This window comes from Salinisphaera sp. Q1T1-3, from assembly GCF_003602005.1.
GTDB lineage: Bacteria > Pseudomonadota > Gammaproteobacteria > Nevskiales > Salinisphaeraceae > Salinisphaera.
On the sequence record NZ_QZWD01000018.1, the window covers coordinates 1 to 57,671 of the forward strand.

Here is a 57,671-nt window from a genome sequence, read left to right on the forward strand (position 1 = left end):
GCATGGTCGTGGTCTTGCCACAGCCCGACGGGCCCACCAGTACGATGAATTCGCCGTCCTCGGTGGTCAGATTGAAATCGGTCACCGCCAGCGAGTCCGCGCCCGGATAGCGCTTGCCGAGGTTGTTGAGTGCTACGACTGCCATGGTTTTAACCTTATCTGTCTCGGAACATCCGCGAATGCATGCCGGCATTTCCCGCAAGCGGACGCGGATTCATGCCGACATGAACTGACGATCGCCGCGGTTTGCGCTCGACGCCGGCGTCGAGCGCCCGTGAACCCCGCGAATCTCGCGTGCATTGGCGGCGTGGTATCGGTATGCGTGACTTACTTGACCGCGCCGAAGGTCAGCCCGCGGACCATCTGACGCTGGGCGAACCAGCCGAGCACGATGATCGGGGCGATCGACAACACGGAGGCCGCCGACATCTTGGCCCAGAACACGCCTTCGGCCGATTTGAACGAGGCGATGTAGACCGGCAGCGTGGATGCCTGGAAGTTGGTCATCGTGATCGACCAGAACGACTCGTTCCACGCCAGAATGAGCGCGAGCAATCCGGTGGAGGCGAGCCCCGGCGTTGCCAGCGGCAGGATCACTTTCGTCATGATCTGCGCCATGCTGGCGCCGTCGATATCGGCGGCTTCGACCAGATCCTTCGGGATGTCACGGAAGTACGAATAGACCATCCAGATCATGATCGGCAGATTCATCGCCGTGAACAGCGCGATCAGACCCCAGACGTTGTCGAGCAGGCCGATGTTCTTGTAGACCAGAAAGATCGGCACCAGCACACCCACCGCCGGAATGAATTTGGTCGAAACCATCCACACGAGCGTGAAATCCGTGCGCTTGGAGGGGTAAAAGGCCATCGCGTAAGCCGCCGGCACGGTCAGCGCAAGCCCGATCAGCGTCGACACCACCGCCGTGAAGACCGAATTCCAGGCGTAGTGCAGATACCCGCGCCCTTGATTGAACGCGGTCTCGAAACTTGAAAGCGTCGGGTCGAAAAACAGGTGCGGCGTGATCGAGAACGCCTCGCTTTCGGTCTTGAACGCGGTCAGAAGCAGCCAGAACAGCGGGAAGAACATCAGCAGAGCCACGAGCCAGCCGAGTATGCCCAGCGCGACGCCCGATTTCGAAAAAGAGCGTGTCGCACTCATCGATTCTCTCCTGCGTTGAGATTGCCGGCGACGAACCGGATCAGGAAGATCGCGAAGAAGTTCGCGAGTATCACGGCCGCGACGGCCGCCGCCGATGAGACGCCGATATCGTACTGATTGAACACGGCCTGGTAGATGTAATACGGCAGGTTCGTCGTGGACGTGCCCGGCCCGCCGCTGGTGGTCGTGTAGATTTCGGCGAAGGAGGTCAAAAAGAAGATCGACTCGAGCATCACGACCACGTAGATCACCTGGCCGAGATGCGGAATCACGATGTGACGGAATTCATGCCATTTGTTGGCTCCGTCCAGCCGTACCGCCTCGAGCTGGTCCTCCGGCAGCGACTGCAACCCGGTGAGCAGAACGAGCAATGCGAACGGCGTCCATTCCCAGCCGATCATGGCGATGATGGAGGCCAGCGGGAACTGCCCGAGCCAGTCGATGGGCTCGAGACCGAACACACGGGCCAGCCAGGCAAAGATGCCGTAGCTCGGGTCCATGAGCATGTTCTTCCAGATCAGGCCGGTCACGACCGGCATGACGAAGAACGGGGCGACCGCCAGCGTGCGGGCCACGCCACGGCCGAAGAATTGGCGATGGAAAAGCAGCGCAAAGGCCAGCCCCAGGCCGATCGTAATCACCAGACAGACGCCGACGATGAGCAGCGTGATGCCCAGCGCACTCCAGAATGTCGGGTCGTTCCAGAGCGCCGCGTAATTACCGAGGCCGGCCCATCCGCTGACCGTCGGCATCATGAGGTTGTAGTTGCGGAACGAATAATAGGCCGTCATACCCAACGGCACGATCATCCAGACCAGCAGAAAGACAACCGCCGGGGCGAGCAGCCACTTGGCCGGCGCGCGACGCGCCTTCTCGCGCGCCGCGGCAGCGCGCGCGGTCTTCGTGTCAGTTGTTGCGGAAACAGCCACGTCCGTGGAACCTCGTACTCAGGAGCAAGTGATTCGTGAAACGACGGACGGGCGCGTCAGAACGCCCCCGCCCGTCTGCCTGAAGTCGCTTCGCGCGTTACTGCTTCTTGGGATAGCCGGACTGCTTCATCATGCGATCGGTGAAGCTTTCGGCCTGCTTGAGACCCTGCTCGACGCTGGTCCGCCCGGTGAGGATCGCCGCCATGGTCTGGCCGACACGAGTGCCGATCGCCTGGAACGGCGGAATGTCGACGAACTGGATACCGGTATAGGGCACTTTCTCCTGCGTCGGATTCGTCGGATCGGCCGTCTGGATCGCTTTTTCAACCAGCGGCGCGAACGCCGCGGCCTTCTTGTAGTTCGGGTTGTCGTAAGTGGACTTGCGCGTGCCCGGCGGCACGGACACCCAGCCGCGCTCGTTGCCGACCAGCTTGATGTATTCCTGCGATGTGGCCCACTCGATGAACGTCTTGGCCGCCTGCTGTTTGTTCGAGGATTTCGGCACCGCCAGCGCCCAGCTGTAGAGCCAGTGCGAACCCTTGGGCGTCTTGGCGACCGGGGCCTGGGCGAACCCGACCGAATCCGCGACCTTGGACGAGCTCGGATCCGACAGATAACCGGCGGCCACGGTGGAATCGATCCACATCGCACACTGGCCGTTGGCGAACAGCGTCTCGCTTTCCGTGAAACCGTTGGAGGTCACGCCGGGCGGGCCGTATTTGTTGAGTAGTGTCTTGTATTCGGTAGCGGCCTGTTTCCAGGCGCTCGAGGTCAACTGCGGCTTCCACTGCATATCGAACCAGCGGCCGCCGTAGGTGTTCACCATCGTCGAAAAGAACGCCATGTTCTCGCCCCACCCCGGCAAGCCGCGCAGGCAGATACCGTAGGTGTGGTTCTTCGGATCATTGAGCTTGGCCGCGAATTTCTGCACCTGATCGTAGGTCGGCTGTTCGGGCATCGTCAGCCCGGCCTTCTTGAACAGATCCTTGCGGTAGTAAGTGATCGACGATTCGGCATAGAACGGCAGCGCATAGAGCTGGCCGTCGCTCGACAGCCCCTCCTTGACCGAGCCCAGCAGGTCATCGGCCTTGTAATCGGCCGGCAGATTATCGAACGGCACGAGCCAGCCGTTGCGCGCCCAGATCGGCGTTTCATAGTTGGACAGCATGACGGCGTCGTACTGGCCGGCATTGGTCGCGATGTCCGTCGTGACCTTCTGGCGCAGCTCGTTCTCCGGAAGCGTCACCCAGTTGAGCTTGATGTTCGGATGCGATTTCTCGAACGCCGGCGAGAGCTTCTGCATCGTCACCATGTCCGGATTGTTGACCGTCGCGATGGTGATCTGGGTCGCCGCCTGGGCGGTCGTCAAGGAACCGGCCGCCAGCAAGGCGCCCGCTGCGAGATATCTTGTTTTCATGACCGAAGTCCTCTCCTCGTTGATGAGTCGGCGCTCGCGCCATTGCAGTGACGAACGCTGCGCCGCTGCAATATTGTTCTTATCTTGAAAATAAATTCGCCGCAGGACAATTCGCCTTTCATCGCATATGGATCGCCCACGAAAAAGGCCGTGAACCCAGTGGGTCCACGGCCTTTGAAACGCCGGGCCGGTCGCTTGCGAACGACGTGGGCTATGGCGTCACGGACGCCCCGTGTCCATCGATGAAGGCCTCCAGCTCGGCGCGTGTGCTGGTACCTTCCATGGCACCGCGGCGCGAGACGGCGCTTGCCCCGGCCGCATTGGCATAGACCAGCGCCTGGCTGGCGGCCATGCCCTGCGTGCGCAGCGTACAGAACGTTGCACCGAAGGAATCGCCGGCCCCGGTCGGATCGACCTCGGAGACCTGGAAACTCTCGAACGCCTGCCTGCCCTGGTCGTCATAGTAACGACAGCCCTTGGCGCCGTGCTTCCAGGCGATCTCGGCCACACCGAGTTCCAGAGCCCGTTCGACCGCGGCCTCGTCGTCGTCGATATCCAGCAACACGTTCAGCTCGCTGTCGCTCGGCAACAGGATGTCGGTGCGCGAAACCAGATCCGTGAGCGCCTGACGCGCCCCGGGCCGTGCCAGGGTTTCCTTGCGCACGTTGGGATCGAACGACACCCGCCCACCGGCGGCCTTGACCCGTTCGCTGACACGCCGAGCCAGGTCGATCATGTGGCCGGAGAAAAGCGATGTGCCGGCGATATGAAACAGCTTCGCACCGTCGAGCACGTCGTCGAACTGGTTCGGCTCGATCGCCGCACAGGCGCCGTTGGCGATGTTGAAGATGAAATCCCGGCTGCCGTCGTCGTAGTAGGTGACGAAGGCACTCGCGGTGGTGTGCTCGGCCCGCGTGTGGATCGCCGAGACATCGACCGCGTCGCGCGCCAGCCGTGCCACCAGCATGCGACCGAAGGCATCGTCGCCGACGCAGCTGACCATGGCAGCCGTGCTGCCCAGCCTGGCTGCCTGATCGATGAAGATCGCCGGCGCCCCACCGGGAAACGGTCCGGCGAAGGTGCCGGCCGTACCCAGCGACTGGTTGCGCTCGGTGGCCATGAACTCGGCGAGCACTTCGCCGAACGTCACGATCTCGGCCATGGTTACAGGATCGACTGGCCGGAGGACTTCCAGTCCGCGACGAACTGCTCGAGGCCATTGTCGGTGAGCGGATGGTTGAACATCTGATGGAGCACCTTCGGCGGCACGGTCACCACATCGGCACCGGACAGCGCCGCCTGGACAACGTGCTGCGGGCCACGAATCGATGCAGCCAGCACCTGCGTGTTGATGTGCGGATAACCGGCATAGATCTCGCTGATGTCGCGGATCAGGGTCATGCCTTCCTGGCCGATATCGTCCAGGCGACCGATGAAGGGCGAGATGTAGGTTGCGCCCACCTTGGCGGCAAGCAGCGCCTGCGCGGCCGAGAAACACAGCGTGACGTTGATCTCCTGGCCATTGTCGACGAGATTCTTGCCCACCTTGAGGCCGGCCGGCGTGAGCGGCACCTTCACACAGACGTTGTCGGCGATCGTGGCGAGCTTTTCGCCTTCCTTCATCATCGTGTCGTAATCCGTCGCCGCGACTTCGGCGCTGACCGGACCGTCGACGACCTTGCAGATTTCGGTGATCGTTTCGATGAAGTCCTTGCCGGCCTTGTTGATCAGACTCGGGTTGGTGGTCACGCCATCCAGCATGCCCATGTCGGCCAGCTCGCGGATCTCGTCCACATTGGCGGTATCGACGAAGAATTTCATGATGGCTTCCTCTTTACAGTGATGGCGACGAACGGACCGTATGGCCGTCCGGCCGGCTAGTGTATGGTTTCGGTCCCAACAATAACGCGTGAGCACACCGTGTGCCCAATGCCATGGTGTCGAGTCGCGCGCTGAACCACTCGAGCCTGTGGGCGATTCGACGGGCTCAGTTTCGCACGAGGAGACTCTCAAATGAGCGGCGACATGCGTCAGTGTTTCATCGGCCTGGATATCGGCACCAGCAGCGCCAAGGGTGTACTGGTCGATGCCGCCGGCCACGTGCTCGCGCGTGCCGGGGCGGATTACCCGATGGCCACGCCGCGACCCGGCTGGACCGAGCAGTCTCCGGAAGACTGGTGGGCAGCATCCCGCGATGTGCTGACACAACTCACCGAGGCCAGCCCGACGCCGCCGGCCGCGATCGGCCTGACCGGCCAGATGCACGGCGCGGTGTTCCTGGATGCCGACGGCGCGGTGATCCGGCCGGCCATCCTCTGGAACGATCAGCGCACCGGCGAGGCCTGTGCCGACATCGAGGCCACGGTCGGCGCCGAACAGCTCCGCCGCATCACCGGCAACCCCGCACTGACCGGCTTCCAGGCCCCCAAGATTCTCTGGCTGCGTGACCACGAGCCCGACCACTACGCTCGTCTGGCCCACGTGCTGCTGCCCAAGGACTATATCCGCTACCGGCTGTCCGGCGCGTTTGCCACGGATGCCTCCGATGCCGCCGGCACCCTGCTGCTCGACCTGGCCGCACGTGACTGGTCCCAGGAAATCCTGGACGCGCTGGATATTCCGCGCGACTGGTTGCCGAGCGTGCACGAGAGCCCGGAGATCTGTGCCCATGTCAGCGCCGACGGGGCCGAGGCCAGCGGTCTGGCGGTCGAGACCCCGATTGCCGCCGGCGCCGGCGACAACGCCGCGGCCGCGGTTGGCGGCGGCATCGTCGGCTCGGGCACGGCACTGGTCTCGATCGGCACCTCCGGCGTGGTCTTCGCCCACAGCGAATCGGCCACGCCCGATACGACCGGCGAACTGCACTGCTTCTGTCACGCTGTCCCCGGCGCCTACCATCTAATGGGCGTGTCGCTGGCCTCGGGCGGCAGTCTGCAGTGGTATGCCGACCGTATTGCCAGCGACGAAGCTGCCGTGGCCCAGCGCCTCGGGCGCAACCTCCACGGCCTGCTGGCCGATGAGGCCGGCACCGTCGCCCCGGGCGCGGACGATCTGTATTTCCTGCCGTATCTGGCCGGCGAACGCACGCCGCACATGGACCCCGATGCCCGTGGCGCCTGGATCGGGCTGACGCTGTCGCACGATCGACGCCATATGGTCCGCGCAATCCTGGAGGGTGTGGCGTTCTCGCTGCGCGACTCGCTGGTGCGCATCGAGGCCCAGGGCGTGGTCCCCGAACGGCTGCTGCTGGGCGGCGGCGGCGCACACAGCGCGGTCTGGCGCCACATCATCGCGGCCGTGCTCGACAAGCCTGTTGCCGTGCAGACCGATCAGGAGGGCCCGGCGTACGGCGCAACGCTGCTCGCCGCCGTCGGCGCGGGCGTTCATGCCGACGTGGCAGCCGCCGTCGATGCCATGGTCGATGTGCCCACTGAATTCGAGCAACCGGATGCCAACCTGGTGGCCGAATATGGACCGCGCTACCGTCGATTCACGAAACTCTATCCCGCCATTCGGGATGCGCTATCCTCGTCATAGACAGATTCCATACACAATCGCGCAATTCGGCGTACAGTAGACTCCATGGACGCCGCGTGGCGATCACCGAACACCCCACCCACGACAGCACAGGAGAACGCTTATGAAACAATGGACGACGCCGAAGGCTCATGACCTGCGCCTGGGCTTTGAAATCACGATGTATGTCAGCAACAGCTAGCCGCTAGCTGACACATCCAGGGCTCGCAAGAGCCCCAGCAGGGAGAAGGGGGCGCTAACCGCCCCCTTCTTTTTTGTCCGCGCCTTGCCCCCGACCATGACCCAACCGCTACGTCACGACGGAACGACACCGGCCCGACCGCTCTGGCTTCTGGCCGAACTCACCTATGCCTGCCCGCTGCAGTGTCCGTACTGCAGCAATCCGACCGAAATGGCCGGCATTCGAGCCGAAATGACGACGGACGACTGGTTCAAGGTCCTGCGTGAAGCCCGGAGCCTGGGCGCCGCTCAGCTCGGCCTGTCCGGCGGCGAACCGCTCGTGCGATCGGACCTGGAAACGATCGTCGCCGAAGCCGCGCGTCTGGGTTATTACTCGAACCTCATCACGTCGGGCATCGGCATGGACGAAGCCCGCGTCAACGCGTTGGCCGAAGCCGGGCTCGATCATATCCAGATCAGCTTTCAGGCCTCCAACGAAGAGCGCAACGATTTTCTCGCCGGCGCGGCCTCCTTCGAAAAGAAGAAAGACATGGCCCGCGCGGTCAAGGCCGCCGGCTACCCGATGGTGCTCAACATCGTGCTACATCGACACAACATCGATGATATCGACGACATCATCGCGATGGCCGAGTCGCTGGACGCCGACTACGTCGAGCTCGCGAACACGCAGTACTACGGTTGGGCCTGGCACAACCGTGAACAGTTGCTCCCCACACGCGAGCAGCTCGACCGCGCCCACGCAGCCACCGCCCGTTACCGGGCCGAGCACGGGCGCATGAAGCTCTATTTCGTCTCGCCCGATTATTATCAGGACCGACCGAAAGCCTGCATGAGCGGCTGGGGCGATCTGTTTCTCAACGTTGCCCCGGACGGCATCGCCCTGCCCTGCCACGCGGCCCGCCAGCTGCCGGGCCTGACATTTCCCGACGTGCGCAAACACGATATCGCCTGGATCTGGAACGAATCCGAGGCCTTCAACCACTTCCGCGGCTTCGACTGGATGCGCGAGCCCTGTCGCTCCTGCGTGGAAAAACACGATGACTTCGGCGGCTGTCGTTGTCAGGCCTGGATGCTCACCGGCGACATGTACGCCACCGATCCCGTCTGTGCCAAATCCCCCGCGCATCATCGGGTCACCGATGCGGTGGCGCGCGCCAATGCACGACCGGCTGAAGCCGCGGCCGCGCAACCGATCGTCTTTCGCAACATGAAGAATTCGAAGACGCTGCGTGCCCGCCCACAGACCGGCGACGACTGACGGCCCCAGGCCCCAGGGCTGACCGATCGCCCGGCGAAATCGTCCACGGCCGCGGTCGCGCTGCGACGCCTGTCGTCAGGCCACCAGACGCACCCAGCCGTGCGATCGCGCCAGTTCCAGGAAGGCCCGGACATCCGCGGCCAGGTCAACATCGCCGAATTCGACGCGCAACGCCTCGCACAGCCCCGCCACCGAGCGCTCGCCGTCGCAGCGCTTCAGGATCTCCGCGGCCGGCTCATTGAGCGTGATCATGCCCTCGGGATAAAGCAGGACATGACAATCCTGGGCCGGCTCGAACTGCAGTCGATAGCCCCGGGCCAGCTGCGGCACAGCATCCGCGTGAATCGGCGTCTCAGTCGTCATGGTCGATCTCGGGCACGGGCGGACATCCCTGATACGGCGGCCGATCCTCGACATAAGCCATCCACATGGCATCAAGCATCGACCAGAGCACATCGAGCTTGAACTGCAGAATGTCCAGTGCGCGCTCTTGATCGGTCCGCGTGGTGAAATGATCGAGCGTGACGTTGAGCCCGTGCTCGACGTCACGCCGCGCCTCGGACAATCGCTTGCGGAAATAACCCAGACCGTCATCGGCGATCCACGGATAATGATCCGGCCAGCCGGTCAGACGTTGCTGATGAATTTCGGGCGCAAAAAGCTCGGTCAGCGACGAACAGGCGGCTTCCTGCCAGCTCGCACGTCGCGCGAAGTTCACGTAGGCATCGACGGCGAAGCGTACGCCGGGCAGCACATCCGTCTCGGCGGCCACGCGGTCGCGATCCATGCCGCAGGCCGCGGCCAGCGCCAGCCAGGCCTCGATGCCCCCGGGATCGTCGCCCGTGCCATCGTGATCGAGAATCCGCTGCACCCAGAGCCGCCGCGTGGCCGGGTCCGGACAGTTGGCCAACACGTTGGCGTCCTTGATCGGGATGCACACCTGATAGTGATAGCGATTAGCCACCCAGCCCTGGATCTGCGCGCGGCTCGCCCGGCCCTCGTGCATCAACCGGTGATACGGATGATGGATGTGGTAGCGCGCGCCGAGCGCCCGCAGCTTGGCCTCGAAGACATCCCTCGGCCAGGCCGGCGCCTGCGATGTTGTGTCACGCACACTCACGTCACGATCTCCATGCCGTCATGGGCCACCTCGACCCCGGCGGCAGCCACCGTCGCCCGGGCTTCAGAATCCGGATCCAGGATCGGGTTGGTGTTGTTGATATGGATCAGCACCCGGCGTTTGTCCGGCCAGCGCGCCAATGTCGCGAGCATGCCCTGCTCGCCAGACTGCGGCAGGTGGCCCATGCTGGCCGCTGTCTTGCGCCCAACGCCCTGGTCGATCATCTCGGTTTCGGTGAAGAAGGTGCCATCGACGAGCAACACATCGCTGGCCGCCATCTCGGCTGCCACCACGTCGTCGATCGCCCCGAGGCCCGGCGCGTAGAACACCCGCCGACCGGTCGCTGCGTCCGTCAGCACCAGCCCGATATTGTCGCCCGGCGTCGGCGCCTGGCGATGCGGCGAATAAGGCGGGGCCGCCGAAGACAACGCCACGGCCCGGAGCCCGACGCCGGGCAGCACATCCAGAGAGATATCCCGCCCCGGCACGATTTCATGCCAGTCGGCACCGCAGTAATGCGACAACACGTTGAAAAGTGGCCAGCCGGTGGTCAGGTCCTCGTACACCTGGCGCGTGCAGTGCACATCGAGCTTTTCGCCCTCGCGCAGCAGGGTCAAACCGGCGGTATGGTCGATCTGGCTGTCCATCAGCAGGACCGCCCCGATACCCGTGCCGCGACGCCCCGGGGCCGGTCGCAGCGCCGGCGTGGCCAGAATCTGCTGGCGTATGTCGGGAGAGGCGTTGATCAACAACCAGTCTTCACCACGACCCCGGACCGCGATCGAGGACTGCGTCCGCGCGCTGGCCCGGGTCTGGCCGTCGTGCAACGCGCGATTCAGGCCCACATTGCTGTTCCACTGGGGAAAACCGCCACCCGCGGCCGATCCCAGAACCTTTATTTCCATCATGACTCTCGATTCGCTGAGCGATACCGTGCGGTCAACGCGTCGAGACGCGCCTGGTCCGCCGGGTGCGTTGCATAATACATGCGATAAAGCCGATGCAGCCCCGCGCGGTGCGGATTCATCGCGAACAGCCGCTCAAGTGCGGCGCGTAGCTGTGCCGTCGATGTGTGGCGACAGGCAAAGGCATCGGCCACGAACTCGCAGCGTCGTCGATAGGTCACCAGAGCGACCTGATACAGCCAGGCCACGGGCGCGGCGAGCAGCCACAGCACCAGAAGAACCAGGGGCAAACCAAGCCCGGGCCAGCCGGCATGCACGAGCATGATGCCAGCCGCCACGTAAATCACGCCGGCGGCGCCGCGAATCGCCTCGTGAACCGCAATGTGATGTGCCCGGGCATGCCCCAGTTCGTGCGCGATCACCGGTGTCAGCAGGTCTGCCGGCAGGTATTGCAACAATCCCCGGGTGACCAGGATGCGTACCCGCCCAGGGCCACGCACCACGCGCGCCCCGACAGCCTCGGCGGCCGGCCCGTCCTGCAGAACCCGTATATCGGCCGAGGCGAATCCGCAGCGTGCGGCGAGCCCGTCGAGCGCCGCGGCAAGCGCGGCATCGGCGATCGGCGCTCGTCGGCCGCCGACCTCGTTCCGGCCGTACGGCAATGCCTGCCTCAAGACGAATGCCATGCCCCAGCCCAGAGCGGCGGCTGCAGCACCGATCGAACCCGGCTGTCCGACGAGGCCGTCACCGGCGACCGCCAACCCGCCGCTCAGCAGCACGGCTGCCAGTCGAGGCAAGCCGCCGCCGAACGCGGAACGCAGCGGCATACGGCCAATCACGACATCGCATGCCACCCCAAGCACGAGGCAATCTATTGCCACGATGCTCACCGCCAGTATCAAGGCACTCCCGACACCCTGTATTGCGCCGAAACCCAACGCGCCGATCAACAGCGCGCCGCCAATTCCGGCCCGGCCGACTGTCGTCAACGCCCGCCACACTCGTTGTCGGGCACGGTCCAGACCGAGCGCGCGCGCCGCCGGTTCGACGTCGGCCCGTCGAAACAGGAAACGGCGCTGCAGCACATACAACCCGATGTCACAGACAAGGCCGAGCCCTATCCAGACCAGCAGGAGTGACAGCAGGAGAGCCGGGGCAGTCAGAGCAGGCTCCGCGGACGACATATCGTCAATTCTAGGCGCTGTCCGGCCAGCATACGACCCGGACATGACGCATCGACCGCCCCGGCGTCACGGCGTGCGCTCAGGCAACCGGCCGGCGAGCGTTGCCCATGGCGTCATGGGCGTCTTTACCGCCGGCCGCAGCGTGTTGATCGGCGCCATCAAAAAAGCCGACGGGCCACGGCCCGCCGGCTTTGTCTCGCGAGACTTTCTTTGGATGCGCCGGACCGCTACATACCGCCAATCATGGTGCGCATCTCGAGGCTGTACATCAACCACAGCGTGCCGCCGACCAGAACCGCCAGAATCAGCACGGTGAAGGCTCCGGAGCCCGCGTTCCAGGCATTCCCGCCAGAGAAATCCAGGTGCAGGAAGAAGAACAGATGCACCAGAATCTGAACCACGGCAGTCACCGCGACCACAGCCAGCGTGGCCCCCATGCCGAACCAGCCGAAGGCCACGGCCGCGAACGGGATGGCCGTCAACACGAGAGACAGGACAAAGCCGGTGACATACGTCTTGAAATTGAGCCCGCCCAGGCGGGTGTCGTCATGATGCGACTCGTCGACCGAATGGCTCATTGCATGACTCCCGAAAGATAGACGGTGGAGAACACCGCGATCCACACGATGTCCAGAAAGTGCCAGAACAGGGACAGCCGGAACAGGCGCGAGGCGACCGCGGGCGTCACGCCCTTGACGGCGATCTGCCCGACCATCGCCAGGATCCAGATCAGGCCGAACGTCACGTGCGTACCGTGTGTACCCACCAGTGTGAAGAACGCCGACAGGAACGCGCTCGTCTGTGGCCCGGCACCTTCGCCGACCAGCTCGAGGAATTCGTGGACCTCGAGCAGCACGAACAGCAGCCCGAAGATGAAAGTGACGAGCAACCAAAGCAGTAGCTCACCCTTCTTCTTGGCATGCATCGCCAGCATGGCCATGCCGAAGGTGATGCTCGAGAACAGCAGCGCCATCGTCTCGAAGAAGACGTCCCGCAGCTTGAAAAGCTCATGGCCGTCCGGGCCGCCGTTGTAGTGACTCGACACGGTCACGAACATCGTGAACAGCATCGAGAAGAGGATGACGTCGCTCATCAGGTACACCCAGAACCCGAAATTCACCACGGTGTTCGGGTTGGATGCGCCATGAACGGTGTTGGTCCCGGCATGACTCGTCATAGGAATTCCAATTCGCTCACGAAGACTTGAAAAAACACATTAGGGCCGCGCCCGACGTGGTCGATCAGACCACGCCGGCCTTGGCGAGCTTTTCGAAACGGGCATTCTCGGTCCGTTCCACTTCGGCCGCGGGGATGGTGTGCCAGGTGTCTTCCTCGTCCTGACAACCACGCGCGATGATCGTCGCCAGCATGCCGAGACCCGAGACGATCACCAGCCACCAGATGTGCCAGATCAGCCCGAAGCCGAGCGTGAACGACAACACCCCGATGATCAGCCCGGCCACGGTATTGTTGGGCATCCGGATATCGTCGTACTTGTCGGGCCGGGCGAAGGCCAGACCGCGCGCTTTCATGTCCGCCCAGGCATCGCGCCCCTCGACGGTCGGGATGACCGCGAAGTTGTACTCGGCGGGCGGCGAATCGGTCGCCCAGTCCAGCGTCCGGCCATTCCACGGATCGCCGGTCAGATCGGCGAGTTGTTCACGGTCACGCACCGAGACGATCAGCTGCATCACCATGCTCACCACGCCAAACAGCACGAACAGCGCACCGATGGCTGCCACGATCAAGAACGGCTGCCAGGCCGGGTCCGCGTAGGTGACCATGCGTCGCGGCATGCCCATCAGACCCAGAATATAAAGCGGCATGAAGGCCATGTAGAAGCCGATGGTCCAGCCCCAGAACGCGCGTCGTCCCCAGACTTCATCGAGCCGGAAGCCGAAGGCCTTCGGGAACCAGTAGTGATAGCCCGCGAACAGACCGAAGAGCATCCCCGGAATCAGCACGTTATGGAAATGCGCCACCAGGAACAGACTGTTGTGCATCTTGAAGTCGATGCCCGGGATGGCAAGCATGACGCCGGACATGCCGCCGATCGTGAACGTGATGATGAAGCTGAGCGTCCACAGAATCGGCAGGTTGAAGCGGATGCGGCCACGGAACATCGTGAACAGCCAGTCATAGATCTTCACACCGGTCGGCACACCGATGATCATCGTCGCGATGGCGAAGATCGAGTTACGGGTGGCGTCCTGGCCCATCGTGAAGAAGTGATGCACCCATACGGTGAAGGACAACAGCGCGATCACCATGGTCGCGTAGACTAGCGAGGCATAGCCGAAGATCCGCTTGTTCGAGTAGGTCGCCACGACTTCGGAGAACACGCCAAAGGCCGGGAGGATCAGAATATAGACCTCCGGATGTCCCCAGACCCAGAACATGTTCACGAACATCATTTGGTTGCCGCCGCCGTCGGACGTGAAGAAATGCGTGCCGACGTAGCGATCCAGCGTGAGCAGGGCCAACACGACGGTCAGCGCCGGGAACGCCAGCACCATCAGAATGTTGGTGCACAGCGAGGTCCAGGTGAACAACGGCATCCGCATCAGCGTCATGCCCGGCGCGCGTTCCTTCATGATCGTCACGAGGAAGTTGATGCCGGTCAATGTTGTCCCGATACCGGATATCTGTAGCGCCCAGATCCAGTAGTCGACACCCACGCCCGGATTCGCCTTGATACCGGAATACGGCGCATACCCCGTCCAGCCGGCGTCGGAGAAATGGCCCACGGCGAGCGAGACCATCACGAGCATGCCGGAGGAGGCGGTCAGCCAAAGGCTCACGGCGTTGACGTACGGGAAGGCCACATCACGCGCGCCGATCTGTGTGGGCACCGCAATATTCATCAGACCGATGAGAAACGGCATGCCCATGAAGAAGATCATCATGGTGCCGTGGCCGGTGAACAGCTCGGCGAAGTGATGCGCCGGCAAGTAGCCGGTCTCGCCGGGGCCGGCGAATGCCTGCTGGGCCCGCATCATCAACGCGTCGACGAATCCGCGCAGCAGGAAGATCATGGCGATGATGATGTACATCACGCCGATCTTCTTGTGGTCGACCGTGGTCAGCCACTCCTTGTAGAGATACTTCCACTGGCCGAAATAGGTCACGCCGGCCGCGATCCCAATCGCGACGACCAGCATCAGCACATCGGCACTCAGAATGATCGCGCTGTCGAAGGGCAGCGCATCGAGAGAAAGCTTGCCTAGGAAATTCATGTACTCATCTCACTGAGAGCTTCGGACTCACACGCAACGACCGGAATCAATGGGCGGCGCTCTTGTCGAGCTCGGCATGCATGGCCGAGCCCTTGGGCGCATGGAACTGCCCGATGATGTCGCCGAACAGGCCTTCGGACACCGGCGCGAAATACACCGCGTTCTCCACCACACTCGGCTCGGCGAACTTCTGGAACGTCGCCAGATCCAGCGAAGAGCCCTGCTGACGCACCTTGGCGATCCACTGCTGGTAATCGCTCTCGCTCATCGCTTTCGCCACGAAGCGCATCTTCGCGAAGCCTTCGCCGTTGTACTGATAGTTGCCGCCGTCGAAGTCGCCCTTCTCGTGCGACATCAGATGCAGTTTCGTCTGCATGCCCGACATCGCGAAGATCTGGGTGCCCATGCGCTGCACCATGAACGCGTTCATCACGGAGTTGGAGGTCAGGTGAATCTCCAGCGGCGTGTCGACCGGGAAGGCGAACTCGTTGACCGAGGCGACGTGTTCGTCCGGATAGATGAACAGCCATTTCCAGTCCGTGGCCACGGCCTCGATCTCGAGCGGCGGCTTGTCCGACTCGATCGCCTTGTAGGGATCCAGATCGTGCGTGGAGATCCAGGTGATGACCGCCAGGATGATCAGGATGACGATCGGGCCACCCCAGCAGAACACCTCGACCAGCCAGGAATGATCCCAGTCCGGCGTATAGGCCGAATTCGAGCTCGTCGAACGATAGTGCCAGGCGATGAACACCGTTCCCGCGACGATCGGGATCAACACGAACAGCAACAGCAGGATCGTATAGATCGTGACGTCACGCTCGGTTTCGCCGATCGGGCCGACCGGATTCATCGTTGACAGGCTGCTGAGGCTGCAGCCGCTGACGAGTAGCAGCAGGGCGATGGTAGCCACCCCCGCCGACAAACGAAGACTATTTCTCAGCATTGCGTCTCAAGCCTTGGAGCCGATGGCATCGACCGGAACATCGGTTACGCGTGTCGCATCGGAACTCGTGAAACGGCGGGGCCGGCATCCCGCCGCCGACCCGTGTCCGTAAAGCACAAACCGTCGCTCGGTTTATGTTTCACGGCTCGCAAAATACATGCGCCGTTCAGCTCCGGTCAATCTTCAACTAAAGTCTTATATACGCCGTGGGAAACCGATATCCAATACAATGTCGAACCGCACGCAGCCGCGCCACGACGCGGCCGGGCGCCACGTGCGTGGCCGTAATCGATATTTCCGAACCGATTGCGCGATGCTCGCCGATAAATTCACTCAGCACCGGACCCGGCATCGATCGACAACGACAGCGCGCTTGCCCACGCGCGCATCCGGCCGGGATACTGGCGCCCTACCGGGCTCGCACGATGTGGGACATACCGACGAGACGATGCGCTTTTTCAACCGTGGTTTTTCTCACCCGCTATGGCTCGGCCTGGTCCTTGTCTTGTGCCTGGTGCTGGCCGAGACGGCGAGCGCCCAGAATCTACCGGGTATGGACCCGCTCTCCGCGCAGGAAAACACCGACAAGGCGCCGGATCCGGACCAGCTGAAATCCTCGCTCGACGATGTGATCTCGACGCTGGAGAACGACCGCAAGCGTGACGCCCTGGTGTCCCAGCTCAAGCAATTGCGCGAAACGACGGCCGCCGAGGCCGATACGGGCGCCGGGTCGGTGACCGACGGTGGTGGCCTGCTGGGCGCACTGGCCGATTCGATCTCCGATTTGTCCGACGAAGCCAACTCGGGCGCCGCCCCGTTCGACATCTGGCAACGACGGGCGAATGCAGCGCTGAGCGATGCGCGCGCTCTGGCCGCCAGTCCGAGCCGCGCCGAACTGGCACGCAATCTCGGGGAGATCGCCATCGGGCTGGCCATCTGGATCACCGCACTGATCCTGCTGATCTTCGGGCTCCGACGTCTGTTCATCGCTCGTGGGTGGCCTGTCACCCTGCCGCCGGAGCCACGGCCCTGGATGCTGTTGGCGCATTTCGCGCGCCGGGTATTTCCCTGGCTGATCACCTTCGGGCTGCTGCTGGCCAGCGTGCGCCTGCTGGAAGCAGCGACCCCGGCACGGGCCACACTGCTCGTGGCGGCTTATGTCGCGCTCTGCGGGCGGCTTCTGTCTACCGTATTCGATGTCGTGATCGCCCTGTTCACGCGCGGCCATCGCCGGGTTGCGGTCTCGATTCTCCACGACAAGGCGCTGGCCACATTGTTCTTCGTCGGCATGCTCGTCGCCTTTGGCGACGCCGTGCATAGCTCTCGCATGAGCCAACTGCTGGGCGCGAATCTCGCGGACTGGCTGTCGGTCATGGCCAATCTGTTTGCCGCCCTGCTGAGCGGGGTGTTGATTCTGCGTATTCGAAGGCCGGTAGCGCACCTCATCAGCAACCGCCGCCTGCCCAATCGACTGAACAACCAGTTCCGCGATCTCGTGGTCTTTGCCGCGCGGCTCTGGCATGTCCCGGCCCTGCTTCTGATCATTGCCTCCCTCGGCGCAATCCTGACGACCGGCGGCCAGGCGGATGCCGCCTTCGGTCGGGCCATGCTCTGTACCGTCTTTCTGGTACTCGCGCTCGTGATCGCCGGGGTCATCCGGCGCCAGCATGAACGCGCCGCACGACGCACCTTGCGCAGCCATTTCGCCAATCGTCTGCGTCATCTTGGCTTTGTGCTCGCCCATTGCGTCGTCTGGCTGCTCTTTGCCGAGTTGTCCCTGCGGGTGTGGGGGTTTTCCCTGCTCGGGCTCGGCGAACCCGGCGCCACCAGTGCACGCATCGGCCATGCGCTGCTGCGCATCGGGCTGACGGTATTGATCGCCTGGCTGATCTGGATCGCGGTCGACGGCGCCATCCACCGGGCCCTGCACGGCAAGGACGCGCGCGGCCGACGGCGCAACAGCAATCGCGCCCAGACCATCACCCCGATGATCCGCAACATCGCGCTCTTCACGATCCTCATCATCGCCGGCATCGCGGGGCTGGCCAATCTCGGTGTGAACGTCACACCGCTGCTGGCCGGCGCCGGCGTCATCGGCATTGCACTGGGCTTCGGCGCGCAGAGCCTCGTTGCCGATCTGATCACCGGCATCTTCATCCTCATCGAGGACTCGCTGGCCGTGGGCGATTTCGTCGAGATGAACGGCTACATGGGCACTGTCGAAGGACTCAATCTACGCACCGTGCGACTGCGCGATCTGGATGGGGTCGTGCACATCACGACGTTTTCCCACATCGATGCCATCCACAACATGTCCCGCCAGTTCGGCATCGCCCTGATGAAAATCCGCATCCCGTACGACCTGCGCATCGACGATGCGATCGAGCTGATGCGCCGAGCCGCCGCCGATCTCCATCGCGACCCGTTCATGCGGGGCCTGATTCGTTCACATCTGGAAATGCAGGGCATTCACGAATTCGACAACGGTTGCCCGATCCTTCGCATGCGGCTTCGCACTGCTCCCGAATATCAGTGGGACGTGTCGCGCGCCTTCAATCTGGCGCTCAAGCGTCGCATGGAAGCCGAATACATCAATCTCGGCGCCCCACGTATGAGCGTGACGATGGAAGCCGGCGGCGGCACGCGCTACGGCAAGCGCGGCAAGCCCGTCAGCGAAGACAGCACCGGCACCACCAATCTCGACTGGCCAACCGACGATGCGCCCTCGCCGACTCCAGATCCCGGTTGACCGAGCTGACAAACCCCGCCGCCAGGAAAGACGGCTTGAAGCGCTCACAAGCGTTTTGATGTTACCGATACACCAAACTCGGCCGCGGCTCCCGGCACGCATACCGTGTGTCCGCGAGCCAATGCTGCGGTAAATGCGAGCCAATCTGCTATCTTGAGCTGGAACGGAATCGCGCGCCACAGCGCCTTGCCGAAGTGGCCGGAGCGCGGCATGGCACCGCCGTAACCCCGCGTCAATCTGTCGCCGAGACGTACCCGACACCGGAGCGATACCGCACCTTGGGGGCTGTTAACACGTCCTGCGGGCGCCGCGCCGGCGCTCATTTTTTTGCAAGACAAGGCATCGGGCGTGTGCGGCCGTCATTCTGGCGTCGCGAACGACAACGCCGGATTGCGCAAAAAATGACCGCCGTCCCGCCGGGTTGCGTCCCAAGACCGGCCATGTGGCGTTGCACGGCTTGACCTTGGAAATAGCCAAATAGCCAAGGTCGGCGCCATGCGCCTTGCCTGACCGGTTTCTGGGCGGCAACGCGGTCACGCGCGAAGTGTCAACAGGCCCTAGTGGGGTCGCGGCGTCTCGCGTGTTGCCATCATCGGGGCCACATAAGCCACAGCCAGCCCCACGACCACCAGCGTGAAACCGGCCAGATACTGCGGATACCAGATCGTCCAGCCGCTGGCGTGCCAATAATGCGCAAAGCTCGCGCCGGACATCTGGCTGAGGTAGATCAGCAGAAACGTGCTGACGACCAGCTGGATCGCGCCAACGGCACCGATGGTCAACCCTGTCTTTTTCATTTGTATCCTCCGATTCTCGCGCCGACGGCGAAGCAGCCGGCATATCGTTTCTTACGTCTTAGCGCGGTATGGGGACAGCGTGCAAGAATTCGGATGTCGACATTCGGATGAGAGCCCCGCACAGGGCCGTCGCTCGGACGCCACATCAAGAGCGACACAGCCGGCAATAAACACCGGCGCAGGAGCCGGGTCGCGGCGGGCAACGGACAAACACCCATCCCGGCGACATGGTGTGGTCGCCGCGCAACAAAAAACCCGCACGAGGCGGGTTCTTCAAGAAGGCTGGTGCGCCCGGCAGGATTCGAACCTGCGACCTTCGGCTTCGGAGGCCGACACTCTATCCAGCTGAGCTACGGGCGCTTGTGAGTCGCAGAGGATACGCGGCACAACGGCCGTCGTCCATCAGCGCGTGAGACGATTCTTATCCGACCGCATCATCGCCGGACTGGCGACGTGGGACAGTACCGCCGCGGCAGCTCGGCCCTATTGATGCGGCATGACGCCGCCCGCTGGCGATGCCGTGAAATCGCCGCGGAAGTGGCCAGACCGCCCAGACGTTAAGATCGGGGAATAGTCGACAGCATCGCCCAAGCCGACCACGGCTGGATAAGCCTACCCATAACTTAGCTCCCTCAAAAAAGCCTGGCGGCCGCCGAGGCCGCCGAGGCCGCCGGTCATGCACCAACCAGAATAGCTAGCACGATCGCTAGACTCGAAGGCCTGTTGATGTTTCGTTCGAGCGCGTTTTCGTCGAGAGACCGCAGTGTGTCCGGCAAGGCGCGAGTCGCCGATCGTGGCGTGCCGCAGTGATCTCGCCGTTCTCGATCGTCAGACTCGCCCCACCTTTCGTTGCCAGGTGAATCGTCTGTTTCGCCGCGAACTCGACTGCGGCGTTGGCGGAGACGACCTTGAGATTGTCTTTTGAGCGCAGTTTGATGGCGTCGCTTTGGGCCTGGACGTCGAGATCGCCCTGGCCGGCGATGAGTTTCAGACCGTCGCCGCTGCCCTGGACGCCCGACAGGAGGCCGATGGCCTGGCCCGCATGGATGCGGTGTTGGTCGCCGCTGGCCAGGTTGTGGTCGCCACCGCTGGCCACGGTCAGCGTTTCGCCCGCGTGATGATGGATGGCCTGGCCGGCCACGAGTCCGAGGCCGGCCTTGGCGGCAATCGCGAGGATGGGGTCGGCACTGTGGGGGATACGGGTCGCATCGGCAGCGGTCTGTTTATCGATGGCGTCTGTCTGCGCCTGTCCCCAATCGGCGGCGTTGACCTGCCCCTGGGCGGTTTTGAGCAACGCGGCCAGCGGGCCGTTCTGGTCGTCGATATGGGATTGGCGGGCCTTGATGGCCCCGAGATGGGCGGCCAGTGCGCTGGTTTCGTGGGTGGTGGCCAGCTGGCTGTCGCGTTGTCCGAGTTGCTGGGCCTGCTTGAGCAAGGCGTTGCCGCCGGTGAATTCGCTCATCGGGGCGGCTTCGGCCAGCGGGTAGGTGCTCAGAAGCAGGCCACGCTGGCCACGCACGGCACCAAACGCATCGGTGCGTAGTTCAAAGCCGGTGCCGCGGAAGCTGCCCCGGTAGTTGTCGGCCTGGTGGATCAGGTGGCCGAGGTTGCGCTGGCTGGCGGCCTGGGTGGTTCCCAGCTGGATGCGCTGCTGGTCGTCGGTGTCGTCGAAGACAAGTTGGTTGTGGCCACTGCCGCCAAACGCCATGGACTTATGGCTGAAGAAGGCGGCATCGTGGTTATGGATCTAAAGCAACATGGCAATGCAAAACCCGACCCCGAGACCTGCGTTGCCATTGCCTCGGATACACTGCGGGCAATCCATGCGTCCTCGGCGGTATCAACCGAACGCAATTGAGTGATCAGCCGATACGCTCGCCGTCACGGTTGCATAGATAATAACCGCCGCCGGGCTGGTAGCGATAGAAGATGTCGGGGTCGGGATGGACGGGGGTGGTATCGAACTCGTATAGATCGGCGTCCGGTGCGCACAGGCGATAAACTTCTTCGGGCCAGTCGGTGCGGCTACGCCAAAAGTTGATCCATAAATCCATCAGCGGGCCTGCCCCGAACCAGTACGCACATTCCATAAACACACTATAGAGCGACGCGCCTTCGGCGCGGGCGCGCTTCATGGGGTGATTTATAGGTTTGTATGGGGTGAAACCCGGCGTCGGCTGGATAGCCGAGACGCCCTTTTCCATGTAGCGACGAATGAATTCCAAGCGTTGGAGGTTGCTTTCAACGTTGACGCCGTCCAGCGGATCCAATAATAGTGCGCCAGCCCCAAGCGGTCTTTTTTTTCGAAGATAACGCTTGAACAGTGGCTTATTTGGATCGTCTCGGATGAACCGCGGGGTTGACGATTGAAAGCGCAATATCTTTTGTGTTGGAGCAAAGATCGTAAAGGGCCTGATGTTACGCCAGGGCACGTGGATTACTTGACCCGAGTGATTGACATGGACAACCTGCGCCTGCCTATTAAATACTGGCGGCGGAATTCTGCATGCTATAAAAGTCATGACAAGCATTCCGATCGCTGGCAGGCTACCGAATAAATAAAGCAGCACTGCCAGAGCGCCAAACTCCCCAATATAAAGTGGATAAATAATACAAAAGAAAAACGCGGCCGTATGCCATCCTGAGGCAAAGTAAAGCCCGTAACGAACAAACTCGGGAAATGGCGCGGCCAGATACCGGTCGTTGTAATCACTGACATTTAGCCTGGATCGGAAATCCCCGGGCCACATAGCCCGGTCGAAGCCCGGGAGTTCGGCATAGTCGGATCGGGCTTTCAGCTGTTCGAAGCGTCTTTCGTCTTCGGCGTCCCAGTCGATCTCGGCTTGGCTTGTGTACTCAGCCATCAGTCGTTGCTCGCAGTCAGAACAAAGCTGCCATCGGTGACACCATGCGGCCAGTAGCTCACTTCGATCGTCCCTTCATTGTGCGATTCGAACTGCACCTTGCCGATTTTGTCATCCAGCTCGACTTTTAGCTCATTGGCGCCCTCTTCTTGTTCCGCTGGGCGGTTGGAAAAGTGCTGCGCCGGATGGTAAAGACTGGATCCAGTTTTCTTGATCGAGTAATAACTCTCGCCGGGCTGCCAGTTAGGTAGAGAGACTGTGGTTGACCGGTTTGCCTTCCCCCAGGGCACGGGGATAAATGTGTTTTCGACGCTATTGAGCCATTCGATAGCAGTATCGACGCGCCACGGCGCCAGCATTCGGTATCCTGGCCGGCACCCGGATATTGCGGGCAATTCAAGCGTTTTTGGCCGTATCGACCGAGCACAACCGTGTGATTAGCCGATACGATCGCCGTCACCATTGCATAGATAATAACCACCGCCGGGCTGGTAGCGATAGAAGATGTCGGGCTCGGGATGGACGGGGGTGGTATCAAACCCGGACAGATCGGCGTCCGGCGCACACAGGCGGTAGACCTCTTCCGGCCAATCGGCCTGACTGCGAAGCCATTTCACCCACAAATCCATCAGCGGCCCGGCGCCGAACCAGTACACACACTCCATGAACACGCGATAGAACGACACACCTTCGGCGCGGGCGCGCTTCATGGGGTGGTTGATGGGTTTGTATGGGGCGCAACCCGGCGTCGGCTGGATGGCCGAGACACCCTTTTCCATGTAGCGGCGGATGAATTCCAAACGTTGGAGGTTGCTTTCGACGTCGACGCCATCCAATGGATCCAATAATATACCGCCAGCACCAAGCGGTCTTTTTTTTCTAAGATAACGCCGAAAAATCGGACTATCCGGGTTATCTCGGATAAATTTTGGAGTTGTCGATTGAAAACGCAATATTTTTTGTGTTGGATCGAAGCTCGTAAATGGTCTGATATTACGCCAAGGTACGTGAATCATGCGCCCCGCGTGGTTGACGTGAACCACTTGAGCTTGTCGATTAAAGACCGGAAGAGGCGTTCGAAGCGCGATAAAAGTGACTATAAGCATGCCTATGGGTGGGATGCTTATTAAAAAATAGCCGAGCAACGACCAAGCGTCGAATAATCCTAGGTAGGCAGGTCGGACGATACATACGAGAAAGGCAACGGTATGCCAGCCCGAGGCGAGATAAAGCACATACCAAATCACGCCGGGTAATTGCCCGACCAGATATCGATCATTGTAATCGCTAACATCGAGCCTGGATCGAAAATCTCCCGGCCACATGGCACGATCCAGCCCCGGCAATTCGGCGTAATCGGACCGTGATTTTAGCTTTGCGAAGCGTTTCTCGTCCTCCGCTTTCCAGTCGACCGTCGTGTCGCTTGCATGTTCCACCATCAGTCGTTGCTCGCGGTTAAAACCAAACGGCCATCGGTAGCGCCATAGGGCCAATAGGTCACTTCGATAGCTCCTTCATTATGCGACTCGAATTGCAGTGTGCCGACTTTGCCATCTAACTCTACCTTTAGCTCTTTTGCGCCGTCTTTTATCTCTGCCGGGCGGTTGGAGAAGTGTTGTACCGCATGGTAAAGACTAGATCTTGACTGCTTGATCGAGTAGTAGCTTTCGCCGGGGCCCCAGTTGGGCAAAGAGACCTTAGTCGATCGATTCGTCTTTTCCCAAGGTCCGGGGATGAAGGTGTTTTCGATGCTATTAAGCCATTCCGTATCGGTATCGATGCGTGGCGGCGCGACGAGTTGAAAAAAAGCCTGCACGGCTTCGTCCTGATTAGTGAATGTCGCTTTATCGGTATCGCGACCGTTACCCCAGATACTGCGCGCAATCCATTCGTTCCTAGCGTGGTTGTCTGCGGCTACTTCGGCCCAGTAGGACAAAATCGTATCCAGCGCAGTAGCGGCAAACAGTATCCAACCGGCTGGGCCGAGGCCAAGTTCCGGTATCGCGCCCTCCAAAAATCCGGTAGCGCCGCGGCTTAATATAGCGTAAAACCCGAGCAGCCCGGCGGTGGCATCAATAGCAGTAACGGTATAGTCGAGTGCCTTCGCGGTTCCGCTTTCATTGCCCGCCTTGGCGAAATGCTGAGCGGCTGCCATTATAGCTGCCGCCGATCCCAGCCCGATCATATAAGTCGCGCATTTCTCGGCGAATGCCTTGCGAGTATCTGCCAGTGCGTCATTGCCAGCGTGTCTGGCCGCCCGTGATGCAGCTTGATTGGCAGCGTCACCAAGCGCGGCGCCAGCGGCGCCTGTGGCGAAGGTGCCGCCGGCCGCACTCAGGCCGTTGGCAAACGTCAGTCCGTCCTCGCGACCAAGCGCCTGGAACGCTTTCTCGGCGTTCCAGGCGGAGATGAGTAGTACCAGCGCGCTGCCACCCACGTGGATATTGCGCCAAAACCGTTCCGCCTTGGCCAGCGCGTCGGCATTGGCCTGATCGGCCTTAACGGCCGCGTCCTTGACGCTTTGCATTTCGTACAGGCGTGCGGCGTTGGTGGACGGCCGTGATCCGTCGAGTGCCTTGGCGTGTTGCGGACGAAACGGCCCAACGCCGCTGGCATTGTGCTCTTTTTTTACGAACTCGAGCATCTCGGGGAAGCTCATGCGTTCGGTCTTGATCAGCTTGCCTTCCCACAGCTGCATCAGCCGTAGATAGGGTTCCTTCATGCCGCGGGCCTTGAGGCCGGCCATCATGAGGCTGAGCATGCGCGACTCATCGCGGGGCGGCATCTTTTCCAGCAGTGTCGTGAAACTTTTGGCGGTTGATCCGGACGTGCTGGCAGCCCCCGTCACCGCGACGCTGGCCGCGGCACTGATATAGCTTTGAACGTCAGGGTGGCCAGCCAACATCCAACCGGTCATGCCCGTTGGGCCGGTGTCGGGCATCTCATTGTCGAGGTGTTTTATACCGGATTTGGACTGGGTCAATGCGGGCAGGGTCTGTGCCGCGACCCGCGTTACGTCGAAAAAGCCCGACAGGGTCGTCACGTCGTAAAGCGCCATGGTTGCTTCATAGCGCGGCTTAACCGCCTGAAAGACAGCCCAGGCGTCAGTGCCGGCTTCGCTGACCGCGTCGACGAGCTTTTGCTTGTGCTTGAGGTGGTCCTGAACGAACTGCCTGCGTGCGCTGTCGTCCGCGACATAACTCAACCGTTCGCTCCTCTTTTCCCGCGTGACGATTGCATCGGCTGCATGTTCGCGCTCGCGGATGGCGCCGGGCGATATTGACGGGGGCGATGCCGCGTAAGGGCCCTTTACATCGGGGGCGGCTAGAAACGCACGCTTGAAACTTTTTTTCGCGTTTTCTTCGCCGAGCTCGACCAGCTGATCAATCGCATTTGAGGCAAACAGTTTGCGCGAGGCATCGGCGCTGTAGGCGCCGAGCTCATACATGCGCCGACCCAGCAGATTGTTGATTTCACTCAGAGCGCCGACGGGATCGTGCAGGGCAACGGCGAGATTGGGCTGGTCATCAGTAGCCGGTACAGCGCGATTCATGGCGTTGGCAGTACGCGTGCCATCAGGTGTATCCGGCCGGCTTTCGCTCCACGCAGCGGGTTTACGACGCGCCGGGTAGCTCGCCGCCATATCGGCAACCCCGGTCGGGAGTTCCTTCGCATCGAACGTGTCGTTTTGCTCGGCATTACCGTGCGGCACGACTGTCGTTGCAACGCTGGTTCGCCAGCCATCGAGTGAGTCGTTCCATGGCGCCGACAGCGTGATACGGTCAGCCTCAAGTTGCCGGCAACGCTGCTCGGTGAGAATGGTGTCGCAGACAAGCAGTTGTACGGAATCAGCGATCTCTGGGCCAGGCGCAGGCAAATAGGGCAGAGTCCCGGCGTTCGACAGCGTCAGCCCGTTGATTTTCGTTTCATGTACTTCATCGGTGGCTAACGTGCCCTTTTCGCCGTGAGGCGCGATATTGCCCGATTTATCAGCCTTTGGCTCTTCAACGGATCGGATAGCGGCGGCCGACAAGGGCGTGAAACGCGCATCCTGAGTAACTTGAAAGCCCTTCACCACGAAGCTGTCGTCGACCTTGTCGTGATAGAGCAGGTACACGAAACTGCGTGGCCGTAGCGCGCGCGCACCCCATTGATAATCGCCAGCGAGCGAGGGATACGCGCTGGTGTCGAGCTTACCCGGTAGACTGGGCGCGTCTTTTCGGCGAATTAATCCATAGCGCACCGGGTAGATCGGGATAGCGTCCGGAAATTGCATTCGCAGTTTAACGACGCCAGTTTGCGATGACGGCGTGAGGACGTGTTGAAAAACGTGGTTACCGTCGTGGTCGATCTCGCCATCGAGCACGCGCGTTGTCGTAGCGTCGGTACTCATGCGTTCGTGCCCCCGCTAGATGCTGAGTGATCGGCCGGGCCAAGCAGGGACAACGAGAGTGCCTCGATACCCGCATTTCGCTGCATGGGAATGCCGCCCTCGGCGTCGGTCGTACCGCGTATCTTGGCACCGTCTGCGCGCGTGAGTTCGTATTTGTAGTGGGCGATCGGTTCTCCGTTATCGTCCACGACCTGAAATCGATCGTTGAATTTCGTCTTGGGCCAGCTGTTGAACTCATGGCTCATGTGGCTGCCGCCAGCGAACACCTTATTCCCCGCCTGTATCGTCAACTTGCCCGGACAGGCCACGGTGATCTCGCCGTTCTCGATCGTCAGACTCGCCCCACCTTTCGTTGCCAGGTGAATCGTCTGTTTCGCCGCGAACTCGACTGCGGCGTTGGCGGAGACGACCTTGAGATTGTCTTTTGAGCGCAGTTTGATGGCGTCGCTTTGGGCCTGGACGTCGAGATCGCCCTGGCCGGCGATGAGTTTCAGACCGTCGCCGCTGCCCTGGACGCCCGACAGGAGGCCGATGGCCTGGCCCGCATGGATGCGGTGTTGGTCGCCGCTGGCCAGGTTGTGGTCGCCACCGCTGGCCACGGTCAGCGTTTCGCCCGCGTGATGATGGATGGCCTGGCCGGCCACGAGTCCGAGGCCGGCCTTGGCGGCAATCGCGAGGATGGGGTCGGCACTGTGGGGGATACGGGTCGCATCGGCAGCGGTCTGTTTATCGATGGCGTCTGTCTGCGCCTGTCCCCAATCGGCGGCGTTGACCTGCCCCTGGGCGGTTTTGAGCAACGCGGCCAGCGGGCCGTTCTGGTCGTCGATATGGGATTGGCGGGCCTTGATGGCCCCGAGATGGGCGGCCAGTGCGCTGGTTTCGTGGGTGGTGGCCAGCTGGCTGTCGCGTTGTCCGAGTTGCTGGGCCTGCTTGAGCAAGGCGTTGCCGCCGGTGAATTCGCCCATCGGGGCGGCTTCGGCCAGCGGGTAGGTGCTCAGAAGCAGTCCACGCTGGCCGCGGACGGCACCAAACGCATCGGTGCGTAGTTCAAAGCCGGTGCCGCGGAAGCTGCCCCGGTAGTTGTCGGCCTGGTGGATCAGGTGGCCGAGGTTGAGCTGGCTGGCGGCCTGGGTGGTTCCCAGCTGGATGCGCTGCTGGTCGTCGGTATCGTCGAAGACGAGTTGGTTGTGGCCCGACCCGCCGAATTCGGCGGTCTTGAGACCGGACAGGGTGGCGGCGTTGGCGTGGGCATCCGGGCCGCCAGCCGCCCCGTGCCAGGCCGGCGCTGTTCCGCCGGTCAGGTTGCCCTGGGCCGAGACCCGGGCATCATCAGCCTGGGCAAAGGCGGATGTGTCGCTGGCGCGCTGATGACCGCCGGGCGTGGCCGGCACGCCGGCTTCCCCTTGGCCGTTGTAAGTGCCGCCGGTGACGATCGGCCGGTCGATATCACCGGCCAGAAAGCGCACGAGCACTTCCTGGCCGATGCGCGGAATGTACTGCGCGCCGTGTGTTCCCCCGGCGTGGAGCTGAGTACAGCGCACCCAGCAGGTGCTGCGATCATCCGGTGCTTCGCCCTGCTGCCAATGAAACTGGACCTTGATACGGCCCAACGCATCGGTGTGGAGCACATCGGCACCACGCGGCGCGGTCTCGCCGTTCGGTCCGACGACGGTCGCGGTCTGGGGCCCCGGCGCGGTCGGCCGCGGATTGAAACGCAGGCCGGTGTCGTCGGCCAGCGCCGGGCGCCACGGGATGTCGCGCCGTATCGCGGTGAATTGATTGCCGTAACCGGTCGCGCGCGCCTGGCGACGCAGATCGGAATCGGCAGGCGCCGCGTCGAGATCATCATCCGATTCACCGATGTCGGTCGCCCCCAGGCGCGACTCGATTCGGCGGGACAGCTCGCTTGGCAGGTTATTGATGCCGTATTCGGCGATACCGAGGACCACGAATTGCTGGTCCCGAGCCTTCTGCTCACCGGCAACCGTGGCGACGAGATCGAGGTTGGATTCGGTGAGGGTGAACCGCGTCCCGGGCCGCAGGCTGCGAACGGTGGCCCGGGCGAGCCAGTGTTTCTGTCTCGCCTCATGGGCTTCCATCGCCAGCCGCAGATAGCGATCGGCGGCCTGCTGATTGCCGTGTGTATAGGCCCCGGGATAATCGTAGGCTTCCAGCACCGGGGCGGCGGCTCCGCCGTAATGCCGGTGGGTCGGCGTCTGGACGCTGACGTTGGCCACGCGCTTGTAATCGAACGATGTCGAAGACAGCACGGCCGTGGGCAGGCGCCGATCTCCGCCGAACGCCTGGATGGCGTCTTCGGGCTCCTGGCTGGCGGCGCGATGAAAACGGATACCGCCGGCAGCGGCCGATGTGGTGTCCTCCGGCAGCGCGCTGGCGTCCGAGAACAGATACACCGCATGCCCGGCAGGGGCCTGTTCGTCCTCGATCAGTGAGAAACCGAGGCCTTCTTCGGCCAGCAGGCGCGCCACGAACGAATAATCCGTTTCGCGGTACTGGACACAGTAACTGCGGGCCGGCACATCGGCGAGAAATGGACCGATATCGTCGGCGAGATGCCAGGCGGCAATCCCGGCATAGTCGGCCCAGACCTGCTCGACGATCTCCAGCACGGTCTTGTCCTGAAAGACCCGGTTGTGGCGACCGAGCGTGGTGTACCACAGCCACGGCACGACCGTGATCCGATAGCGCGCCAAGCCGCCATCGCATGTCAGGCGCTCGGCCTGCTGCACAAGGCCGGTGCGGCTCGTCAGCCCGCCGCCGGCGAGCACACACTGCAGCGTGAGCGGCTGGCCGACCCGTTCCGAAAGCGCGATGTCGGCCACCGTCGACACCGCCACGATCTGCAGCGATCCAATCTCGGACAATGCGCTGCTGGCTTGCCAGTGCTCGACCATGAGCGGCGCCGCCAGATTGTCCAAGGCCGCGCCCGCAAGCCGGAACAGCCGTGTGTCGGCGCTGAAAAATGCACCGAAGTCGTCGAACAAACCTGCGTCGCTGTTCATGGGCGCCGAATTATCGTGATAAACCCAAAAATTCCCGGAGATCGCGAAACTAGCAACAAAAGATGCTTTGCGCTATCTCATGCCGTGTGCAACCTGTTTGTCGCCTGCCCCGACAAGCCCGAGCGAGCGGGCCTGTCGTACAGACGAAAAACCGCTCGATCCCGTCTCGCGCGGTCGTAAATCCGTGGGCCGTCAATGCCTTGTCATTCATCTGTCAACGACGACCCGGCCCTGGCCGAATACCGCGACGCGCGTTGCATCAAATAGTGGACGTGGCCTGCTGGCCGGCGATCAGCGTGGCGCCGCATTCGGTCTTGTCGCCATGGCGCGCGACCGGCTGACCGTCGATGATCGTGGTCGAATCGCCGCTGACGATGCGGACACTGGATTTGTTGCATCGCGGGCAGGTCGCGGTATCGCCGATGCGGGCGACGGGTTTGCCCCCGGTCGTGGTCGTCGGGGCGGCCGAGGTCACCGTGCCGCCGTGATCCGTCTTGTCGCCCAGCGTGATTACCGGTCTGGTCATGTGTCTACTCCATCGGCCACAAGGGTTCAGTGGTTTGAAGGATCGTCGTATTGCGAGTTGCGAAGCTCGACGTGGCCGTAATCATGGAAACTCCAGTTACCACCCCAGGTCAGGCCGTATTGCTGTGCGACCTGCCCATAAAGCTTGTAGCCACGCTTGATCCAGTCGTTGTCGCGCCGGATGACGACCTTGCCATCGCGTAGAAACGCCGAATCGGCGGCCAGCCCGTATTGGTGATAGCTCTGCCCGGCCCCGGCATTGGTCACCCGATCGTCCTGGTTAGCGAGTTTTCGTTGTCGCTCGGGGCTGCGATAGCCCTCAAGCAACACCATGTGGTAGCCGTACTGATTCTGCATTGTCTTGTAGACCGCCAGCAGCCGCTGGCGGAAACCGGCTTTCAACAACTTCCATTTACGGTTCGCGTAAACCAGATCGGGCCGCACGGTTTCGACTTCGCGCGTGGTGAAGGCGGCCGGCGGCAGCGGCTGTGGCGGCGCCAGATGTTCGCCCTTGAGCAAGCGGTCCACGACCGGATTCACGGCGACATCGTCCGGGGCGACGATCGCGCTGAAATCCAGCATGCCGTTGAGATGGAGCACCACCAGCGGCGGAAACGTGAGCATCAGAAAGACTGTCAGCACCAGCCAGCGCCCGTGCACGACATGCCGCCAGCCATGCGATGCGCCGGAACGCGTCGCATGGGCAGAGCGCCGCGCCGACAGGCCGATGCGGCGCCCAACGCCCCGACCACCGCGCCCGACCTGCGAAACCCCGCGCCCGAGCCGCGCGATCAGCGCTTCGCGATGCTCGTCGAAGATGAACAGCCACAGGCCAGCAAGCGCGAAGACGATGAAGCCGCCAAAAACCGCAATGATCAACAATGGCCCCCGTCGCCGCGTCCCGCCCGCATAATGCAGCCTATGATCGCGCAGGACGGGGTACCCGCCAAGCCTTCATTTCACGTGTCCGCAACCTAGAACGATTTTGCGCCAGAATATTGCGAAAGAGAAAAAAGGGCCGTTGCGACTCAACTGCTGTACGTGACACTATCACGCAGCGGTCACTACCAGGGGGAGCAAAGTGGTCGACCATGCCGCGTCGTCATCGTCACGCGTGATCCAGTTATTCGAACCCGATGATGACGCCGCGGCCGCTCCGGGCGGCGTTGGCTTTCTCGAGCGTCTGGAAAATGCCGGCACACGTCCGCCGGTGGAGAAATCGCGTGCGCCACGCGTGCGTCCATGGCTCGTCATCATGGCCGTTGTTGTGGTCGTGGCGCTGGCCGTGTTGCTTTATCTCAACCGTATCGATGACTCGCCCACAACCGCACTATTCACGCAATCGAAGACCACCGCGCCCGCCGCGTCGCATCCGCGCGGACCGGCACACAGCGCGCCGGCACCCAAGCCACTGGACGGTCCGCAATTGAGCCTCTGGCTGCTCGAACGGTTGCCTGCCCCATCGGCATCGACACCTCCCCAACCGTTCGGTGACTGGGGCCTGGTCGACAACAGCATCGACACGCTGGCCTCGGAACGAGGTCGTCGCACTCTTGCGTCGGGCGTGGCCGGCCAGTGGTCGCTCAACGATGCGCTGGCCACAACCCGAAACGTCGACCCGGCCGCGCTGACAGCGCTACCTTCCGAGGCAACCGAGCGTACGCCGCGACACAGCAAGTCGCCGGTCTCGAACCGTGACGCGCAGCTGCTCGAATCGCTGATGCGACAACTGGGCGACCAGTGATGGCGCGATGCGGCATGACATCAACGGGCCGTGCGGGGCGCCCGATACGGCCTGACCGGCGGGAGATGCCGTGATCCGAGGTCTGCTGAAATGGACCGGTTTGCTGCTGCTGTGCGTCGGCATCGTATGGCTCGGCGTGATCGGTTACTGGTTCGTCACCCATGCCGATCCCTCGGCACGCGATCTCGTGCTTTACCTGGTGGCCCTGCCACTGGCGGCTTTCGTCCTCTTCGTTGCCGTACGCGCCGCGGGGCGCGCGCTTCGCTCGTCCGACGACGACGATGACACGGAGGCCGATACCACTGTCGCTGCATCGACACCGTCGCAGGAAGACCGGCGTTGCCTTCTGGCCGGCGCCGCGCTGCGATTGCCGGCCGGCGATGATGGGGCCGCCGTGCTGGCCACCCTGCACGACGGCACGACCCGACCGGGGCTGGACGACAACCTCGTCGACGATGCCGGGTTGCCCGTCTTCGCCTGTCGCGTTGCCGCACTGGATGACGAGGCCTGCAGCGCGGAGACACTCGACCTGCCGGATCCCGCCCGGGACGAGACCGCCCCGCTGGACTGGCCGCTCTATCAACGACGTGCGATCGCACTGCTGGACCAGAGCCTCGAGGAGCTGGCCGAAGTCACGCTCGTGCCGCTGATCGAGCCTATCGAGGCACAGAGCGACAGCACGGCATCCACAGCGCGCGATGCCGATGAGGCGGCTCAACCGACGATCCACGGCGTGCGTGTCTTTATCGTCCCGCCGGCCGATCCGGCATGGTCGGAGACGACCCTGCAATCCCTGGCCCGGCGTTATCGACAGCAACTGCAGGCACGGGTGGGCGATGCCTGCCCACCGATCACCGTGGAATATCTCGACCCGACACAGCCCGTGCCGGCAATGGCAGCACTCGATGGCTGGCTCGGCCGGCTTGCCCACGGCGATCGCCAAGAGATCGCCGTGGTGCTGGCCCTGCATTCCGACATCGACCCCGAGCGGATCGGCACGCTGGACCGGGCCGGGCGCTTGTTCAGCCAGGCGAATCCCGACGGCCGCATTCCCAGCGAAGGGGGCGTCGCACTGCTGGTGGCTCCGGAAACGCTGCAGCCGTGTTTCGATACTGCCGAGCTCATCATCGCGCATCGCGCGATCCTCGGCGCGCGCGATCGCGAGATCGGCAGCGGCGGCCGAGAAAACGGCAAGCGATTGGTCCAGCTTGTCGGTGAGGCCATCGCCACGGCCGGGCGGCCCGCATCCGATACCGGTTGCTTCTTGAGTGATTCGGGCATCGGTGCGGCCCGCGGGGTGGAAATAGGGGCAGTTTTCAACAATGATGCGTTCGAACATCTCGACTCGGGCGCCGATCACCTGGGTCTGGGCAGCTGTTGCGGCGACCTCGACGGCGTCGCCACGGTGGCCACACTTGCCCTGGCTCGACAGCAGAGTCTGGACGAGACCCATGTGGTCGTCGTGTTATCCACGCGGGATGCGCTGCAGCGCGCCGCCCAGGTGCTCGGCCCGCCGATTGACGAGACGGCATCGGACGAGACGAGCAACAACCAGCCGGCCGCATCCAGCGATGCGTAATGCGGCCATGACAAGAGCAGAAGAATGGCGATGACACGCTTCAAGGCCTTCATCACGGATCGACGCACGCTGATCGCGATCGGCTTGATCGCGCTGTTGCTTTTCGTCCTGCTGGTTGCCGATACCTGGCGCACGGCGCTGCTGCTGATCGAAACGCTCGTCCTGCTCGGGTTCGCGATCTGGGGCGGACTCTGGCTCTGGCGGCGGCGCCAGGGCAACAAGGGTGGCGATCGGATGAGCGACATGCTCAACGAGCAGGCCGCCGACAACGCCGGCGAGGCCGATGACAGCCGCCGCGCCGAGATCGCCGAGTTGCGCGACGGCATGCGCGAAGCGGTCCGCACGATCAAATCGTCGAAGATCGGCCATACCTCCGGGCGGGCTGCGCTCTACGAGCTGCCCTGGTACATGATCATCGGCAACCCGGCCGCCGGGAAAAGCACAGCGATCCTGAATTCCGGGCTCCAGTTCCCGCTCGAGGACGAGCCCGGCCGGGGCCGGGCGATCCGCGGCATCGGCGGCACTCGCAACTGCGACTGGTTCTTCACCACCGAGGGCATTCTGCTCGATACCGCCGGCCGGTTCTCCGTGCACAGCGAAGATCGGGTGGAATGGCTCGGCTTTCTCGACCTGCTGAAGAAGAACCGTCCCAAAGCACCGCTCAACGGTATTCTGATCGCCTGCAGCGTCGCTGACCTGACCGAGCGCGGCCCGGAATTCGCCATCGATCTGGCCAAGCAGCTGCGCCAGCGAGTCCAGGAGATCACCGAACGCCTGGAGATCTTCGCGCCGGTCTATGTCGTGTTCACCAAGGCCGACCTGGTTTCGGGCTTCAGCGAATTCTTCGCCGAAGCCGATGCCGCCGAGCGTTCGCGTGTCTGGGGCGCCACGATGCGCTACGACATCCAGGGCAATGAAGCGGCCGTGGCCTCTTTCGACGAGCGCTTCGATGAACTGCATCGCGGGCTGCAGGAAATGAGCCTGGCCCAGATGAGCATGCGGCGCGGCCAGAAGATGCCGCCCGGCGTATTCACGTTCCCGCTCGAATTCGCCGCGATCAAGCCCGCCGCGCGTGCGTTGATCGCCACACTGTTCGAGGAAAACCCCTACCAGTTCAATCCGGTCTTCCGCGGGTTCTATCTGACCAGCGCCCTGCAGGAAGGCCAGCCCATCGAGCGCTCGGGTGCCGAGATCGCACGCCGCTTCGGCCTGTCCGACAGCGAAGAGCCGGCGCGGGTGGGCGAAGGCGTATCCGGCTTTTTCATATCCGATCTGTTTCGGCGGGTCGTCTTTGCCGACAGCGGCCTGGTCCGACAGTACAACAGCCCCACCAAGATCCGGACTCGCTATGCTCTGTTCTTCGCCAGCGTGGCGGTCCTCGGGCTGCTGTTCGCCGGCTGGACGTGGTCGTATTCGCGCAACCGCGCCCTGCTCGCCGATGTCAGCCAGGACATGCAGCAGGCTGTGGCCATCCAGAACAATCAGGTGGATCTGGAATCCCGCTTTGACGCGCTGACCATCCTGCAGAAACGCATCCAGCAGCTCGAAGGCTACCAGGCCGACCAGCCGCTGACGCTGAGCCTGGGCCTGTACCAGGGCGATGCGATGCTCGCCAAGCTCAAGCAGGAGTACTACCACGGCCTGCAGACGCTGATGCTGCAGCCGGTCAAGCAGAATCTGGAAACCTTCCTGGCCAAGGTCAACAACAACGCCGGCGATCTCAAGCGCAGCACGCCGGCCGCCGCCGCCCAGGAAACCGATGAAAGCGCGGGCACCTATGAGCAGGCCGACCCCACCGACGTCAAGGATGCCTATAACGCGCTGAAGACCTATCTCATGCTGGCCGACAAGTCGCATGTCGATGTGAAGCATCTCTACGACCAGCTCACCCGGTTCTGGCGGGGCTGGCTCGAATCCAATCGCGGCGGCATGCCGCGCGAGAAGATGATTCGCGACGCCGAACAGGTGATCTCGTTCTATCTCGCCCACGTCAACGACGCAAGCTGGCCACTGATTCAGGACAAGCTGACGCTGGTCTCGGAAACCCGCCAGCATCTGCGCCAGGTCATGGCCGGACTGCCGGCCGAGCAGCGTGTCTATGCCGAAATCAAGGCACGCGCCTCGACACGTTTCCCGCCGGTCACGGTCGAGAGCATGCTGAACCGCAACGCCGAAGCGAACCAGGACAGCGATACAGCCGGCGCCGGCCAATCGGGCGACGGCGCCATCCAGGGCAGTTATGCCGTGTCCGGGACGTTCTCGCGCCAGGCCTGGAACGAGTACATCAAGGGCGCCATCAAGAAAGCGGCGACCGAGGAATTGCAGACCGATGACTGGGTGCTGCGTTCGTCACAGAGCGACGACCTGACCCTGCAGGGCAGCCCCAAGCAGATCGAACAACATCTGCTGGGCCAGTACAAGCAGGAATACGCCGCCGAATGGCGCAAGTTCATCCAGGGCCTGACGGTCGCCGATTTCAGCGACTTCCGTGATGCACTCGCCCAGATGGAAACGCTCGGCAACCCCGAGTCCTCGCCGATCCGTCGGATTCTGACCGGCATCTATCTCCAGACCTCTTGGGATAACCCGAGCCAGGCCAAGCAGCAGGCCGAGTCCAAGATGCAGGACAGCGGCATTGTGGCCTGGTTCAAGCGCGTGATCCTCCGGCGCACCCCGCACCAGGTCAATCGTGCGGCCTACTACGTCGATACCGATCAGATCCAGGCCGTGGCCCACGATGGCAACGGGAACAAGAACCAGCCGGTCCAAGGCGAACTGGCCGCTCATTTCTCCGGCATCGCACAGCTGGTCCGCCAGAACGATGGCGACTCCATTCTGACGGGCTATCTGAAATCCCTGGGCGATGTCCGCACCGCCCTGAACCAGATTCAGAACCAGGGCCAGACCGGTCCGGGTGCCGCCAAACTGATGCGCGACACCCTGAACGGCGATGGCTCGGCTCTCGGCCAGTCGCTCCAGTACGTCGAGCAACAGATGCTGCCCGCCCTGCCGGATCAGCAGCGCGAAGTCGTACGGCCGATTCTGGTGCGCCCGCTGGTCCAGACCTTTGCCGCGCTCGTCGAGCCCACCGAACGCGAGATCAACCGCCAGTGGCAGGCCAGCGTCTACAAGCCGTATCGACAGACACTGGCCGGCAAGTACCCGTTCGCGCCGAAGGCCAGCGTGGAAGCCGCCAACAACGAAATCGCTCAGATCTTCGGCCCGGACGGCAGCATCGCGCGCTTTGCCGACGACAATCTGAAGGGCCTGGTGATTCAGCGCGGCGACACCATCACACCGCGCACCTGGGCCGACATCGGCGTGAGCCTGACGCCCGCCTTCACCCAGCATTTCCCGCAGTGGGTCTCGAGCCTCGGTTCCCAGGGCATGCCGACAAGCCCCGAGAACAAGAGCGGACAGCCACGAACTGTCTTCCAGATTCAGCCCACGCCGGCGCCGGGCGCGCGCGAATACACCATCGTGCTCGATGGCCAGAAGCTTACCTATCGCAATACGCCGCCACAGTGGTCGAACTTCATCTGGCCCAATCCGAGCGGCGATCCGGGCGTGAGCATCAGCGCGACGACCTTCGACGGCCGGACCGTTCAGCTCATCGACTTCCCCGGTCATTACGGACTGCGCAAGCTCGTGCAATCGGCCGCGCGCGAACGCGAAGGCGACAATGTCTTCAAACTGTCCTGGAGCGAGGGCAACCTCACGGTTTCCGTCAATCTGCGGATCATCAGCAACCCGGCCAGCGACAAGCAGAACGCCGGCGTCGCCGCACTCCACCTGCCCAGCAACATCATGGGCGCCGATGCCACGCACGGCGCGATCGACGCCGATGCGGGCACGGCGTCATCCGAGGCGAGCACCGCACCGACACAACAGACCGGGGCCGATAACAGTCCGCAACCGTCGCCGGATTCGTCCGATACGTCCGAGGAGGGCGCGGCACAGATCACGAACGGGCAAGCGTCATGAGCCAGCGCTCGGCCGCCCATCTCGTCTACTTCGGCAAGGTGCCCTCACGCGGCGATTTCGTGCGCACGGACCACAATCATCGTCTGCTGTCGGCCATCGACGACTGGCTGACGCAGACGATGGAACTGTTCACCGCCGATGCCCGCTGGAAGATCACCTACGACGCCGCCCGGCCACATCATTTCGCCCTGCTCGGATCGCGCCGGGGCATCGCGGTCGCCGGCCACCTGATCAACAGCCACGATCAGTCGGGGCGCCGTTTTCCGTTCATCACCGCGAGCGCAATCGGCGTGGACGAACCCCTGCAGTTCGCTGCCCGCGCGCCGCTGGCGCTCTCGCGTCTCTGGGCGCGCACGCAGGCTTTCAGCCAGCGTGTCGTCGATACCCCGAACGACAGCACGCCCGAACTGGCACGCGTTAACGAGGCCAGCGTACCCGTGGAGGTGGATCCGGCCACGTATACGGCCCAGTTCCGCGATTTTCTGGAAATCCAGACGCTGGCCTCGCTGGAGCGCACGCTGCGGGATTCCGGTCACGAAGTACGGCTGCAGCATCTGCTCCCGGCACTCGGCGGGCTGTTACAACCCGTGCTCGTCAGCGGCCGCGACTATCTGAACCGCGGTCTGGTGCTGCCCCTGCCGGACGACCCGATGTATCGCTTCCCGGTGGCCGCGCTCTGGATGGATCTGATCACGCCGTTCATGGCGCGTGCCGATCTCGAGATGGCTGTTTTCATCAGCGCGGTCGATCATGCGGCCGAAATGATGATCGGCTTCGAACGCACACCGGAACACACGCTGCACGCCGCACTCGATCCGGCGATCAGTTCGCAGCGCAATATCCGGCTCTTCGACCCGGAATGGATCACGGACCAGCCGCCGTCACAGGATTACGACTTGAAGAAACTCGATACGTATCTCGCGCAATCCAGCGGCTCCCTGCGTCTGGCGCGAGACATGTTTCGCGAAGTCTTTCTCGGAGAATGACGTGATACGCATCGCGCTCAAACAACATCTTGCCGGCGCCGCACTGTTCGGCATGCTGGCGTTGGCCGCCAGCGGCCCGGTTGCCGCACAGACCGATTCGGGAAATACCCCCGATGCTGCCGCGCCCGGCGCCCGGGTTTCCGGCGCCGCGCCGTCCAACCAGGTCGTGGTCACCGGCGTGGTGCCCGATCAAGCCACCAAGGCCGCCGTACTGGAGCGGCTGCGCGCGCTCTACGGGAAGGAGCGCGTCATCGACGAGGTCACGGTCGGCAATGTCGTGGCGCCGCCCAACTGGTCGACTTACCTGTCGAGGATGCTGGTGCCCGATCTGACCGACGTGTCACGCGGTCGCCTCGTCATCAACGGCAACAGCGCCACCATCGAGGGCGACGTGGGCAACGAAGCACAGCGCCAGACCGTCGTCAGCAACATGGCCAAGCAGCTCAATCCGAGTTACTCGATCGAGAACAACCTGGCCGTCGGCTCGTCCAAGCAGGAAATTCTCGATAAGGCACTCGCCAATCGCACCATCACCTTCGAGACCGGCAGCGCGGAACTGACCGATAACGGGCGACAGATCGTCAACGAAATGGCCGCCGCGCTCAAGAAACTCGACGGGCGCACTGTCGAGATCATCGGCCACACCGACAACAACGGGGCACGCCAGGCCAATCTCGCCCTCAGCGAGGCACGCGCCCAGTCCGTGAAACAGGCGTTGGTCGCCAAGGGCATTGATGCGGATTCGCTGATCACCCTCGGTGCCGGCGAGCAGCGACCGATCGCCAGTAACGAAACGCCCGAAGGCCGGGCCCGAAATCGCCGTATCGAATTCCGTATCCAGGGCCAGAGCGCCGAATCAACCGACAACGACTGATCGGCGCACTTCGGCCGCCGGAGCACCACACCCCCTACGGCTCAGCGAGACACACGGGCGATGTGCGGGCCGGGACAAGCCGGCCGCCTCGTCCGCGCCGACGTATTACTGATACATCTCGCCGTCGAAATCGTCATCGCTGGCCGACTCGCCCCCGCCACTTTGACGACGCTGCCGCGACAGACCGAGCAATTCTTCGACGTGAGAGAGTTCACCGTCGTCTCGAATCACCGAGCGCAGCCAGGCGTGTAACGGCATGTCGCCCCACTTGGCCGCCGTCTCGGCCATATAGGCCACCGGACTGTGCGGCTCATTCCGCCGAAAGTAATCGGCGACCTGGCGCAACTGCGACAGGGCCTGGGCCCGGGAACGAATCGGCCCGCTGGCCTGCGGTTGCGGCTCGGCTGCGGATGGCGCCGTCGCGGCGATCGCCTCGTCTGAAATGGTAGCCGTGTTGATCGGCGCATCGCCGTCATCCGAGGCTGCCTGCTCGGTACCGCCGACCGACTCGGCGTCGGCGCTGGTGTCGACCCCCACATCTTCGGCCGAACGCTTGATCAGACCGTGGATATCGAGCGCCGTCTCGCGCAGGTTGCCGAACGACGGCGCTTCGCCGCCGAGCTTTTCGTCCAGCGTCCGATCCAGCTGACCGATCGCCGCCAGACACTCGTCGAGATCATGCAGAGTCTGGCGATAGAACGCAGCCGGCGTATCGCGACGAGCGGTCTCGTACTGGGCGAGACGCCCGCCGCCGTTATGTGCATCGCCCCAGACATCATCCTCACTGTCATCCCGGGCATGGGTGGCCGCATGGCGAGCCGAGGCCAGATCCGCAGCCGAAAACGCGCCCGCCGACGACTGCGTGATCGCCTGCTGACGCATCAGCGGGATAGACGTCTCGATCAGTCGCCCGACGTTGTTGATGCGTGCTTCTTCATCCCCCGTCTCGTCCGGCTGCGGATGCAGGCCGTCCCAATCCGTGGCGCAAAGCTGTGCAAACAACTGATAGGCATCCGACAGCCCGGCGAAACCGTGGAGATGTGCCCAGGCCTCGGTCAGCCAGACGCACACACGAATGTCCTTCGTCTTGTTTTCCAGCAGCTCGGTGCACAGACGCGCGACCCGCGGCCAGTCGGCCGATTTGAGCTCGGTCACCCATTCGCCCTGTTCCAGGCTCGGATCATCCGCGCGACGCGCCTCGATGATCGAATCGAATTCCGGCGATAACGACATATCCTCGCCACACGGATCATCGTCGGAAATCGCCTCGCAAAGCCGAGCCAGATTGGTCATATGCGCACCGCTTCAGAATATAAAAACAATAATGCCATATACCGTCACTTTACGGCGGCCATGCAAGATCAAAAATGTGGTAAAAAAACGGCAAGACAGAGACAGAATCCATTGTGGCCAAAAGGCTTGCGCCACACAAATTCAACACATCTGCTTATTTCGCCGCACCGCTTTGAATCACCACCGACCGAGGACGAACCATGAAAGTCTTTGATATTTATGCGCACCCCGTCAAAAGCCCGCAGGCTGTCAAACAGGGCTTTTCATGGCCGGCCATGTTCTTTGGCGTATTCTGGCTCGCTTATAAAATGATGTGGAAATGGCTCGCCATCATTGGCGGTATCATTATCGTACTGAGCATTCTGAGCACCGTGCTGCCGAGCACGCAGCAAGCGCAGATCGCCACCGACCTGGTATGCAACCTGATCACGCTGGGGCTATGGATTCTCGTCGGCTTTCGCGGCAACGACTGGTATCGCGAGACGATGGCCACCAGAGGCTTCACGAAAAAGGGCACTTTCGAGGCCGAGTCCAAGGACGATGCACTGGCCAAGGCCTTTCAATCCTCGGACGATGACGATTCGTCATCCACGCATCATCTGGAAGCCTGAAACAGGCTGGCTTATATAACGGGCACGCGGAGCACGCGTTGCGTTGGGATGCAGCGCGTGCCGCCTACCGCTGTACCACGCCGCAAAAAGCCCATCGTCCACACCAGGCGAGGGCGCGCGCCTGCTCGGCACGCTCACGCAGCCATTGGGCTCAGGTCTCTCATCGCAAGATTCAGCCCGATTTACTGGCTCGCACGATCCGGCCCACCGTCGAGGAATGCAGCAGCTCGAAGTAGTCTGCAATCTGCCTGTCGCCGTGTCCGCCCCGCTCGCGTGGTACGCCACAATCGCCTCATCGCACGCAGAGTGTCTTCGGGCCATAACGTCTATTGGTGGCGGCGGCGTGCGTCGCTGGATCTTCGGGATATTGACGTCGTTCTGAACATTGGCGTGCCTCAGGCGACGGGTGAGGAAATCGTCACCGCCAAGAAACATCTGGGCCTGCAAGTCGAGCCAGATCGACGCCGCGTCAATGCCGTCGAAAATAAAAGTTTGTATCGTGGATGTGCGACACAACGACGCTTTCCGAACACGGCCAACAGCCCGTCCGTTGCCGACCACGCGAAGTTACGTGATACAACGCGCCAGAAAACCCGGCTTGAGTGGCTCAGGCCATGCGCCCGAAATAGTTCGTTTGGGCGGCCAAGCAACCAATGCCCGTTGGCTAGCCTGATCCCATTGACCTTTCGACGTGCCGAACGGCCAAATCCGCTCCGAAGATAAAGTCAGACCCAGGCGGCGAGTGGACCGTTGTCGAGGAGTTCGGCAATGAGCCTGACCGGCATGCGACTGTCTTGGGATTGCGTCTGACCCGGCGTACATCGACGCCAGGTCGCGCTGCGTCGAGCCGCCGAGCTCTATCAAGTGGCGAATGTGTTACTGGATAGTTTCTGCTTCGGCTCGTCTCTTTAGCGATGCCGCCCAGCTTTCGCGCAGCTCATCACTCAATTCCTGGCCTTGCGCATTGAGCAAAGCTTCGATTTCGTCAATCCCCAGCGGCGCCCCACCGGCGGCATCAAGCACGTCCTGCGGAAACGGGCTGGGCGGCGCATCGAAATCGGGTACGCACCCGACTGAAACCGTCGGCCCATCTTCTTCCATATAACGGCGGATGTATTCCCACAGTTCCAGCAACGGCTCGGCATCGATGTCGGTGATTTCTCCAACCCGGTGGTAATCCTTGAATTTCGTCGGATCGTCGGCCTCTCCCATGACGATATTCAGGTCGCGCTGCACGATATAACTGACGGCGGTGCCGCCTCTCGCAACATAAGTGCGCGCCTGGACCTGACGATCCCAAGAATAGGTTCGGAGATAGCTCTTCGGTTTCAATTGACGGACATTCAGAAAACCACGGCGCACGAAATGTCGAACGGTGACGGTACGATCCCGTCGATTGAACATCACCGGACACTCGACAGCGGGCCAGATCGCCAATCTAATCATCATCCAAGTCGCCGATAAAGCAAATAATAGAACGGGCAAACCCATTGGGATGATTAAAAAGGCACCTGCGAGCAAAAACATCACGGTAACAATTAACAGACCAGCGCTAACAAAACCCAAAAAAACGGCAACGGCGACGACCCATTCCGTGGGCGCAGACTCTTTACCGCCCTCAATTTCTATGGCATTCGGATAGACGCGGTGGATCGCTCCCCATGCGATAGGCTGCGTATGGACCCTCTGCTTGTGGTCGGCCATCACATATTCCGGCTTCATGGCCAACACCTTGAGCCTGACCGGATTATATTTATTAGTGTGCTTTTTACCGAACCAGAAAAACGGTTCTTTTGCGTTATGCGATCGGATAAGTATTGCCGGGTCTTGGCGCATGATCTGTAGCACTCTAGTTTAGGGCGTTGTCTTGTAGCGAAAACACATGCTGAATGAACGGCTGGGTGTCGTCGCTATCCGCGTAAATGGTGACCGCGGCCTTGGCTGAGACAAAGACATCGCGATTCAGGGAGACCAACTGCATCACACTGCCGTCGTCGATCTGCAAGGAGCGGCGGTAAGTGTGGTCAACCCGGCCCGGATCACCGCTTTGCTCAGAGCGAGCTCAGTCGGAACAATACCGACAAGGGTGAATCACCCCGGTTTTCCCGGAGGCTTGTGGGTCTGGGTCACGCCGCCTTGGCGGACTCGGAAAGTGTGGCATAGAAGTGTTCTTCAGCCTCGGACGGCGGGATATCGCCGAGGGGGCCGAGAAGGCGTTGACGGTTGAACCAGTCGACCCAGTCCAGGGTAGCGAACTCGACCGCTTCGAGATCGCGCCATGGCCCGTTGCGACGGATGACTTCGGTCTTGAACAACCCGATCACCGTCTCGGCCAACGCCTTGTCGTACGAGCTGCCGACACGCCCGACCGAGGGCGTGATCCCGAGATCAGCCAGTCGGTCGCTGTATCGAATCGACAGATATTGAACGCCGCGGTCAGTATGTTGAATCAAGCCTTTGGCCGGTTGGCGATCATGAATGGCTTGCTCGAGCGCATCGAGCACAAGATTTGTGTTGGGTGCGTTGGACGCGCGCCAGCCGACGATCCGACTCGCGAACGCGTCGATCACGAAGGCGACGTAGACAAATCCGCGCCATGTCGCAACGTAGGTAAAATCCGCCACCCAGAGTTGGTTGGGCGCGTGCGCCGTAAAGTCGCGACGCACGTGATCCTCGGGCGCGGCCTGACACGCGTCGGATTGGGTCGTGCGCGGCGCACGACCGCGGGTGACACCGTGCAAGCCCATGTCCCGCATCAGACGCTTAACCGTGCAACGAGCAACGTGCCATTGGTCTCGCTGCAGCTGGCGCCAGACCTTGCGCGCCCCGTAAACGCATTTGTTGGCGTTCCAGGTCTGCTGGATGGCGCCGCGGATCTCGGCATCACGTTTCTGGCGGGCCGATCGGCGGCTGGGCTCAGAGGCTTGCCGCTTGGCTTCGTGGTACGTCGACGGTGCGATCGGCAACACCGAGCAGATCGGCTCGACACCGTAAACGTCGCGGTGATGGTCGATGAAGTCGATCATCACTTGCCTCGGCGGTCGAGGCCCTATGGGCAAAATACGCCGAGGCCTTGCGCAGGATCTCGTTGGCGCGCTTGAGCTCGCGGTTCTCGTGCTCAAGCGCCTTGACGCGTTCGCGCTCTTCGGTGGTCTGGCCATCGCGTAGGCCGCGGTCGCGTTCGGCCTGGCGAACCCAGCTGCGCAGCGTCTCCGGCGTACAACCGAACTTGCCGGCGATCGAGCCGATCGCCGCCCACTGTGACGCGTAGTCGCCCTGATGCTCGAACACCATCCGAACCGCGCGCTGACGGACCTCCGGGGAATAACGTCTGCTCTGTTTCATCGCTCCAGTCTCTCAAGAGTTGGAACCTCCGACGAAACCGGGGCGATTCAAGGGCGAGGCCAAGTTACTTGCGAAGCTCGCCCAGCGAGCCGATCTGGATATCTGGCAGCCACCGAGCCTCGCGGTTCGCGAACTTCGGTCGTTGGTGGATCGACTTCAGGCGTTAATCGACATGCGCCAGCAAGAAATCAACCGGATCGAAGCACTCATCAACCAGGGCACGCCCTCGAACGTGACGGCGATGGTCGAAGAGCACGTGGCCTGGCTCAACGAGCAGATCGCCCGGATCCAGTCCGATATCGACGACCACATCGACGGCCATCCGGAACTCAAACAGGACGCCGATCTGATGCGCAGCATCCCGGGTATCGGCAGACGCGCCTCTGCCCAGTTTCTGGCCTACATCGGCGATGTGCGTCGGTTCAAGAGCGCGAAGGCGCTGGCCGCCTTCGTTGGCGTCACGCCGAAGCAAAAGCAATCCGGCACCTCGATTAATGGCCGAACCACGATCTCGCGAGCCGGGCACACCGCCGCCCGAAAATCACTCTATATGCCGGGCATGGTAGCCAAGCGCCACAATCCGGTCATCATCGCGCTGGCGAAGCGACTAGAAAAGCGAGGCTTAGCGCCGAAGGCGATCGTGGGCGCGAGCATGCGAAAGCTCGTGCATTTGATCTACGGCGTGATCAAATCGGGACAACCGTTTAAGGCTGAGATACCGCTTGCCGGGCTTGAAATCCAAGAGGGTATCTGGCCCTATGCTGCGCTTCGGCGACCCACGTCAGCGTGTCTTCGAGAGGCTCGGTGAGGTACGGATCAATCAGCTGCTCAGGCGGTGCGGCATGGGCAGCTCAAGCCTGCCCTCACTCAATGGCGAGCCGGTACGGATCAGCCTGCGACGCGGAGCAAACCACCCAGCTTTTATACCGGCTCTCCAGAACGCGATTCAGCTTCGATATCGGCGGGCCAGCGGGGTTCCGGCGCAAACTTTGTGGCGATGTAATGCCCGAAGACCATCGGAATGAATAAAGGCATCAACGGCAGTATGAGAATGTGGATCAGCGACCAGAAGGGGCCGATCTTGGCTCGGTACTCTCGCCCCGCTTCCGTCCAGTCGATAAAGGCGAACCAGTAGACGAAGCTTTGATGCAGGCTCACGATCTGCTTGCGTGGCTTATAGGAGGGCACGGCATCCACCCCTTCATTCATGTAGGCGCGCACATAACCCCATATGCGGTGCAGCTCGGCGGTGGTCCATAAACCGCCCTTGAGCGTAAAACGATCCACCACTTCATTCGTGCCGGGTTTACAGCTGGCCAGGTCCAGTCCGTAACGCACCATCACGACACGCCCGGTCGACCCGACTTGTTTCGTAATTTCAGCTTCGATCGTCTGCCAGTCGAAAACCTTGGTCACGGGGCGCCAGCGGCCGAATGGATTGTGGTTATGCTTGAAACTATAAACGTAAACTTTACCCGTATGGCGATTAAAACGTACAGGTTCGTCGGCGGGTAACGCCAAGTCCAGCCGGAGCGGGAGTATCGCAAGTACCGGTAATAACGGTGCCATCAACCAAATAACTAGCGCGCTTAACATGAAGGTGTCGCCGGGCCCTACCATGACGTTCGGCGGCCATATCACATATATACCGACAAGAAAGAATACAAAACCGATGATGCTAACTACTATTCCAATCCCTCGCATACGGTTTTCGGCCCGCGAGAGTTCGAGATATTGGTCGGACAGAAGATTGAGATCACCGTACAACGCCGGCTTTTCACGATCGGTATCGACAGGTTCAGACCTATCCGGCAGATCTTCTTCCCAGAAGCGATTCTTCGGCGTGAGTTTGGGCGCTTGAGACATGATCAATCCTGCGTCAGACGGATTTGCGCTTGGGCACTTTGATCGGCCTTGTCGCGCCAATAGGTGGCCTCGAGACGGGCGTTCTGGAACCGCTCGGTATCTACCTGTACCGAGGCGTGAATCACGCGCGCGTTTTCATGATCGCTCTGCTCTTGCTGCATATCTTCAAACCACCCGCGGGTATCTTCGATTATCGCATCGTCGGGAAGCGCGGACATCTGGGGCATCGGCCGCTCCACCCCATGGCGACCGGCGAGAATCCGCTGGAACCAACGCCCATCACTTTGTTGCAGGCTCAGCGTCCATTCGTAGGCGCTGCGGTCAGGATCGAAGTGTCCAAGTATTAGCTTCATACCCACAGTATCGCAGTCGGTGAGGACCGAGCGCATACCCAGATAATCGTTATTAAAGCCAACCTCACCACTCAGTCCGACCAGAATCGCGTTGAACTGGGCGAGTTCTCGATTGATGTCTTGATCGGTCCACTTGCCTTCGGTGCGCTCGCCTAAGCCGAAGTAACAGCGATCCAGCCAGATTTCAGCTTGTGTGTCTTCTGCGTTGGCGGCGGCCCAAGCCAAAATTGCACCCGCTGCGACTAGCACAATCGCCCAACCGAATGGGCCTAGTAAAGTCGTTACGCCGGTAAGCCAAGCGTATCCTCCAACGAGGGTCCCAGCGCCAAACACAAAACCCGAGCCGGTATACAACAATGCCGCGTCCGTATCGCCTGTCGCACCTGTTCGCCACGCCGCCATGAACGACCGCACACCATCAACCGCTGACGCAGCAACAGCAAAACCACCGCCAACTCGAATCAGCAAATCCGCCGCGGCCTCTCTACCAAGTGCCTTTGCCCCAGCACCGACAAGTTCCATCCCCGCACCGGTGGCCCCGATCGTCGCAGAACTCAATGCCGCCCAGGCCTCCTTGTGCTCGCGCCCGACCGTCTCGTCCAGCTGCTTGAGATTGTCGCGTAGTGCCCAGCCCTGCAGGGCAGCCGCGCCGGCGGCGACGATAACGTTGCCGCTGCCCGCCACGCGCAGGGCCTTGCCGCCGATCTCCTTGCTGGCCTGAGCCAGCCGGGCGGCCGGTATGCGTAGGTCGTCGATGGCCTGGGCGGCCCGGGCGTTGAGGCTGACGCCCGTCACACGGATGCGCCCGAGCAAGTCGCCTACGGCACTCGCCGCGCGATTGCCGACTCGATTGGCCTGGTTGATCGCATGACGCAAATCATCAGCGCTGTCGGTCGTCCAGAGTACGACATCGACAATCCGGTTGCGCACCGCGGCATTATCGATGAGCAGAATGCCGCCCACGGCCATGGAGCGTACCGTGCGTTCACCGCGTTTGAGCGTCTGCGTCACGGCCTGTCGCATCGGGTCGAAAGCGAACCCGTTGAGCATCTCGTAGTAGTCGCCCACGCGCATGCGGACACGAATACCCGTCATCTCAGTGCGCGCAAACGCGAGCACGGCCGTCTGCTGGGCATTGAGACTAAGCTGATGGGCACGCTCGGACAGCAACTCGCCCAGCCGGCTCACCGCGCCGTGAAGCGCTTGCTGGATATCGGCGACGGCCTGCTGGGTAGGTTCGCCCAGGTGTTGCTGGAATCCGTCGGATTGGGCCAGGCTCTTGGCCGTGTTGTAGAGCGTGGTGGTGCCGTTGACACTACCGTCCGCCGACGGCGTGAAAGCCGCCATCAGGTCCGGGTGATCGCCGAACAGCGCGCGATAGACGGGATTCGTTTCGGCGTCCGAGGCGCTCGCCAGCCATTGCTGCCAACAGGCATGACTTTCTTCATCGGTCGGCCCGCCCGCGATACAGGGGGCCATGGTGCGGATCAAGGCGCTCCGGGAGGCCGGTAAACTGGGCTCGAAATCACCGAAACGATCGATCCAGTCGCGCTGCCCGGCCCAACGCGCCCAGTCGGCACCGCAGTCGTCAATCTGTGTCTGAAACGCGTCCAGCGTGCGCTGGTATTCCTGTGCAAAGTGAGCGCGTGCGTCTTCGTCATAACGGGCCGCCAGCCGAGACCAGCGGTGGGCGGCATCTTCGGCCGCACGCTCCTCCCGCGTGGACCACACCATCATCGACTCGCGTTTGCGATCAGGCTCGTCGGCATGGGCCGCGGTGGCCTGGGCCTCGACGAACGCTTTCAAGCCCACGATCGACTGAGACACGATATGCGGGCGCGCGTTGTTTGCCTGATAGCGGGCGCGGTTGGCGACAACGGTTAAACGCGAGGCGTTCATTTCAGCCACCATGCCCACCGGGTCATGCAGAGCAAACGCAGCCACGCGAGTCTGGCCGTCGGCGGCCTGTGTGTAATGCGCCGCACTTTCTTCGATGGCCTCGACTTCGCCACTACGCTCTTCGTTGCCGAACAGGCTCTGCCAGCGACGTGTGGCCGATTCGCTCTGCGACGTGCGCGGCGTGTTCTGGATACGCTGGCGCCGTGCGATCGGCCCGGCCGGAGCCTGGGCGAACTCTTCGACCAGCTGGGACAGCGCACCCGCGTTCTGACTGGGCGGCTGGGCGATCTCGAACGCATCCGGATGGCTGCTGGGATCGCCGCTCAGCGCGGCACAATCGATCTGTTGCATCCGGGAGGCGGGCTCCTGTTCGTACTGGTCCCGAACGCTTTTCGGCCAGGGGTGATCGCTGAAGGCGATATAGATCGTCGGCGTGGCTTCAGGATCCTTGACGTGGATGAAGCTGGCCGGAATGTTATGACCATCGCGCTTGCATCGCGCGGATACGCTATCGCCTGTCTTGTGGTCGATATCGTCCGGATCCGGCATCAGTCGCAGGTGGCCGTCTTGATTGACCGCATAGACCTGCCACACGCCGGGCGTGCCCAGATAGACCTGCACGAACCCTTCGCGCAGCGTTCTGAGCGTGTATTTGTGGGCGTTGAGGGGCTTGTCGGTGACGCCTTCCCCCAGCTGCGAATGGCCGCCGAGGATGTCATCGGGCCGGGCGTCCAGCGCCTTCGGGATGACGGCATAGCGCAGTGGCAGAATCGGCAGACCCTGGCGCTCGCAAAACGGGCAGTCGCCGTTCGTGCTGGCCGCACAGGCCCGGGCCGCCTGCGCGTTTTGCTGCAGTTGCTGCGCCATGTCGTTGGCGGGTGCGGTCGTGGTGTCGCTCATGCGAACGCTCCCTTGCGATGAATGGGGTCGGCTCCGCCGCTCTGGGCCACCCGTGTTTGATGCTGCGCACTCAGCAATTCCAGCGCTTTCGCCAGGCGCTGTTCGTTGCGGGCGGCGCTGGCGATAGCAGACCGGATGGCGCCGGGTGCATCCCATCCCGGCCCGAACGACAGACTATTGAGTACGTAGAAGATCCGGTCTTCAGGATCATTCAATCCGTGAGCTTCTGCCTCGCCCAGATAATTCGATAGCGTTATTTCTGGGCGAGCCGGAGCTGCAATGCCCGCTTTGCGCATCGCAATCAACAACCGGCGCATTTCGGGAATGCGGGCCTGGTGGACCGCGTCGCCTCGCGTGTAGGGCAGCCGCTTCGCATGAGCGCTTCTATCGCGCGCGCTATGCCATGCCAATAGCTCGCCGCCGCCATTGACGGTCAACCAAGCATCTATTTCGCCGAGCCATGCATCTCGTCGCGCGGGGTCTTCAGTGTCGTCAAGATACAGGGCTAGACGCAGCGGTTCGTATAAGGCCGTGACGCGCTGTTTACCTTGCGCGTCGCGCTGAACCAGGCGTCGCGCCAAGCTTTGCGCAAGCGCTTGCGCCGGCGCATTGCTTTGCAGAAAAGCGGCGACATAATTCCCATGGATGCTCACGGGGGCCGATAGATTATCGACCAGGCGGCGAATGATGTCTTCGCAGCGCCGCAAGGGCTGGTCAGCCGTGTTGATGCGAACAAGATGGGGGCACAAATCCGGCTTATGCTTGAGATCGGCTCGAGGTACGCATACGGCGTCCGCGTACAACCCCTCCGACAGCCGCGGCAGTGCAATCGGGTCTTCGAGCGCTCGGGCAAAGCGTTTGTCGACAAACGCATAAATGGCACCCGAGGGCGCACGCGCCTCCCATTCACTTAGGTGCGTCCAAATCGAATCCGTCGAAGCACGGCTCACCATCACGCCTTCCACTCGCATTCAGACAGCGGCGAAGCCGGCAGGCGCGGCGCATCCGGTGTTCCACTCGCCGGCCCGGTCAGAATCTTCTGTGCGGCGTGGAAGGTCACGGCCCCCGGCGCGGTCAGGGTGATATTGCCGCCCTCGATGGTCAGGCCCGCGCCCCCGGCCGACAGCAGGATACGTTGTGGCGAACTGACGTTGACGCTGGCCTCGGTGCTGGCGACGGTGACATCCTGTTCGGCCGCGAAGGTGGCCTGGCCCGCCTGGGCCTGGGCGCTGACCGGGCCGGTGGCGGCATGGATATGGATGCCGATTTCCGGGTTGGGCTTGTCCGCCGCCGGGGTCTGGCCCTGGGTATACAGCCGCAGGCCGCGCGCGACGGCCACGCTGGTGTCGTTCTGGGTCAGCAGGTTGATGTCGTTGGCCGTCAGGCTCTGGGTATGGCCGGCCGAGACGATGTGGTCGGCCGGGGTGACGGCGGCGATGCCGGCCGGGGCCGAGAGGATGAGGTCCGGACGCGACCAGGCCGGCGCGTCGCCGGCGCCGCCCTGGGTGGTCTTGATGGCGGCGGCGTCGGCTGCGGTGTCGGTGCCGGTGCCGCGCGCGGTCTGGCCGGCCGCGTCGTGACTGTCGGCCAGCGCGTTGATGGCGGCGCGGTCGGGGGTCTTGTCGTCGCCTGCGACGATCGCTTGTTGTTGGTCGGCTGCCTCGGACAGGGCCTTGGTGAGCTGATGGGCTTCGGACAGGCCGGCGATGGCACCGTCCGCACTGAGCTGTTGGCGGCCGGGCTCGGTGGTCAGCAACAGGCCCTGGCCGGCGCGGACGGCGCCCGTGGCCCGGGTGGCCAGCTCGGCACCGTGGCCACGGTCGGTTTCACGGGCCGCGTCGCGTTGGTGCTTGATATGGCCCAGCGCCAACCGGGTGGCGTATTGCGTGGTCGAGAGTTCGGTGCGCAGCTGGCCCGGCGTGTCGTCGAAGACGAGCTGATTGAAGCCGCCGGTGCCCTGCCCGCTGGTCGACAGCGCCTGGGTCTTGATGCCGGACAGGACCGCCGGATGGGCATAGGCGCCGGCCTCGCCCGCGAACCAGGCCGGGGCATTGGCTGTGGTGGCACCGACGGCGCCGCTGGTCTGGTTGTGTTGCCCATCGACGGCGCCCTGCCCGTTGTAGAGCGCGCCGGTGACGACGGGCCGGTCGATATCGCCTTCCAGGAAGGTGATGATGACTTCCTGGCCGACACGCGGGATGAAGTGACTGCCCCAGTTGGCCCCGGCGATCGGGGTGGCCACCCGCACCCAGGTGCCGGCGGCATCGGTTGCCGGGGCGTTGTCGGCCGCGCTGGGGTGGGCCTGACGGTTGTGGGCCTTGGTACCCCGCTGCCAGTGAAACTGCACCTTGATGCGATGATCGCGGTCGGTATGAACCGGCGTGCCCGGCGCGCCGACGACGATGGCGGTCTGCATGGCCGGGGCGGTGGGCTTGGGATGCAGCCGATGGCCGTGGCCGTCGCGCTGGACGGCCCGATAGACGGTATCGACGGGGATGGCGGTGAAGTGGTTGTGATAGAAACCGCTCGGGTTCGGGTCGTCGGGCTTTCGCGGCGCACGGGCATTGTCTGCGTCGCGGGTGTGCTGCCCCCACTGGGTATCGACCAGCGCCCGCGGGCGCACGGGTGCCCTGTGTTCGACGCCGCCGAGTTCGCGTTCGGCCCGCGCGAAGATTTCGGCGGACAGGTTGTTGCGTATGCGGTGATGGACCGTCAGGCAGAGTGCCGGGTAGTCGGCCACCGGATGCTGGATCAGCACGAACCGCTGGCCTGGGGCCTGTTGCCGCCAGCTGCCCTCGCCGCGATAGCGGGTCTGCTCGGCCCGGTAGGCCTCGGCCTGTCGATCGGCCAGGCGCTGGCCGTCGCTGCGCGTGGGATAGGCGTATTGGCCGGGCACGTCCACGGCGTCCGTACGAATCGGGGTCTCGGCATCCGACGCGGCCGACACCGAACGGGTCTGGCGCGTGCGGTAGTCCCAGCTGGCCAGCACGACATTCGGCGCGTGGCGGCTCTCGCTGACACGCCACTGCTGGATGCTGTCCTCGGCTTCCGTGGCATCGGCCCGGTGAAACCGCACGGGCACCGGGTCGGCGGGTTCGAAGGCCTTGTTGTGATCCGCGATCACCAGACGATGTTCGCCAAGGTTTTCGGCCGACGGCGCCCCCTGGTGTTCGAACCAGAAATACAGCCCCTGGCTCAGCAGAAGCCGCCGCAGGAAGGCCAGGTCGGTCTCACCGTACTGGACGGTGAGACTGCGCCGCGGATAGACCGCCGTATCGGCCAGATCCCATCGCCATGCCGGTACCAGCCGGCCCTGGCCGACATAATCGGCGAATACGGACTCGACGATCTCGACGAGCGTGGCGTCCTGGAAGATGAAACTGTCGGTGCGATAGTCGAGAAACGCCAGCCACGGCTCGACCACGAGCCGATAGCGCGCCGCACCCTGGTTGGAACCAAGCCGTTCGAAGGCCGTGACATGGCCGTGCCACGGACGCAGCTCGGTGCGCGATTCGGCCGTCATCAATTCCAGCAGCACCGGCTGGCCCAGCAGGTCGTCGAGGGCAATATCCGCGTCGGGAGACAGGGCCGTGATCTCGAACCGATAACCCGCGCCCCCGGCAATGCGTTCTTCGCCTTCGACGGTTTCCGGAATCAGGCGATCCGGACCCAACGGCGTATGCAGACGCAGCAGCCGGCGCCCCTGGCCGAGGCCCGGCGCCAATGTCGAGAGCAGTTCGTGCAGCGATTCCATCATCTCGCGCCTGCAATACGCACGTGACCAGACATCGAAACGGCCATGCGATGGCGCTTACCGCGCGGGTATAGACAACGCGCAGTCGGTGCCTCGGTTTCACCATAGCGCGCCCGCGGCGCCGGCGCATGCCAGCCGGATCGCCGGGCCGACCGGTTCACGCCGGTACGCTTGATGATCGATTCGTGCATGGCCGTTTCTAGTTGATCTTGTAGGTGAATTCGCCGCTCTTGCGGGCCCCGACCTTGATGCGCTCGATGCCCTGGCCTTCGGCCATGCGGGAGAGCACGGTCCCGGCGATTTCCGGCAGGAGCGTGCCGGTCAGGATGTTGTCGACATTGCGCGCCCCGGAATCGACTTCCGTGCAGCGCGCGAGCACGGCTTCGACCAGCGCATCGCTCCAGGTCATGCGGGCCTGGTGGTTGTCGGCCACCCGCGCGGCGATGCGGGCGAGCTTGAGCTTGATGATCTCGGCCAGCGCATCGTCGGAAATGGCGTAGTACGGCACCACCTTCAGCCGACCCAGCAGGGCCGGCTGGAAAACCTGATACAGCTCGGGCTTGATCGCGTCCGTCATCTCGTCCAGTGCCGGCATCTCGTCGGCGGCCTTGTTGAGACACGACTTCGTGATGGTGGCCGAGCCAACGTTGCTGGTCAGAATGATGAGCGTGTTGCGAAAGTCGATCGGCCGGCCTTCGGCATCGTCGATCGTGCCCTTGTCGAAGACCTGATAGAACAGCTCCATGACATCGGGATGGGCTTTTTCGACCTCGTCGAGCAGGATGACGGAATACGGGTTGCGCCGGACTGCCTCGGTAAGTACGCCGCCTTCGCCGTAACCCACATAGCCGGGCGGCGAGCCCTTGAGCCCGGAGACGGTATGGGCCTCCTGGTATTCGCTCATGTTGATGGTGACGAGCTTGCGCTCGCCGCCGTACAGCACATCGGCCAGTGCGAGCGCGGTTTCGGTCTTGCCGACACCGGACGGCCCGACGAACAGGAACACGCCTTTCGGCTTGTCGGGATCCTCCAGACCGGCCCGGGCGGTGCGCACGCGCTGGGCGATGGCTTCCAGCGCATGGGACTGCCCGATCACCCGATTTTCCAATCGGTTCTTCAGATCCAGCACGGTGTGGATCTCGTCGGCCACCATCTTGCCGAGCGGCACACCGGTCCACGCGGCCACGATTTCGGCCACCGCATGGGCATCGACCTCGTTGGCCACCAGCGGGGTCTCTCCCTGGAGCGTGGCGAGTTCACCGGCGCGCGATTTGAGCTTGTCGCGGCGCTCATCGTCGGACAACGCGCCCTCGGCGGACACATCGGCATTCGGATCGGTGCCGTTCTCAAGCGCGGCACGCAACTGCTGGATTTCGCCCACGAGGGCGCGCTCGCGTTCCCAGCGCTGCTCGTCGGCCGTGCATTCCGCGGCGATGCTGTCACGCTGCGACTGTAGTGTTTCCAGACGTTCGTCGTGGTTGCCACCGGCGGCCCGCTCACGGGTCAGCGCGGTGATTTCCGCGTCCAGGCGCGCCAGGCGCTTGCGGTCGTCATCGATCTTGGCGGGGGTGGCGCTCTGGGCGAGTGCGACGCGGGCACAGGCCGTATCGAGGACGCTGACCGCCTTGTCCGGCAGCTGACGCCCGGTGATGTAGCGATTCGACAACCGCGCGGCTTCGGTGATCGCTTCATCAAGAATCCGCACGTTGAAGTGCGTTTCCATGAGCGCCGTCATGCCGCGCAGCATGGCGGCGGTCAGTTCCTCGTCCGGCTCTTCGACCTTGACGACCTGGAAACGGCGCGCCAGGGCAGCGTCTTTTTCGAAGTATTTCTTGTACTCGCTCCAGGTGGTGGCGGCGATGGTCCGCAGCTCGCCGCGCGCCAGCGCGGGCTTGAGCAGATTGGCCGCGTCGCCCTGGCCTGCCTGGCCGCCCGCGCCGATGATGGTGTGGGCTTCGTCGATGAACAGAATGATGGGCGTCGGGCTCTTGCGGACCTCGTCGATCACGCCCTTGAGCCGATTCTCGAATTCGCCTTTCACGCTGGCGCCGGCCTGCAGCAGCCCCAGATCGAGCACGCGCAGGGCGACATCGGCCAGGGCCGGCGGCACGTCGCCTTCAACGATACGACGTGCCAACCCTTCGACGACAGCGGTCTTGCCGACCCCGGCCTCCCCGGTCAGGATCGGGTTGTTCTGGCGTCGGCGCAGCAGAATGTCCATGACCTGGCGGATCTCGCCATCGCGCCCGATGACCGGGTCGATGCGGCCGTCGCGGGCGGCTTGTGTGAGGTTCGTGGTGTAACGATCAAGCGAGGGCGTCCGGCTCGCGCCGTCGGCGGCGGCCTCATCGGCGGCATTGTCGGACGCGGCTTCGGCGGTGTCCTCATCGCCGGCCGGCACGGCCTCTTCCGAACCCTGGGTGACACTGTCGAGATCGTGCTTGAGGGTATCGATCGGAAAACGCGAGAACTCGACCGAGCCGCGGGTCGCGAACTGGGCCAGATCACGCTCGGTCAGCAGCGCGATCAACAGATGGCCGCTGCGGATCTGCGCCGTGTGCGAATCCAGCGACGCAATCAGCCAGGCGTGCTCGAACAACGTCGGGATGCGGGACGAAAACACGGGTGTCCGGGTGTTGCCGACTTCGAACCGACCGATCTCGGCTTCCAGATCACGCGTGAGGGCATCCACATCCACCTTGCCGGCTCGGGCCGCCAGGGCAACATCGCTGGCCGGCATTTCGAGCAACGCCAGAAACAGGTGTTCGAGGTCGACCTCGTAGTGGCCGCGCGCCTGTGTCATGCCGGCCGCCCGCTCGGCGGCTCGGCGACACGTCGCGTTGAGCTTGCCGATCAGCGTCTTGAGGTTATTGGCCATGTCAGTCGGGCTCCGTCGGGTCGTTCAGGCCGGTCAGGCGATGTGATAAGTGGTATCGGCGCGCGGTTCTTGCGGTCTCTTCGAGATCACGAAAGCGTCCCAGCCGAGCCGGCCGCCGCCGTCGGCCTCGGTGCTGCCGAGCTGTGCACACTGCACATCCTCGGCAGCCAGAATCAGGCGGACTTCATATTCCAGCCGCACGCCGGTCATCCGCTGCACCAGTTTCTTCAAGGCGGCAGCGCGATCGCCGCCGGGCAGAAACGCCGAGAAATCCGCCTTGCGCAACGGACCGATCCAGAGGCGCACGCACAGATCGCATTGCAGCACGCGCTCGCCGGCGATCGCGCCGCCGCAGAGCGTGGCGTTGTTCTGGCCGAGGAACGTGCGCTGGCTCTCGGGTACCGGATACCATCGCGGCACGAATTGTTCGAGGCGCACGTCAACGCCGAAATAGTCGGCCACCACGCGTTGGACCATCACCGCCGAGACGGGCCGGCGCCAGAACGTGCCCGCATGGAAACCGGCCGACTCCAGACTGATCTCGCCGGGTGCCTGTGTCAGTTGTGTCCGCAGGGCCGAAAAATCGGTGCCGGCCAGCGAGAGCATGATCGGCAACGCCTGCTTGTCCCGGCGGCCGTCCAGCTCGTAGTGCAGGGACGGCCGGTATTTCTTCCAGGCGGCGTAGAACAACGCCGCACTGCGCGTGGTGAACAGATCGAAGAACGCCCGCGCGGCGCGATCGCGACGATAGATCTCGCGCCCGACCAGGCGTTCGGTGTACTGCAACGGCAGCGCACCGTTGGTGCCGAGCAGGCCGAAGAAGGCCGGGGTCAACGATACCGTGGCGACATCCCCGGCTTCGAGCGCATGTGCCCGCTGTAACGGTGCGTCGATCGGCTCGCCGGCGGCGTCCTGGGCCTCGGCGGCCTCGAGCTCGCTCGGTGGAAACGACAGGCTCAGGCTGTTGCGAAACCGCACATGCTGCGGCACCACGTCGCGCGCGATGGCCCGCTGCCCCGCGAAATAATGTTCGAGTAGCCGGACCGCCTGGAAATACTCGAAGCGATACGGCGCATCCAGCAGCTGCTGGATCAGACCAGTGTCGTTTCGCCGCCGCGCGGAAGGCATTCCAGGATGACCTCTTGAGTTTGCTTCGAAACCAGCACGAGCTGGGTGAAACTGTTGGCGTGAATATAGAACCCGAGAAAGCGATCGATGACCTCGGCGAATACCTGTAACCCGACGCCGACAAAGCTTTCTTCATCCACGGTCAGGCTGACCCGCACGCCGCGAACCACGGCCGAATACTTGCCGCGCGCCAGCCAGGTGGTCGTGGACTCGTAGTCCAGACCGACGACGCCCTCGATCTGGCGCGACGATA

General features: G+C 62.9%; 46 protein-coding genes, 1 tRNA gene and 1 other annotated feature (1 of these 48 running past the window's edge). Of the genes, 12 read left to right on the plus strand and 35 right to left on the minus strand.

The features are described 5' to 3' along the window. The 6 genes from D3260_RS18185 to fsa all read right to left on the minus strand — a co-directional run. Positions 1-193: ATP-binding cassette domain-containing protein (locus D3260_RS18185; RefSeq protein WP_370456316.1), on the minus strand; the 193-nt coding region annotated here is incomplete at its 3' end. 134 nt (positions 194-327) lie between these two features. Continuing rightward, positions 328-1,161, minus strand: a complete 834-nt coding sequence (locus D3260_RS14495; protein ID WP_120099327.1) for a carbohydrate ABC transporter permease — start codon at positions 1,159-1,161, stop codon at positions 328-330. Further along, a complete protein-coding gene (locus D3260_RS14500; protein ID WP_120099328.1) occupies positions 1,158-2,090 on the minus strand; it encodes a carbohydrate ABC transporter permease in 933 nt (310 codons plus the stop codon). The genes D3260_RS14495 and D3260_RS14500 overlap by 4 nt, the downstream gene beginning before the upstream one ends. Positions 2,091-2,187: 97 nt before the next feature. Continuing rightward, complete coding sequence (locus D3260_RS14505; RefSeq protein WP_120099329.1) at positions 2,188-3,507, minus strand: sugar ABC transporter substrate-binding protein; 1,320 nt, start codon at positions 3,505-3,507, stop codon at positions 2,188-2,190. A gap of 211 nt (positions 3,508-3,718) precedes the next feature. Next, complete coding sequence (locus D3260_RS14510) at positions 3,719-4,669, minus strand: sugar kinase (protein ID WP_120099330.1); 951 nt, start codon at positions 4,667-4,669, stop codon at positions 3,719-3,721. Positions 4,670-4,671: 2 nt separating this feature from the next. Beyond that, entirely contained in the window at positions 4,672-5,328 is a 657-nt protein-coding gene (gene fsa, locus D3260_RS14515; RefSeq protein WP_120099331.1) for a fructose-6-phosphate aldolase, read from the minus strand. A gap of 192 nt (positions 5,329-5,520) precedes the next feature. On the opposite strand from fsa, the gene xylB reads away from it, so the two are divergent. The 3 genes from xylB (at position 5,521) to pqqE (ending at position 8,482) form a co-directional block, all read left to right on the plus strand. After that, positions 5,521-7,044, plus strand: a complete 1,524-nt coding sequence (gene xylB, locus D3260_RS14520) for a xylulokinase (RefSeq protein ID WP_199671529.1) — start codon at positions 5,521-5,523, stop codon at positions 7,042-7,044. A gap of 103 nt (positions 7,045-7,147) precedes the next feature. Continuing rightward, positions 7,148-7,225, plus strand: coding sequence for a pyrroloquinoline quinone precursor peptide PqqA (gene pqqA, locus D3260_RS14525; RefSeq protein WP_120099374.1), 78 nt, complete (start codon positions 7,148-7,150; stop codon positions 7,223-7,225). A gap of 96 nt (positions 7,226-7,321) precedes the next feature. Next, positions 7,322-8,482 (plus strand): pyrroloquinoline quinone biosynthesis protein PqqE, encoded by a 1,161-nt coding sequence (pqqE, locus tag D3260_RS14530; RefSeq protein ID WP_120099332.1) that lies wholly within the window; start codon positions 7,322-7,324, stop codon positions 8,480-8,482. A 75-nt stretch (positions 8,483-8,557) separates the two neighbouring features. Here pqqE and pqqD read toward each other — a convergent pair whose 3' ends face one another. The 8 genes from pqqD to cyoA form a co-directional block, all read right to left on the minus strand. Then, positions 8,558-8,845: a pyrroloquinoline quinone biosynthesis peptide chaperone PqqD gene (gene pqqD / locus D3260_RS14535; protein ID WP_120099333.1), complete on the minus strand. Its 288-nt coding sequence runs from the start codon at positions 8,843-8,845 to the stop codon at positions 8,558-8,560. Further along, a complete protein-coding gene (pqqC, locus tag D3260_RS14540; protein ID WP_233544097.1) occupies positions 8,835-9,602 on the minus strand; it encodes a pyrroloquinoline-quinone synthase PqqC in 768 nt (255 codons plus the stop codon). The genes pqqD and pqqC overlap by 11 nt, the downstream gene beginning before the upstream one ends. Beyond that, the gene (gene pqqB, locus D3260_RS14545; RefSeq protein WP_120099335.1) at positions 9,599-10,507 is read right to left on the minus strand and encodes a pyrroloquinoline quinone biosynthesis protein PqqB; all 909 of its coding nucleotides are present in this window, start codon (positions 10,505-10,507) and stop codon (positions 9,599-9,601) included. Before pqqB ends, pqqC begins: the two co-directional genes overlap by 4 nt. Continuing rightward, positions 10,507-11,691 carry a M48 family metallopeptidase gene (locus D3260_RS14550; RefSeq protein ID WP_158583556.1) on the minus strand — a complete coding sequence of 395 codons (1,185 nt, stop codon included), beginning with the start codon at positions 11,689-11,691 and terminating at the stop codon, positions 10,507-10,509. Before D3260_RS14550 ends, pqqB begins: the two co-directional genes overlap by 1 nt. A 227-nt stretch (positions 11,692-11,918) precedes the next feature. After that, positions 11,919-12,269 (minus strand): cytochrome o ubiquinol oxidase subunit IV, encoded by a 351-nt coding sequence (gene cyoD, locus D3260_RS14555; protein WP_120099337.1) that lies wholly within the window; start codon positions 12,267-12,269, stop codon positions 11,919-11,921. Then, positions 12,266-12,868 carry a cytochrome o ubiquinol oxidase subunit III gene (cyoC, locus tag D3260_RS14560; protein WP_120099338.1) on the minus strand — a complete coding sequence of 201 codons (603 nt, stop codon included), beginning with the start codon at positions 12,866-12,868 and terminating at the stop codon, positions 12,266-12,268. Before cyoC ends, cyoD begins: the two co-directional genes overlap by 4 nt. A gap of 64 nt (positions 12,869-12,932) precedes the next feature. Then, positions 12,933-14,927 (minus strand): cbb3-type cytochrome c oxidase subunit I, encoded by a 1,995-nt coding sequence (locus D3260_RS14565; protein WP_120099339.1) that lies wholly within the window; start codon positions 14,925-14,927, stop codon positions 12,933-12,935. Positions 14,928-14,973: 46 nt separating this feature from the next. Beyond that, positions 14,974-15,873, minus strand: a complete 900-nt coding sequence (gene cyoA, locus D3260_RS14570) for a ubiquinol oxidase subunit II (RefSeq protein WP_120099340.1) — start codon at positions 15,871-15,873, stop codon at positions 14,974-14,976. Positions 15,874-16,246: 373 nt separating this feature from the next. Between cyoA and D3260_RS14575 the strand changes: the two genes are divergently transcribed. After that, a complete protein-coding gene (locus D3260_RS14575) occupies positions 16,247-18,622 on the plus strand; it encodes a mechanosensitive ion channel domain-containing protein (RefSeq protein WP_158583557.1) in 2,376 nt (791 codons plus the stop codon). A gap of 557 nt (positions 18,623-19,179) precedes the next feature. Here the strand turns inward: D3260_RS14575 and D3260_RS14580 are convergent. From D3260_RS14580 to D3260_RS14590, 3 genes are all read right to left on the minus strand, one after another. Then, positions 19,180-19,419 carry a hypothetical protein gene (locus tag D3260_RS14580; RefSeq protein WP_120099342.1) on the minus strand — a complete coding sequence of 80 codons (240 nt, stop codon included), beginning with the start codon at positions 19,417-19,419 and terminating at the stop codon, positions 19,180-19,182. Between the two features lie 283 nt (positions 19,420-19,702). Then, positions 19,703-19,779, minus strand: a tRNA-Arg gene (locus D3260_RS14585). 346 nt (positions 19,780-20,125) lie between these two features. Further along, positions 20,126-21,127 (minus strand): type VI secretion system Vgr family protein, encoded by a 1,002-nt coding sequence (locus D3260_RS14590; RefSeq protein ID WP_120099343.1) that lies wholly within the window; start codon positions 21,125-21,127, stop codon positions 20,126-20,128. Positions 21,128-21,133: 6 nt separating this feature from the next. Between D3260_RS14590 and D3260_RS17545 the strand changes: the two genes are divergently transcribed. Then, on the plus strand, positions 21,134-21,277 hold the full coding sequence (locus tag D3260_RS17545; RefSeq protein WP_158583558.1) for a hypothetical protein: 144 nt from the start codon (positions 21,134-21,136) through the stop codon (positions 21,275-21,277). Positions 21,278-21,281: 4 nt separating this feature from the next. Here the strand turns inward: D3260_RS17545 and D3260_RS17355 are convergent, their stop codons facing one another. From D3260_RS17355 to D3260_RS14625, 7 genes are all read right to left on the minus strand, one after another. After that, positions 21,282-22,283, minus strand: a complete 1,002-nt coding sequence (locus D3260_RS17355; RefSeq protein WP_147418215.1) for a hypothetical protein — start codon at positions 22,281-22,283, stop codon at positions 21,282-21,284. Further along, positions 22,283-22,642 carry a hypothetical protein gene (locus D3260_RS14600; protein ID WP_120099345.1) on the minus strand — a complete coding sequence of 120 codons (360 nt, stop codon included), beginning with the start codon at positions 22,640-22,642 and terminating at the stop codon, positions 22,283-22,285. The genes D3260_RS17355 and D3260_RS14600 overlap by 1 nt, the downstream gene beginning before the upstream one ends. Positions 22,643-22,720: 78 nt before the next feature. After that, complete coding sequence (locus D3260_RS17360) at positions 22,721-23,722, minus strand: hypothetical protein (RefSeq protein ID WP_147418216.1); 1,002 nt, start codon at positions 23,720-23,722, stop codon at positions 22,721-22,723. Continuing rightward, positions 23,722-26,676, minus strand: a complete 2,955-nt coding sequence (locus D3260_RS14610) for a toxin VasX (RefSeq protein ID WP_120099347.1) — start codon at positions 26,674-26,676, stop codon at positions 23,722-23,724. Before D3260_RS14610 ends, D3260_RS17360 begins: the two co-directional genes overlap by 1 nt. Continuing rightward, positions 26,673-29,699, minus strand: a complete 3,027-nt coding sequence (locus D3260_RS14615) for a type VI secretion system Vgr family protein (protein WP_120099348.1) — start codon at positions 29,697-29,699, stop codon at positions 26,673-26,675. The genes D3260_RS14610 and D3260_RS14615 overlap by 4 nt, the downstream gene beginning before the upstream one ends. A 259-nt stretch (positions 29,700-29,958) precedes the next feature. Then, entirely contained in the window at positions 29,959-30,225 is a 267-nt protein-coding gene (locus tag D3260_RS14620) for a PAAR domain-containing protein (RefSeq protein WP_120099349.1), read from the minus strand. 26 nt (positions 30,226-30,251) lie between these two features. Then, a complete protein-coding gene (locus D3260_RS14625) occupies positions 30,252-31,103 on the minus strand; it encodes a M15 family metallopeptidase (RefSeq protein ID WP_199671530.1) in 852 nt (283 codons plus the stop codon). Between the two features lie 235 nt (positions 31,104-31,338). Here D3260_RS14625 and D3260_RS14630 point away from each other — a divergent pair, with 235 nt between their 5' ends. From D3260_RS14630 to D3260_RS14650, 5 genes are all read left to right on the plus strand, one after another. Then, positions 31,339-31,968 carry a hypothetical protein gene (locus tag D3260_RS14630; protein ID WP_147418217.1) on the plus strand — a complete coding sequence of 210 codons (630 nt, stop codon included), beginning with the start codon at positions 31,339-31,341 and terminating at the stop codon, positions 31,966-31,968. Positions 31,969-32,038: 70 nt separating this feature from the next. Continuing rightward, on the plus strand, positions 32,039-33,547 hold the full coding sequence (locus D3260_RS14635) for a hypothetical protein (protein WP_120099351.1): 1,509 nt from the start codon (positions 32,039-32,041) through the stop codon (positions 33,545-33,547). A 30-nt stretch (positions 33,548-33,577) separates the two neighbouring features. Then, positions 33,578-37,531 carry a type VI secretion system membrane subunit TssM gene (tssM, locus tag D3260_RS14640; protein ID WP_120099376.1) on the plus strand — a complete coding sequence of 1,318 codons (3,954 nt, stop codon included), beginning with the start codon at positions 33,578-33,580 and terminating at the stop codon, positions 37,529-37,531. Then, entirely contained in the window at positions 37,528-38,517 is a 990-nt protein-coding gene (gene tagF / locus D3260_RS14645; protein ID WP_120099352.1) for a type VI secretion system-associated protein TagF, read from the plus strand. The genes tssM and tagF overlap by 4 nt, the downstream gene beginning before the upstream one ends. Before the next feature lies 1 nt (position 38,518). Continuing rightward, on the plus strand, positions 38,519-39,391 hold the full coding sequence (locus tag D3260_RS14650) for an OmpA family protein (protein WP_199671531.1): 873 nt from the start codon (positions 38,519-38,521) through the stop codon (positions 39,389-39,391). Positions 39,392-39,496: 105 nt separating this feature from the next. Here the strand turns inward: D3260_RS14650 and tssA are convergent, their stop codons facing one another. Continuing rightward, positions 39,497-40,684, minus strand: a complete 1,188-nt coding sequence (gene tssA, locus D3260_RS14655) for a type VI secretion system protein TssA (protein ID WP_120099353.1) — start codon at positions 40,682-40,684, stop codon at positions 39,497-39,499. Between the two features lie 200 nt (positions 40,685-40,884). Here tssA and D3260_RS14660 point away from each other — a divergent pair, with 200 nt between their 5' ends. Next, positions 40,885-41,295 carry a DUF2628 domain-containing protein gene (locus tag D3260_RS14660; RefSeq protein WP_120099354.1) on the plus strand — a complete coding sequence of 137 codons (411 nt, stop codon included), beginning with the start codon at positions 40,885-40,887 and terminating at the stop codon, positions 41,293-41,295. An 876-nt stretch (positions 41,296-42,171) separates the two neighbouring features. Here D3260_RS14660 and D3260_RS14665 read toward each other — a convergent pair. From D3260_RS14665 to D3260_RS14670, 3 genes are all read right to left on the minus strand, one after another. Continuing rightward, a complete protein-coding gene (locus D3260_RS14665; protein WP_147418218.1) occupies positions 42,172-43,131 on the minus strand; it encodes a hypothetical protein in 960 nt (319 codons plus the stop codon). A 13-nt stretch (positions 43,132-43,144) separates the two neighbouring features. Continuing rightward, positions 43,145-43,300 (minus strand): hypothetical protein, encoded by a 156-nt coding sequence (locus tag D3260_RS17550; RefSeq protein WP_158583559.1) that lies wholly within the window; start codon positions 43,298-43,300, stop codon positions 43,145-43,147. A gap of 121 nt (positions 43,301-43,421) precedes the next feature. Further along, positions 43,422-44,640, minus strand: a protein-coding gene (locus D3260_RS14670; RefSeq protein ID WP_120099356.1) for an IS3 family transposase whose coding sequence is annotated in 2 segments (ribosomal slippage) — positions 43,422-44,352 and positions 44,351-44,640 — 1,221 coding nt in all. Because the reading frame shifts where the segments join, the coding sequence is not laid out codon by codon here. Beyond that, positions 44,247-44,362 (minus strand) — a sequence feature (AL1L pseudoknot). (Overlaps the previous gene by 116 nt.) A gap of 19 nt (positions 44,641-44,659) precedes the next feature. Between D3260_RS14670 and D3260_RS14675 the strand changes: the two genes are divergently transcribed. Continuing rightward, the gene (locus D3260_RS14675; protein WP_199671532.1) at positions 44,660-45,448 is read left to right on the plus strand and encodes a transposase; all 789 of its coding nucleotides are present in this window, start codon (positions 44,660-44,662) and stop codon (positions 45,446-45,448) included. A gap of 113 nt (positions 45,449-45,561) precedes the next feature. On the opposite strand, the gene D3260_RS14680 is transcribed toward D3260_RS14675, so the two are convergent. The 7 genes from D3260_RS14680 to tssF form a co-directional block, all read right to left on the minus strand. Then, positions 45,562-46,506: a DUF6708 domain-containing protein gene (locus D3260_RS14680; protein WP_147418219.1), complete on the minus strand. Its 945-nt coding sequence runs from the start codon at positions 46,504-46,506 to the stop codon at positions 45,562-45,564. 2 nt (positions 46,507-46,508) lie between these two features. Further along, positions 46,509-49,658, minus strand: a complete 3,150-nt coding sequence (locus D3260_RS17555; RefSeq protein ID WP_120099358.1) for a T6SS effector BTH_I2691 family protein — start codon at positions 49,656-49,658, stop codon at positions 46,509-46,511. Next, positions 49,655-50,611 carry a hypothetical protein gene (locus tag D3260_RS18000; RefSeq protein ID WP_305000224.1) on the minus strand — a complete coding sequence of 319 codons (957 nt, stop codon included), beginning with the start codon at positions 50,609-50,611 and terminating at the stop codon, positions 49,655-49,657. The genes D3260_RS17555 and D3260_RS18000 overlap by 4 nt, the downstream gene beginning before the upstream one ends. Beyond that, entirely contained in the window at positions 50,611-53,415 is a 2,805-nt protein-coding gene (locus tag D3260_RS14695) for a type VI secretion system Vgr family protein (protein WP_120099360.1), read from the minus strand. The genes D3260_RS18000 and D3260_RS14695 overlap by 1 nt, the downstream gene beginning before the upstream one ends. A gap of 196 nt (positions 53,416-53,611) precedes the next feature. Continuing rightward, complete coding sequence (tssH, locus tag D3260_RS14705; protein ID WP_120099362.1) at positions 53,612-56,290, minus strand: type VI secretion system ATPase TssH; 2,679 nt, start codon at positions 56,288-56,290, stop codon at positions 53,612-53,614. Between the two features lie 33 nt (positions 56,291-56,323). Beyond that, entirely contained in the window at positions 56,324-57,418 is a 1,095-nt protein-coding gene (gene tssG / locus D3260_RS14710) for a type VI secretion system baseplate subunit TssG (protein WP_120099363.1), read from the minus strand. Beyond that, positions 57,382-57,671: the 3' portion of a type VI secretion system baseplate subunit TssF gene (gene tssF, locus D3260_RS14715; protein ID WP_120099378.1), read on the minus strand. The gene runs 1,555 nt beyond the window's last position; only the last 290 of its 1,845 coding nucleotides appear in the window; its start codon lies beyond the right edge, outside the window; it ends in the stop codon at positions 57,382-57,384. The genes tssG and tssF overlap by 37 nt, the downstream gene beginning before the upstream one ends.

What these genes read in the sequence shown, in the direction of transcription:
- tssA (WP_120099353.1), bottom strand. Translation starts at nt 40,684, where the DNA reads ATGACCAATCTGGCTCGGCTTTGCGAGGCGATTTCCGACGATGATCCG.
- D3260_RS14615 (WP_120099348.1), bottom strand. Translation starts at nt 29,699, where the DNA reads ATGAACAGCGACGCAGGTTTGTTCGACGACTTCGGTGCATTTTTCAGC.
- D3260_RS14610 (WP_120099347.1), bottom strand. Translation starts at nt 26,676, where the DNA reads ATGAGTACCGACGCTACGACAACGCGCGTGCTCGATGGCGAGATCGAC.
- D3260_RS14510 (WP_120099330.1), bottom strand. Translation starts at nt 4,669, where the DNA reads ATGGCCGAGATCGTGACGTTCGGCGAAGTGCTCGCCGAGTTCATGGCC.
- D3260_RS14550 (WP_158583556.1), bottom strand. Translation starts at nt 11,691, where the DNA reads ATGTCGTCCGCGGAGCCTGCTCTGACTGCCCCGGCTCTCCTGCTGTCA.
- pqqD (WP_120099333.1), bottom strand. Translation starts at nt 8,845, where the DNA reads ATGACGACTGAGACGCCGATTCACGCGGATGCTGTGCCGCAGCTGGCC.
- tssG (WP_120099363.1), bottom strand. Translation starts at nt 57,418, where the DNA reads ATGCCTTCCGCGCGGCGGCGAAACGACACTGGTCTGATCCAGCAGCTG.
- tssH (WP_120099362.1), bottom strand. Translation starts at nt 56,290, where the DNA reads ATGGCCAATAACCTCAAGACGCTGATCGGCAAGCTCAACGCGACGTGT.
- D3260_RS14495 (WP_120099327.1), bottom strand. Translation starts at nt 1,161, where the DNA reads ATGAGTGCGACACGCTCTTTTTCGAAATCGGGCGTCGCGCTGGGCATA.
- D3260_RS14590 (WP_120099343.1), bottom strand. Translation starts at nt 21,127, where the DNA reads ATGGCGTTTGGCGGCAGTGGCCACAACCAACTTGTCTTCGACGACACC.
- D3260_RS17545 (WP_158583558.1), top strand. Translation starts at nt 21,134, where the DNA reads ATGGCTGAAGAAGGCGGCATCGTGGTTATGGATCTAAAGCAACATGGC.
- fsa (WP_120099331.1), bottom strand. Translation starts at nt 5,328, where the DNA reads ATGAAATTCTTCGTCGATACCGCCAATGTGGACGAGATCCGCGAGCTG.
- pqqB (WP_120099335.1), bottom strand. Translation starts at nt 10,507, where the DNA reads ATGGAAATAAAGGTTCTGGGATCGGCCGCGGGTGGCGGTTTTCCCCAG.
- pqqA (WP_120099374.1), top strand. Translation starts at nt 7,148, where the DNA reads ATGAAACAATGGACGACGCCGAAGGCTCATGACCTGCGCCTGGGCTTT.
- D3260_RS14505 (WP_120099329.1), bottom strand. Translation starts at nt 3,507, where the DNA reads ATGAAAACAAGATATCTCGCAGCGGGCGCCTTGCTGGCGGCCGGTTCC.
- D3260_RS14680 (WP_147418219.1), bottom strand. Translation starts at nt 46,506, where the DNA reads ATGTCTCAAGCGCCCAAACTCACGCCGAAGAATCGCTTCTGGGAAGAA.
- D3260_RS14695 (WP_120099360.1), bottom strand. Translation starts at nt 53,415, where the DNA reads ATGATGGAATCGCTGCACGAACTGCTCTCGACATTGGCGCCGGGCCTC.
- D3260_RS17360 (WP_147418216.1), bottom strand. Translation starts at nt 23,722, where the DNA reads ATGGTGGAACATGCAAGCGACACGACGGTCGACTGGAAAGCGGAGGAC.
- cyoC (WP_120099338.1), bottom strand. Translation starts at nt 12,868, where the DNA reads ATGACGAGTCATGCCGGGACCAACACCGTTCATGGCGCATCCAACCCG.
- D3260_RS17555 (WP_120099358.1), bottom strand. Translation starts at nt 49,658, where the DNA reads ATGAGCGACACCACGACCGCACCCGCCAACGACATGGCGCAGCAACTG.
- D3260_RS14600 (WP_120099345.1), bottom strand. Translation starts at nt 22,642, where the DNA reads ATGCTGGCGCCGTGGCGCGTCGATACTGCTATCGAATGGCTCAATAGC.
- cyoD (WP_120099337.1), bottom strand. Translation starts at nt 12,269, where the DNA reads ATGAGCCATTCGGTCGACGAGTCGCATCATGACGACACCCGCCTGGGC.
- tagF (WP_120099352.1), top strand. Translation starts at nt 37,528, where the DNA reads ATGAGCCAGCGCTCGGCCGCCCATCTCGTCTACTTCGGCAAGGTGCCC.
- tssM (WP_120099376.1), top strand. Translation starts at nt 33,578, where the DNA reads ATGACACGCTTCAAGGCCTTCATCACGGATCGACGCACGCTGATCGCG.
- D3260_RS17355 (WP_147418215.1), bottom strand. Translation starts at nt 22,283, where the DNA reads ATGGCTGAGTACACAAGCCAAGCCGAGATCGACTGGGACGCCGAAGAC.
- D3260_RS14565 (WP_120099339.1), bottom strand. Translation starts at nt 14,927, where the DNA reads ATGAATTTCCTAGGCAAGCTTTCTCTCGATGCGCTGCCCTTCGACAGC.
- D3260_RS14580 (WP_120099342.1), bottom strand. Translation starts at nt 19,419, where the DNA reads ATGAAAAAGACAGGGTTGACCATCGGTGCCGTTGGCGCGATCCAGCTG.
- D3260_RS14620 (WP_120099349.1), bottom strand. Translation starts at nt 30,225, where the DNA reads ATGACCAGACCGGTAATCACGCTGGGCGACAAGACGGATCACGGCGGC.
- D3260_RS14665 (WP_147418218.1), bottom strand. Translation starts at nt 43,131, where the DNA reads ATGCGCCAAGACCCGGCAATACTTATCCGATCGCATAACGCAAAAGAA.
- cyoA (WP_120099340.1), bottom strand. Translation starts at nt 15,873, where the DNA reads ATGCTGAGAAATAGTCTTCGTTTGTCGGCGGGGGTGGCTACCATCGCC.
- D3260_RS18000 (WP_305000224.1), bottom strand. Translation starts at nt 50,611, where the DNA reads ATGGTGAGCCGTGCTTCGACGGATTCGATTTGGACGCACCTAAGTGAA.
- xylB (WP_199671529.1), top strand. Translation starts at nt 5,521, where the DNA reads ATGAGCGGCGACATGCGTCAGTGTTTCATCGGCCTGGATATCGGCACC.
- pqqE (WP_120099332.1), top strand. Translation starts at nt 7,322, where the DNA reads ATGACCCAACCGCTACGTCACGACGGAACGACACCGGCCCGACCGCTC.
- D3260_RS14660 (WP_120099354.1), top strand. Translation starts at nt 40,885, where the DNA reads ATGAAAGTCTTTGATATTTATGCGCACCCCGTCAAAAGCCCGCAGGCT.